The organism is Pseudomonas morbosilactucae, from assembly GCF_023241665.1.
Classification (GTDB): Bacteria; Pseudomonadota; Gammaproteobacteria; order Pseudomonadales; family Pseudomonadaceae; genus Aquipseudomonas; species Aquipseudomonas morbosilactucae.
In genome coordinates this window covers 1-50712 of the sequence record NZ_JALQCX010000055.1, presented here as the reverse complement: position 1 = coordinate 50712, position 50712 = coordinate 1, and the positions used below count along the sequence as shown (strand labels likewise).

The following is a 50712-nucleotide window of genomic DNA, read 5'->3' as shown; positions in this document are numbered from 1 at the left end:
AAAAATGATCAGTGGGCGTCGGCCTTGGCAGCCTCTACCGGTGCGTCGTGAGTCACGTGGCGCACCAGTCGGCCGATGCTCAATCCCTGCAAGAGGATCGACGACAGCACCACGATGTAGGTGATGCTCAGCACCAGGTCGCGTTCCGGGCCCAGCGGCAACGCCAGGGCCAGGGCCACCGACACGCCGCCGCGCAGACCACCCCAGGTCAGCACCCGGATGGTGCCGCGGGGCACCGTGCGCCAGCGGCGCAGCAACAGGATGGCCGGGGCCACCGTGAGCAGGCGCGAGAGCACGATGGCGACTGCCAGTAGGCTGGCGGCCAGCAAGTGCAGCCAGTTGAACGGCAACAGCAACAGTTCCATGCCGATCAGGGCGAACAGCAGGGCGTTGAGCATGTCGTCCAGCAGTTCCCAGAAACCGTCCAGGTAGCGCCGGGTCATGTCGTTCATCGCCAGGTTGCGACCCAGGTTACCGATGATCAAGCCTGCCACCACCATCGCAATCGGCGCCGAAACGTGCAGTTCGGAGGCCATTGCCGAGCCGCCGATCACCAAGGCCAGTGTCAGCATCACCTCGATCTGGTGCTGCTCGATGCTCTTGATCATCAGGTACACCAGGTAGCCGATCAGCCCGCCAAAGGCCACGCCGCCCACGGCTTCGTGAACGAACAGCATGGCGGTGGCGCCGAGGGTCGGCGTCTCACCCAGTTGGGCGATACCCAGCAGTACGGTGAACACCACCACCGCGGTGCCATCGTTGAACAGCGACTCGCCGACGATGGTGGTTTTCAGTGGCTTGGAGGCGTTGGCGGTCCGTAGCACACCGAGCACGGCGATCGGGTCGGTGGGGGAGATCAGCGCGCCGAACAGCAGACAATAGAGGAAGCTCACCTGCCAGCCGAAGAGGCCGAAAATCCAGTAGGCCAGGCTGCCGATGACAAAGGTGGCGATCAGTACGCCCACTGTGGCCAACAGGCCGATGGGCCAGCGGTAACTGCGCAGGTCGGCGAGGTTGACGTGCAGCGCGCCGGCAAACAGCAGGAACGACAGCATCCAGTTCATCAGCAAGTCGCCGAAGTCGATCTGGCCAATCAGTTGTTGCACGTGTTCTTCAAGGCCGGGGTAGCCGATGAAGCTCAGGCCTTGCAGCAGAAGGGAGAACAGCAGGGCGGTGACCATCACACCGATGGTGGGTGGCAGGCCGATAAAACGGAAGTTCACATAGGTGAGCAGTGTGGTCAGGCAGATAAAAGCAGCAACAAGTTCAAGCATCCGAAGTCCTTTGGATATACAGCGGGGGAAAAAACAGCGACAAGCCTCAGGCTTCAGGCGCCAAGTTTCAAGTTTGAGATGATCGGCTTGCGCTTGGCGGCGGGGTCGTTATCAGTATTAAGTAGCGGCTGACCTATTCCGAATCGAACATCTTCGCCGCAATAAGGAGCACGGAGTGCTGGCAACCGTTCTGGTATTGATGGCTGCGTTGTTGCATGCGGCGTGGAACACCCTGATCAAATTCAGTGGGCAGCGGCTGTTGGTGGTGGCCTGCATGGACGCGGTGGCCCTGTTGTTGGTAGTGCCGCTGATGGGTTTCGTCGATTGGCCTCCAGCGCAGATCTGGCCGTGGATCCTGGCCTCGGCGGCATTTGAGTTGCTCTATCGCTATTTGTTGATCCAGGCGTACCGGGTGGGTGACCTGGGGTTGGTCTATCCGCTGATGCGCGGTTTGTCGCCCTTGGTGGTGCTGGCGCTGACCCTGATCTTTGCCGGCGAAGTGCTGAGTACGCAGCAAGTGATCGGCATTCTGTTGATCCCCTTCGGCATGCTGTGCCTGTTGTGGCAGGGCGGCGGTGGTGCCCGGTTGCCCTGGTCGATGCTGCCGGTGGTGGCGCTGATCGGCCTGTGCATCGGCAGCTACACCTTTATCGATGGCCAGGCCCTGCGGCGTTGGCCGCACCCTTTGCATTACCTGGCCTGGGTCACGTTGCTCAGTGCCTGGCCCTTTCCCTTGCTGGCCCTGGTGTGCAAGCGCCCGGCGTTTGCGTTGTTCTGGCGTGAGCAGTGGCGCCTGGGATTGAGTGTCGGATGTTGCGTGTTGTTCAGCTACGCTTTGGTGCTTTGGGCCATGCAACTGGGATCGATTGCCGAAGTGGCGGCGCTGCGGGAAATCAGCGTGATCCTGGTGGTGTTGTTTGGCATGCGCTACCTGAAAGAACCTTTCGGCCGCCCGCGGCTCTTAGCCTGTGGGCTGGTGCTGATCGGCATACTGGTGATGAAATTCTGATCGGCCCCACACACAACTCTAAAAAGGATTCCGTTATGACCGTCGCCTTCTGGTGTGTATTGATCGCCATCTTCCTGCCGTACCTGTGCACCGGTGTGGCCAAGTTCAGCGGTGGCAAGTTCGGGGCCCGGCAGAACCATGACCCGCGGGCTTTTCTGGAAACCCTGGATGGTTTTGCCAAGCGCGCCCATTCGGCTCAGCTCAACAGTTTTGAAGTGACCCCGGCGTTTGCCGCAGCGGTGCTCATTGCCCATGTGGCAGGCAACGCCGAATTGGTGACCATCAATGTCCTGGCGGTGCTGTTTATCACCAGTCGCCTGCTTTACATCATTTGCTACCTGGCGGACTGGGCGATCTTGCGCTCGTTGGTGTGGGCGGTCGGTATGGCACTGATTGCCAGCTTCTTCTTCGTCTCGATTTGACGCCTGCCCTGGTTAGGGCCGGCTTCCAAGCGAAGGCGGTCTTGCGAGCGCTATCGCCGGCGAGCCGGCTCCTGCGGGGTCAGGGTTTATCGGTGACTTCCGGAACCTTGGGCAGCGCGGCACCCTTGGGCCAGAGCATCCAGATCTGGCCTTGCTGCTTCATGTCACCAGCCAACTGCCCGGCAGCGTCGCCGGTGCCCCAGAACAGGTCTGCCCGCACTTCGCCGGTGATCGCGCCGCCGGTGTCCTGGGCGGCAACCGGGCGTACCAGGCTGCTGCCGTCGGGCCGGGTAGTGGACAGCCACAGCAGGCTGCCCAGGGGGATGACCTTGCGATCCACCGCTGCGCTGTAACCAGCGGTCAGCGGTACATTGAGCGAGCCGCGAGGGCCTTCGTTGCTGTCGGGGTTGCGGTTGAAAAAGACGTAGCTCGGGTTGCTGCCCAGCAGCTCGGGAATCCGCTCCGGATGGGCCTTGGCCCAGGCGGCGATGGTGCCCATGGTCACTTCTTCCTTGGTCAGCTCTCCCTGCTCCACCAGCCAGCGGCCGATGGGCCGGTACGGATGGCCGTTCTGGTCGGCATAGCCAATGCGCAGTTGTCGGCCGTCGGCCAGTTGGATCCGCCCCGAGCCCTGGATCTGCAGGAATTGCAGATCCATGGGGTCGGTCAGCCAGGCAATGACCGGGGCCTTGACCCCGTTGTTCTCGATGGTTGCGGCGTCGTCATAGGGTTTCAGTACGCGGCCTTCCAGGCGCCCGCGCAGGCGCTTGCCCTTGAGCTCCGGATAGAGGCTGTCGAGGGCGACGATGATCATGTCCTCCGGCACGCCATAGACCGGCACATTGGCCACCTTGGTCTGTTTCAGGCTGCCCGGGTAGACCGGCTCGTAGTAGCCGGTGATCAAGCCGTTGCTGTTGCCGTCGGCCGAGCGCAGGCCATAGACCTGCAACTGATCCTTCAGGAACCCGCGCACCGCGTCCGCAGTTTGCGGCACGTTGGCCGCCGCGGCGCAGGTGGCGCCCCAGATCGGGTCGGCTTTCAGCCGGGTGCAGGCGCTGCGCCAGGAACCGAAACCCGCCAGCAGGTCATTGTCGGCAACGCTGGGCAGGCTGTCCCAGGACGCGCTGGTGTAAGTGGCAATGGCGTGGGGCTTGGGCGGTTCGGGTGTTGGCTGGGGTTTGCTGTTGTCCCCGCCATTGCAGCCGGCCAGCAGGGCAACGAAGGGCAAAGTCCAGCCGAGGCGGCGCCAGCTCATGAAACTCAGGTGCATCGAGTTGTTCCTTTGGAGGTGGCCCGGGTGCTTGGCACGCGCAGACTACCCATATTATTGATAGGGCTATTGGTCTTTGCCGGGTAGGCGGGGATACTGGCCGCCGTTTTCCGTGACCTGAAGCCGCCATGACTTTTAAACGATGTGCTGTGGTATTGCTGGCCTGCCTGACGCTGACCGCTTGTGGCGGCGTGGACCCGAACTCGCCCCTGGGGCAACGCAAGGCGATCTTCAAACAAATGCTCAAGACCGGTGAAGACCTGGGCGGCATGTTGCGTGGGCGTATCGCCTTCGATGGCCCGCGTTTCGCCGAGGGTGCGGTCAAGCTCGACAGCTTGTCCCATGAGCCCTGGAAGCACTTTCCCGAGGTCAAGGAAGAAGATCACACCAGTGCCACGGACGATGTCTGGCGCAAGCAGGCGCGTTTCCAGGAATTGGCCCGTAACCTTGAGGCCGCCACCGGCGCGTTGGTTGTCGCCAGCCGAGTACAGCCCCTGAAGGCCGCTGACCTGGGGCCTTCGGTGCAGAAGGTCGAAGACGCGTGCAGTGCCTGCCATAAAGAGTTTCGCGACCACTGATTCACTGTCTGTGGAGCCCATCCCTGGCCGGTGAACGGCCATCGACAGGGCTCCATTGCCAAGGGTTTACTTGTCCAGCTCGTCCAACGCTTGCTGCAGCTCCTTGCGTGACTCGGCGAGCTTGTCCTTGCGCTTGTTGATCTTCTCGGAATCGCCTTTTTTCATGGCCTTTTCCAGATCGGCCTGACGCCGGCTGACCTCGTGCTTGGCGTCGAGCACCTTGTTCTCCCGCTCTTTTTTCAGCGAAGCGTCGGTGCAATGGCTGGTGACTTCGCTCAGGGCTTTTTCCAGGCCCGCCTGTTGTTCGCTGTTGCCATGGGCCTTGGCCTGTTCGATCTGGGTGCTGATGGCCTGGCGCTTGGCGGCGCAGCCGGTCAGCCCGGGAGCTTCCTCGGCGGCCATCAAGGGGGCGGCCATCAGGCTGAAAAGGCTGAGAAGAGCGAGCGGTGCAAGACGTTTCATAAAGGCTCCGAAGGAAAAAGGTCGCTGTCAGCTGTGCCTGCGAATGGGCTTTTTGAACCGATTCGCCGCCTGTGGTTCAACACAGCGTAGATAGAAAGATCACTCAAAACCGTCGATGCCGGCGGCACGTAATTCTGCACTCAAGGCCAGCACCTGCGGGTCACGAAAAAAAGCACTCAATTGGGCGGCTCGTCCGTGGCCGATCCCGGCTTCGGCTTGCCACTGTTCGGTGTTTCTGCTCGCCAGCCTCTGCCAGGGGCCCGCCAGATTGGCGTTGCCGCTGGGCGGCAGGCCGAGGGCCTGTAACCAGCGTTCGAACGGTTGCCGTCTGGCGTTGTGCAGGCTGTTGAGCAGGCGCGCACTGCTGCGTTCACCGAAGCCGGCAATGTTAGCAAGCTCCGTGGCTTCAAGGGTCAGCCAATCGAGCAAGCCTTTGATTCGTCCTGTTTCAACCAGGGTCTGCCAGGTCTGGCGACTGATATTGGGCATGTTCAGGGCCTTGGGGCCACTGAGCCAGGTCAGCCGAGCGAGAAATTGGCTTTGGCAACCGGGCACCGGCTCCCAGCAACTCAATAGATGAAACGCCGAGGGGTCGGGGGCGTTGACGGGCGGTCTAACCTGGGCCTTGAGCACCAGGCGTTCCAGGCGCGGAATGGTCAGGCCGGCCAGGCTGATTGCAACCTGGTCGCCGGGGCGGATATCCAGCGCCTGCCAGCGCTTCAGCGAACCGAGGCTGACCCGGCGCACTTGGCGATCATCGAGGGTGACCGGTTCCAGTTCCAGCATGGGGGTGATGCGCCCGGTGCGCCCGATCTTGAAGTGCACGTCGCGCACAAGGGCCAGGGCCTGGGTGAAGGGGTATTTCCAGGCGACGATCCAGTGCGGCGCCTTGGCTTGCCAGTGTTGGGCTTCCGGGCGCCGACTCTGGCGCAGGATGATGCCGTCGGTGGCGAAGGGCAGGGGCGAGCGATACCAATGGTCGCGCCAGTGCTGGGCATCGGCGAAGCGGGCGACTGGCCGGCTGTAGTCGCGGCCTTCGGCAAACCCCAGGGCCTGTAGCCCGGCCAGGCGTTCGGGCAGGGTGTTCGGGCCTTGAGGCCAGTCCCAGACAAACAGACCGATCCGCACGGCGTCCGCGGCTGACAGGTGCTTGCGCGCCATCAGTCCGGCCACCTGGCTGCGGGCATTCAGGCTGCCGGCCTTGGCCTGGACGTGATCCTGCAAGCGCCAATACAACTCGCCCTGGAGCAGCAGGTCGACGGGTTGTGGCAGTTGTTTGGGGATGGCGTCGATGTGTCGGGCCGCGGCGGTCCAGTCATGGCCGTGCAGGCCGTCGCCACGGCTCAGTACTTGGTGAAAGCGGCCTTGGCGATAGACCAGGGTCACCGCCACGCCGTCGATCTTCGGTTGTGCCCAGACCTCCTGGCGGCTGCTTAGCCAGTGTTGCACGGCGTGGGCGTCGTGGAGTTTTTCCACGCCGGTGTGGGCGATCGGGTGAGCGATGCTGCCGGCAGCGCTGCGCAGTGGCTGGTCCTCTGGTGTCGGTGACTGGGCAGCGCAGGCGCGCAACGCCGCCAGCCTTGCGCGTGCCTGGTCGTAGAGTTCATCGGCGACGTCCGAGCGGCCCAGGCGATGGTAGCTGTCGTCCCAGCGCTCAAGTTGTTGTTGCAGGGGCGCGATTTCAGCGGCGGCCTGGGTGGCGGACCCGACCGGGCAATGTGCCTGGGCGGATAGGCTGATAAGGCTCAGGGCCAGGAGCACAAAGGCTGGGATTCTTGGCAGCATGGGGAGCGTCCTTGCTCGGGTGGGTCATGCTTTAAAGGGTAGGCAGGGGGCCGGGGGTGGAGGCCGTCGTTTGTTTGCAGGGTGTTGCCCAGGCTGGTCGCGGCCCTTTTTGTGTTGGCGTTGGGGCGTGGATTCGGGGTGCAGGGGGCTGGAGAGTGAAACCTTCGGCCACAAAAAAGCCCCGCCGGACCAGCCGGGCGGGGCTTTGGGTGTTGCTGGGTGTTGCTTAGAAGCCGGCAGCGGCGCGCAGGGCGTCGGCGCGATCGGTTTTTTCCCAAGTGAAGGTGGTGAAGGTGTCGTCACCCACGGTCTTGGTTTGTGGCGCGCGGCCGAAGTGACCGTAGGCGGCGGTTTCCTGATACATCGGGTGCAGCAGGTCGAGCATGGTGGTGATCGCGTAAGGACGCAGGTCGAAGTGCTCGCGAACCAGCTTGACGATCTTGTCGTCGCTGATTTTGCCGGTGCCGAAGGTGTTCAGGGAGATCGACGTAGGCTGGGCCACGCCGATGGCGTAGGACACCTGGATCTCGCAACGCTCGGCCAGGCCGGCGGCAACAATGTTCTTGGCCACGTAGCGACCGGCGTAGGCGGCGGAACGGTCAACCTTGGATGGATCCTTGCCGGAGAACGCACCACCGCCGTGACGGGCCATGCCGCCGTAGCTGTCGACGATGATCTTGCGGCCGGTCAGGCCGCAGTCGCCCACTGGGCCACCGATGATGAACTGGCCGGTCGGGTTGATGTGGAACTGGGTGTCTTTGTGCAGCAGTTCAGCCGGCAGCACGTGCTTGACGATCAGTTCCATCACGCCTTCGCGCAGGTCGTTGTAGGACACTTCCGGGTTGTGCTGGGTCGACAGCACCACCGCGTCGATGCCGACCACGATGCCGTTTTCATAGCGGCAGGTGACCTGGGATTTGGCGTCCGGACGCAGCCAAGGCAGCAGGCCCGATTTGCGGGCTTCGGCCTGGCGATGCACCAGTTGGTGCGAGAACGCGATCGGTGCTGGCATCAGTTCTGCGGTTTCGTTGCTGGCGTAGCCGAACATCAGGCCCTGGTCGCCGGCGCCCTGATCTTCAGGTTTGGCACGGTCGACACCTTGGTTGATGTCAGGGGACTGCTTGCCAATGATGTTCATCACGCCGCAGGTCGCGCCGTCGAAGCCGACGTCGGAGCTGGTGTAGCCGATGTCGCAGATCACGTCGCGAACGATCTGTTCCAGGTCGACCCAGGCGCTGGTGGTGACTTCGCCGGCAACGATGGCAACGCCGGTCTTGACCAGGGTTTCAACCGCTACGCGAGCGTGTTTGTCCTGGGCAATGATGGCGTCCAGCACGGCATCGGAAATCTGGTCAGCGATTTTATCCGGATGCCCTTCAGACACGGACTCGGAGGTGAAAAGGGAGTATTCGCTCATCTCGACGGTTTCCTAAATTTACCGATGGTGAGTGTCGCCAGTCGGTCGCTGAAAGTGGCGGACCTGGATCTGGAAACCATTACGTAAGCCCACATAGAGGCTTTCCCCGGGAGTCAGTCCCGCAGCGGCGGCCCAGCGGGCCAAATCATCCTGTTCAAACCCCAGCCAGAGATCACCACAGGCCTCTTTGGCCCAGCTCTGGTTATGGCTGCACAGGTCTGTCACTAACAGGCTTCCGCCTGGTTGCAGCAAATCTGCCATGTGCCTGAGGGCGTCGGCGGGTGCGGCGAAATGGTGCAGGACCATATTCAGTACCACGCAGTCGGCCCGGTGTGGCGTGCCGTTCAATGCATCGGCCAGTTGCAGGCGGACATTAGTCAGCGCCTCGCGCTCGCACAACTGACTGGCCAGCTCCAGCATCGCCGGGCTGTTGTCCAGCGCCGTGACCTGGCTGAAGCGGCGGGCCAGGTCCGGTAGGAAGGCGCCATCGCCGGGGCCGACTTCAATGGCCGTGGCCTCGTCACTGAAACTCAGCTTATCCAGCAGCGCGAGCACACTGTCGCGGTACTGGGGCAGTCCTGCGATCAGGTCCTGCTGGGCACGAAATTTCTCCGCCACCCGTGAAAAAAAGTCCTGGCTGGCTGCGGCCCGTTGCCGGTGCACCAAGCCGATACGCCCCTGTACGTCACTGGGCAAGGCCAACTGATCGACCTCTTCGAGCAGCGCCGCATGCAGGCGGCCACCCAAGTGCTCGGTGTGGGGCAGGGCGCGGCGGTAAAAAATCGCGTTGCCTTCCCGGCGGGTCGCCACCAGGCCGGCCTGGGCCAGGACCTTGAGGTGATGACTCATGCCCGACTGGCCAATGGCAAAAATCTGCGCCAGTTCCAGTACGCCGAATGAATCATTGGTCAGCGCCCGCAGCACATTGAGTCGCAACGGGTCGCCGCCGGCCTTGCACAAGGTCGCCAGTTCGTCGCAGTCGTCGTGGCCGATGGACGGCAGGCTCAGGTTCATAGGGGCAGCAGTCTAGTGACGCGTCCAAAACCCCGCAAGACCAATATCAAAAAGTTTTGATATTGGGAGATAAATGGCACTTGCCCGGGGGCCTGGTCTCTAACAGACGAACCGCGGAAAGGTTTCACCAGGCGATTGCCCCCTTATCCATAGGAAAAACACGTCTGAGTGACTATCTGTCATTGCCCCCGGCCTATCGCTGAGGGAAAATGCACGCCTTTTTTCCGTTTCGTTTTATTCAATCCCCCAGGAGATCAGCGATGCCCAGCCGTCGTGAGCGTGCCAACGCCATTCGTGCCCTCAGCATGGATGCCGTGCAAAAAGCCAACAGCGGCCATCCCGGTGCCCCTATGGGTATGGCGGATATCGCCGAAGTACTTTGGCGTGACTACCTGAAGCACAACCCGACCAATCCATCCTTCGCCGACCGTGACCGCTTCGTGCTGTCCAACGGTCACGGCTCGATGTTGATTTACTCGTTGCTGCACCTGACCGGCTACGACCTGTCGATCGATGACCTGAAAAACTTCCGCCAACTGCACAGCCGCACCCCGGGTCACCCGGAGTTCGGCTACACCCCAGGTGTTGAAACCACCACTGGCCCACTGGGTCAGGGCCTGGCCAATGCCGTGGGCTTCGCCCTGGCGGAAAAAGTCCTGGCGGCCCAGTTCAACCGCCCTGGCCACGACATCGTCGACCACCACACCTACGTGTTCCTGGGTGATGGCTGCATGATGGAAGGCATTTCCCACGAAGTGGCGTCCCTGGCCGGCACTCTGGGCCTGGGCAAACTGATCGCGTTCTACGATGACAACGGCATCTCCATCGACGGCGAAGTCGAAGGCTGGTTCACCGATGACACGCCGAAGCGTTTCGAAGCCTACAACTGGCAAGTGATCCGCAACGTCGACGGTCACGACCCGGAAGAGATCAAGACCGCAATCGACACCGCGCGCAAAAGCCCGCTGCCGACCCTGATCTGCTGCAAGACCACCATCGGCTTCGGTTCGCCGAACAAGCAAGGCAAGGAAGACTGCCACGGCGCGCCACTGGGTGCCGAGGAAATCGCCCTGACCCGCGCTGCGCTGAAGTGGGAGCACGGTCCTTTTGAAATCCCGGCCGACATTTATGCCGAGTGGGACGCCAAGGAAGCCGGTCGCGCCGCAGAAGCCGAATGGGACCAGCGTTTTGCGGCCTATTCCGCAGCCTTCCCAAGCGAAGCCAACGAACTGGTACGTCGCCTGAGCGGTGATCTGCCAGCGGACTTCGCCGAAAAGGCCAACGCCTACATCGCTGAAGTCGCGGCCAAGGGCGAAACCATCGCCAGCCGTAAAGCCAGCCAGAACACCCTGAACGCCTTCGGTCCATTGCTGCCTGAGTTCCTCGGCGGTTCGGCTGACCTGGCCGGTTCCAACCTGACCCTGTGGAAAGGTTGCAAAGGCGTCAGCGCTGAAGACGCCAGCGGCAACTACATGTACTACGGCGTGCGCGAGTTCGGCATGACCGCCATCATGAACGGTGTGGCCCTGCACGGTGGCCTGGTGCCTTACGGCGCGACCTTCCTGATGTTCATGGAATACGCCCGCAATGCGGTGCGCATGTCGGCCCTGATGAAACAACGGGTGATCCACGTCTACACCCACGACTCCATCGGCCTGGGCGAAGACGGCCCGACTCACCAGCCGATCGAGCAGATCGCCAGTCTGCGCTGCACCCCGAACCTCGACACCTGGCGCCCAGCCGATGCCGTTGAGTCGGCCGTGAGCTGGAAATACGCCCTGGAACGCAAGGACGGCCCATCGGCGCTGATCTTCTCCCGCCAGAACCTTCAGCACCAAACCCGTGATGCCGGGCAAATCGCCGACATCAGCCGTGGTGGTTACGTGCTCAAGGACTGCGCAGGCGAGCCTGAGCTGATCCTGATTGCCACCGGTTCGGAAGTGGGCCTGGCGGTGCAAGCCTTCGACAAGCTGACCGAGCAAGGCCGCAAGGTGCGCGTGGTTTCCATGCCTTGCACCAGCGTGTTCGACGCCCAGGACGCCGGCTACAAGCAATCGGTCCTGCCGTTGCAAGTCAGCGCCCGTATCGCCATCGAAGCCGCTCATGCCGACTACTGGTACAAATACGTGGGCCTGGAAGGCCGCGTGATTGGCATGACCACCTACGGCGAGTCGGCCCCGGCGCCGGCGTTGTTCGAAGAATTCGGTTTCACCCTGGACAACATCCTGGGTCAGGCTGAAGAGCTGCTGGAAGACTAAAAAGCACGCGGTGGCCAACACCACCGCGATCCCCTGTAGGAGCTGGCTTGCCAGCGATTCGCGGTACGCCTGACGCACCGCTGATCGCTGGCAAGCCAGCTCCTACAAATTGGGGGTGCATATAACAAGTTCGTCTGCCTGTGCCTGATCGAGAACCCCATGCCTCAACCGCGTCCCTACAAAGTTGCACTCAACGGCTACGGCCGGATTGGTCGTTGCGTCTTGCGTGCTCTGTTCGAGCGGGGGGCTGCGGCCGGGTTCGAGATTGTCGCCATCAACGATCTGGCTGACCTGGCCAGCATCGAGTACCTGACACGCTTCGACTCCACTCACGGGCGGTTTCCCGGTGAGGTGAAGGTCGATGGCGATTGTCTGCATATCAATGGCAACTGCGTGAAGGTCCTGCGCAGTGCCACCCCCGAAGGCATCGATTGGGCGTCCCTGGGCGTCGATCTGGTGCTGGAATGCTCCGGTGCCTACAACACCCGCGAAGACGGCCAGCGTTTCCTCGACGCCGGCGCGCCGCGCGTGCTGTTCTCCCAGCCGATGGCCAGCGAGGCGGATGTCGACGCCACCATCGTCTACGGGGTGAACCAGGATTGCCTGACCGGCGCCGAGCTGCTGGTGTCCAACGCGTCCTGCACCACCAACTGCGGCGTGCCGTTGTTGCGCCTGCTGGACCAGGCCATTGGCCTGGAATACGTGTCGATCACGACGATTCACTCGGCCATGAACGATCAGCCGGTGATTGACGCCTATCACCACGAAGACCTGCGCCGCACCCGTTCGGCATTCCAGTCGGTGATTCCGGTGTCCACCGGTCTGGCGCGCGGTATCGAACGGCTGTTGCCGGAACTTGCCGGGCGAATTCAGGCCAAAGCTGTGCGCGTGCCGACGGTCAACGTGTCGTGCCTCGACATCACGATGCAGACCGTGAGCGATACCGACGCCGGCGAGGTCAACCGGATCCTGCGCGAGGCCGCTACCAGCGGCCCGCTCAAGGGCTTGTTGGCGTACACCGAGTTGCCCCACGCCAGCTGTGATTTCAACCATGACCCACATTCGGCGATCGTCGATGCCAGTCAGACCCGTGTTTCCGGCCCTCGGCTGGTGAACATCCTGGCTTGGTTCGACAACGAATGGGGGTTTGCCAACCGAATGCTGGATGTTGCAGAGCACTATCTGCATGCCGCTGCTCCACTCCCAGTCTCTAAAATTCAGTAACCCAGGAATTGCGACCCATGACCGTGTTGAAGATGACCGACCTCGATCTGCAAGGTAAGCGCGTACTGATCCGCGAAGACCTCAACGTCCCAGTCAAGGACGGTGTTGTCACCAGCGATGCGCGAATCCTGGCTTCGCTGCCGACCATCAAGCTGGCCCTGGAAAAAGGTGCGGCCGTGATGGTCTGCTCGCACCTTGGCCGTCCGACCGAAGGCGAGTTCTCGGCCGAGAACAGCCTGGCGCCTGTCGCCGCTTACCTGAGCAAGGCCCTGGGCCGCGACGTGCCGCTGGTGTCCGATTACCTGGGCGGCGTTGACGTCAAGGCGGCGACATCGTGCTGTTCGAAAACGTGCGCTTCAACAAGGGCGAGAAAAAGAACGCCGACGAACTGGCCCAGCAATACGCAGCGCTGTGCGACGTGTTCGTGATGGACGCCTTCGGCACCGCCCACCGTGCCGAGGGTTCGACCCACGGCGTGGCCAAGTTCGCCAAGGTCGCGGCGGCCGGCCCATTGCTGGCTGCTGAACTGGACGCACTGGGCAAGGCCCTCGGCGCTCCGGCCCAGCCAATGGCGGCAATCGTCGCCGGTTCCAAGGTGTCCACCAAGCTCGACGTACTCAACAGCCTGAGCCAGATCTGCGACCAACTGATCGTCGGCGGCGGTATTGCCAACACCTTCCTGGCCGCTGCCGGCCACCCGGTGGGCAAGTCGCTGTACGAGCCGGACCTGCTGGACACCGCCCGCGCCATCGCTGCCAAGGTCAGCGTGCCGCTGCCGGTGGACGTGGTCGTGGCCAAGGAATTCGCTGAAAGCGCCGAAGCCACCGTCAAGCTGATCGCTGACGTCGCGGCTGACGACATGATCCTGGACATCGGCCCGCAGACCGCCGCGCACTTCGCTGAACTGCTGAAGACCTCCAAGACCATCCTCTGGAACGGCCCGGTCGGCGTGTTTGAATTCGACCAGTTCGGCAACGGCACCAAGGTCCTGGCCCAGGCTATTGCTGACAGCGCGGCGTTCTCCATCGCTGGCGGCGGCGACACCCTGGCAGCCATCGACAAATATGGCGTTGCCCAGCAGATCTCCTACATTTCCACCGGTGGTGGCGCGTTCCTGGAATTCGTCGAAGGCAAGGTGCTGCCGGCGGTTGAAGTTCTGGAAGCGCGGGCCAAGGCCTGACGGACCCGTTGGCCAGGCAAAGGAGTGTTCATATGGTCAAGACGACATTGCCGTTGCTGATCGTTGCGGCGCTATTGGCGGGATGCAGCAGTGCCCCGCAAGTTGGCCCGGACGCCGAGGCAAAGCCGCCGGAGGAGGGCTGCTACCAGGCTGATTGGCAGGCCGAGACCGCTCCGGTGATCAACAAGCGTCTGGGCCCCGATGGCCTGGACAAATACGAGACACCGTCAAAGGCTCGGGAACAGGGTTGCCCTTGACGGGTCAGATTCGATAACGCGCAGTGTCGACGGCCGCGTGCCGTCGACCGAGGAACACCGATGAAAGGCTTGATCGCCCTGGCGATGCTGGGTTTGCTTGCAGGTTGCGCCAACCTGAACCTGTTCCAGTCGTCACCGACCGACCCTTGGACCACCTGGGTGTGCGATAGCCAGGCACAAGTGGTGTGGCGCTACACCGATAGCCGTCGCGAAGAAGTCGAGGTGCGTCTGGGTGGTGCCGATCAGGTGCGTCGCTTGAAGCTGGAGCCGGGTGCATCGGGTTCGTTGTACAGCGATGACATGCTGGCGTTTCACATAAAGGGTGATGAAGGCCTGGTTTACTGGGTCGCCACCAACGATTTGATCGGCCGCGGCTGCAAAGCCCCGTAGGAACTGGTTGGCCAGTGAAAGCGGCTTCAGGGACCTGTAGAGGCCTAGTGGTCCTTTCGCCGGTAAGTCGGCTCCTACAAGGCTGTATGGAATGAGCTTTACCGAATCAAACGGAGCGGGCTGACCCCCGATCCGCAATCACTTGAATAGCAGCCGCCGCTCCGGCAGGCTTGCACGATTAACGACCCTCGACCGGGAGAGACACACACAATGGCACTCATCAGCATGCGCCAGATGTTGGACCACGCAGCCGAATTCGGCTACGGCGTTCCAGCTTTCAACGTCAACAACCTTGAGCAGATGCGCGCCATCATGGAAGCGGCTGACAAGACTGACTCCCCGGTGATCGTCCAGGCTTCCGCCGGTGCTCGCAAATACGCCGGTGCCCCGTTCCTGCGTCACCTGATCCTGGCCGCCATCGAAGAATTCCCGCATATCCCGGTGTGCATGCACCAGGACCACGGCACCAGCCCTGACGTTTGCCAGCGCTCGATCCAGCTGGGCTTCTCCTCGGTCATGATGGACGGCTCCCTGGGCGAAGACGGCAAGACCCCAACCGATTACGAATACAACGTGCGCGTCACCCAACAGACCGTAGCCATGGCCCACGCCTGCGGCGTGTCGGTTGAAGGCGAGCTGGGCTGCCTGGGTTCCCTGGAAACCGGCATGGCCGGTGAAGAAGACGGCATTGGCGCTGAAGGCGTGCTCGACCACAGCCAGATGCTGACCGACCCGGAAGAGGCTGCGGACTTCGTCAAGAAGACCCAGGTCGACGCCCTGGCTATCGCCATCGGTACCAGCCACGGTGCTTACAAGTTCACCAAGCCGCCTACCGGCGACGTGCTGGCCATCGACCGCATCAAGGAAATCCACAAGCGCATCCCTAACACTCACCTGGTGATGCACGGCTCTTCGTCGGTTCCACAAGAGTGGCTGGCGATCATCAACCAGTACGGCGGCGACATCAAAGAAACCTACGGCGTGCCGGTTGAAGAAATCGTTGAAGGCATCAAGTACGGCGTGCGTAAGGTCAACATCGACACCGACCTGCGCCTGGCGTCCACCGGTGCCATGCGCCGCCTGATGGCCACCAACCCGAGCGAGTTCGACCCGCGCAAGTTCTTCGGTGCCACCGTGACGGCCATGCGTGACGTGTGCATCGCCCGTTACGAAGCCTTCGGTACCGCAGGCAACGCTTCGAAGATCAAACCGATCTCCCTGGAAGCGATGTTCCAGCGTTACCTCAAGGGTGAGCTGAACGCCAAGGTCAACTAAGCCCTAGCGTTGAATGAAAAAGCCCGCAGCGATGCGGGCTTTTTTGTGCCTGTGGATTGTGTGTCGGGGGAGGGCGATTCGCCGGCAAGCCGGCTCCTGCAACAGACGTCAGGTTTTGTTGTGGTCGATGTCCAGCTTGCTGAAGGTCACTTGACCGCCTTCGCTGGTCTTGCCCTCGTTGTCCTGGACATACACGCCGGCCTTGAAATACAGCGGCTTGTTACGCCAGGTGGCGCTGATCTTGGTATCCCACTGATTGCCAGCGGCGCTGACGCTCAAGGCGCCGCCGGGGCTCAGGTGGATCAGGTAGGAGAAATCCCGATCCAGTTTCACGTTCTCGGCGATGGTGATCACCCGACCCTCGGCATCGTCCGGGCGCAGGCGCACCTTTACTACGATGTTGCCGGCGGCTTTGCTGGTTTTGTACTGGTACTCCACCTTCACCAGCGGCTTGGTGCTGTTGTAGGCATGAATCTGGCCGATGACGATCTTGCCCGATGACGGCACCTTGTTGACCGCGAGGGTGGCGTACAGCAGGTTGTCGGCTTCGGGGTAGGTCCAGTTGCGCAGGGTGCCGTTGGAGTAGGTTTCCCGCAATTCGGTGCGCGGATAGATGGCGTTCTCTGTTTTTGAACCGGTGACCGGTGACCAAAAGAACAGAGTGCCGGTGTTGGAATGGAAATATTGATTCTTGAAGCCGCTGACCAGTTTTGGGGTGTCGATGGTGGCCGGCGGGGAGCCGACGGGAACGCTGAGGTTCCAGGTTGCCAGGTCGATCATAGTTACAGCTTCCACAATTACGGGTCGGCGAAGGCTCTAGTCTGAGCATTTGAAGGCGCCTTTATAACGTAGATGCAAGCCTTGGCGAGCGCCGTACGGCGGACGCTTGACGTCAAGCAAATGTCAAAAAGCCACCTTCGCTGTATTTGTTGGGCTTGCGGACTGACCGTTAGTCGGGAGCCATGGACTTTGGCTAAATGATGGCTTCATGACAGCTTCTGCTTTTCTGGATCCGGGTCTAGAGTGAAGACTCAGTTTTCGTGCGGTTATCCCCACCAGAGCCCTCATACAGACAAGAGAAGCAGCATGGAATGCGTGCAACCGACGCCCAATGACGGCAGCTCAGTTCTTTTGATCGTCGACGATTACCCGGAAAACCTCATCAGCATGCGTGCCCTGCTGCAGCGCCAGGACTGGCAAGTCATGACGGCTGTGTCGGGTATCGAAGCCCTGGAGTTATTGCTGCGGCATGAAGTCGACCTGGTCTTGCTGGATGTGCAGATGCCCGGCATGGACGGCTTTGAAGTCGCGCGTCTGATGCGTGGCAGCCAGCGTACACGCCTGACCCCGATCATTTTCCTCACCGCCAACGAACAGTCCCAGGACGCCGTGATCAAGGGCTACGCCAGCGGTGCCGTGGATTACCTGTTCAAACCTTTCGACCCGCAGATCCTCAAGCCCAAGGTCCAGGCCCTGCTGGAGCATCAGCGCAATCGCCGGGCCCTGCAGCGCCTGAGCCATGACCTGGAAGCGGCCCGGGCGTTCAACGCTTCGGTCTTGAACAACGCCGCCGAGGGCATCCTGGTGGTGGACGAAGAAGGGTTGATCCGCTTCGCCAATCCGGCGGTCTCGCGCTTGCTCAATGCCCAGGCCAAGGAGCTGCAAGGCGCGCCCTTCCTGGATTTCCTGCAAAAGCCCCACCTGCCGAACTGGGCCGATTCCGAGTTGTACGCCAGCTACCGCAAGGGCGAGACCTATCGCCTGCACGACGCCCTGTTGCGTACCGCGCCGGGGCAGCAGGTCGCGGTGGCGTTGTCTTGTGCCGCGCTGCCCAAGGAGCAGCAGGCGATGGTGGTTACCCTGCTGGACATGTCCGAGGTGCGGCACCTGCACCAGCAGTTGGAGTATCAAGCGGTCACCGATCCTCTGACCGGCTTGCTCAACCGCCGGGGCTTCTACCAGACGGTGGAAAGCATCCTGTTGCGCAGCGAGCGTTCGGAAAAGTCCCTGGTGCTGCTCTACCTCGACCTCGACGGTTTCAAGCGGATCAATGATTGCCTGGGGCACGATGCCGGTGATCGGGTGCTGCGCTGGGTCTCGGAGCAGTTGAAGGATTGCCTGCATTCATTCGATGTCCTGGCACGTATGGGCGGGGATGAGTTCACCGCCTTGCTGGAGCTGGAGTTCCCCGAGCAGGCGGCGAAGGTGGCCGAACGCCTGATCGAACGGGTCTCGATCTGCCAGCAGCTGGATGGCCTGGAAGTGACCATGGGCATGAGCATCGGCATCGCCATCTACCCGGATTGCGGCTCCAACCTTGAGGGCCTGATGCGCGCGGCGGATATCGCCATGTACGAAGCCAAGCGCGCCGGTCGCCAGCAGTACCGCTATTACGACCAGGAAATGAACGGCCGCGCGCGCTCGCGGTTGATGCTTGAAGAGAGTGTGCGCAGCGCGGTGAAGCGCAAAGAATTCAACCTGGTCTACCAACCCCAGGTGGCCGTCGCCGACGGTCGTCTGCGGGGCTTCGAGGCGTTGCTGCGCTGGCGTCACCCGAGTGTGGGCGATGTGCCGCCGGGGCTGTTCCTGCCGTTGCTGGAAGAGGCGCGACTGATCAGCCGCCTGGGTAGCTGGATCTATCAGCAGGGCGCTGCCCAGCGCCAGGCCTGGGAGTCGGTGTTCAGCAGCGATCTGGTGCTTGGGGTCAGCCTCAGTGCCACCCAGTTCGCCATGCCGAACCTGGTCGCGGAATTGAGGCAGGTCCTGGAGCAGCACGGGTTGCAGCCCCAGCAGTTGGAAGTCGAGGTCACCGAAGAAGCCTTGACCCAGAACCTCGACGACACCCGCAAGCAACTGCGCTTGCTGCGTGAGCTGGGGGTGCGGGTGGCCCTGGACGACTTCGGTTCGGGCAACTGTTCCCTGGCGCATCTGCGGGATTTGGAGCTCGACACCCTCAAGCTCGACCGGCACTTGATCGCCCGTCTGCTGGATTCGCCACGGGACGCGGCGGTGGCCCGCAGCGTCATCGAACTGAGTAAAGAGTTCGGCCTGCTGGTGATTGCCGAGGGGGTGGAAACCATTGAGCAGTACCAATGGCTGCAGGCCCACGGTTGTGAGTATGTACAGGGCTTCCTGGTGGCCCGCCCCCTGATCGCCAGCGATGCCAGTGGCTTTGCCCAGCCCTTTGACTGGAGCGCGCTGCAGGCTTGAATTCGCTACACTGGCGCACTTTCGTGATTGCGTTACCGCCCCCATGACCGCGCTGAAATACCTCCAGGCCTACCCGGCCGCCTTGCAAGAGCAAGTTCAACAGCTGATTGCCCAGGGGCGCTTGGGCGATTACCTGAACCAGCGTTACCCCGAACGGCATTCGGTGCAGAGCGACAAGGCGCTGTACGGCTACGCCTTGGAGCTGAAGCAGGAATACCTGCGCAACGCGCCGCCCATCGATAAGGTGCTGTTCGACAACCGCCTGGACCTGACCCACCGCGCCTTGGGTCTGCACACCACGGTGTCGCGGGTTCAGGGGGGCAAGCTCAAGTCCAAGAAAGAGATCCGCATCGCGTCGTTGTTCAAGGAGGCGGCGCCGGAATTCTTGCGCATGATCGTGGTGCACGAATTGGCCCACTTCAAGGAAAGCGACCACAACAAAGCGTTCTACAAGCTCTGCGAGCACATGCTGCCGGGCTACCACCAGCTGGAATTCGACCTGCGGGTTTATCTGACCTGGCGTGACCTGCAAAGCAAGGAGTAGGCGATGGATGTCAGCAAGACCAAGAGCAGTTTTTACCGCCGCTTGTACGTGGCCTATTTGATCGACAGCGGCCTGGCCAGCAACGTGCCGGCCTTGACCGAAGTCACCGGCATGCCCCGGCGCACGGCCCAGGACACCATCGCTGCCCTGGCCGATCTGGACATCCTCTGCGAGTTCGAGCAGCAGGACGGCGGGCGCAATCATGCTGGGCGCTACCGTATCCACAGTTGGGGGGCGATCGACAAAGGCTGGATCGAGCCCAATCTGCGGCAGATCAAGAGTGTGCTCGGCTACCCCTGATTCGCCGCTGGCCGGAGCCGGGCCTCAGGCCCGGCGCATGCCGATATGGGGAATGCCATCTTCGAGGTAGGGTTCGCTGGCCACGGTGAAACCGTAGCGCCCGTAATAGCCTTGCAAATGTGCCTGCGCCGAAAGGTAGATCGGCGTCTGCGGCCAATGCTTTTCCGCCTGCTTCAGGGCCTGCTCCATCAGTTCATGCCCAAGGCCTTGGCCCCGCGCCTCGGCCGCGATCACCACGCGGCCGATGACCACGTCGCCCCCTTGGGAGGTCGGGTCCAGCAGGCGCAGATAAGCCAGTAGCCGGTCGTCCTGCCACGCCATCAGGTGACAGGTGTCGCCTTCCAGATCCTGGCCGTCGACTTCCTGGTAGGGGCATTTCTGTTCGACCACAAAGACCTCCGTACGCAGCTGCAGCACTGCGTAGAGCTGTTCTTTGCCCAAGTCGGTGTGATGTTTGCAGACCCATTCGATTGTCATGTGTATGTCCCTTGAAAAAGCTGCACGAATACTAAGCGCCTGACCTGCGGATGTCTTGCCGGAGCCGAGCAATCCGTGAGTTAGGTCAAAATGCCATTACTTTCCCTCGCTGGGCTTTGGATTCTTTGTGTAATCTGCATCCAGGCCCAGTGAGGTGGTGTTGGTGAGCTAAGGTTAACGCCTGGCTGTTGCTGGATTGGGCCATGGGCCCGTGTCGTGTGGGCTGGAACGCGCCGGGCTCTGCGCCCGCTAAGGATCTTTAAGCATGCTGCGACGGTATCGAGCTTTGGCTTTGATCGGATTGCTGTTGCTGGGCCCGCAAGCTCATGGAGAAAAACTGCGTCTGGTGGCGGATGCCTGGCCACCGTTCACCGATGCGACCCTGGTCAATGGCGGGTTGGCCACGGACATCGTCAGCACGGCCCTGGCCCGGGCCGGCTATGCCAGCGAGTTCGAACAGGTACCGTGGGCGCGAGCCCTGTTGGGGGTGGGTGAGGGGCGCTACGACGTGCTGGTGAATGCCTGGTACAACGAAGCGCGCACCCAGTTGGGGCAGTTTTCCGCGGAGTACCTGCTTAACCGCGTGCGCTTTATCAAGCGCAAGGACACGGCACTCGAATACAACAACCTGCAGCAATTGCACGAATACCCGATTGCGGTGGTGCGCGGTTATGCCTATTCCCCCGAATTCGATGGCGACCCGCAGTTGCAGAAAGTCCCGGTGCACAGCTTTGCCATGGCGGTGCGCATGCTGGCGGCCGACCGGGTCAAGTTGACCGTGGAAGATGAATACGTGGCCCGCTATTACCTGGCCCGGGAGTCATTGCGCGTGCGTAATGCAGTGGAGTTCCTGCCCAAGCCCTTGAGCGAAAACAGCCTGCATATCCTGGTGAGCCTGAAGAACCCCAAGCATGCGCAGATCGTCGCCGGCTTCGACCGCGAGATCGCCGCCATGAAAGCCGACGGCAGCTACGACCGCCTGCTGCGCCAGCACGGGATGTAAGGGGGGAGTGGCAGGCTTTGAGCGGCAAGCGGCAAGCCAGAGCCGTTCGCGCAGTTCTTGCCGCACCTGCCGCGGCTCTCAAGCTGCCTTAATCAAATGCGCCGCCAGGGTCCGCAACGGGCCCAGCTGTCGGCAGATCAGCGCTAGCTGGGTCTGCACCAGGCGCTGACCTTCGTCGATTTCATCCGGCATCTGCTCCAGCTCGTTAGCCAAGGCTTCCTCGGCATCGCTCTGGATGGCGATCGGGGTCTTGTTGGCCAGGCCCTGGGCGATTTCGTCGATGCTCGCCGCCAGGCTGACCCCGGCGCCATTGATCAGGTGCTCCCGGACTTCCCCCGGCAACTGGGTTTCCCGGTGCGCGCCCAATCCCGACAGGTAGCTGAGCAAGGTGTGGGACAGCACCAGGAAGCGGAAACCCACGTCGGCTTCCTTCCGGAAATGCCCCGGCTCCATGAGCATGTTGGCCAGGGTGGTGGACAGCGCCGCGTCGGCGTTGTGTGCGTTGCGTCGGGCCAGGCGGTAAGCCAGGTCGTCGCTCTTGCCCGCGGCGTACTGCTGCATGATTTGCCGCAGGTAGATGCTGTTGCAGCTCAGGGTATTGGCCAGCACCTTGTTCAGGCGTCGTCCCTGCCAGTCCGGGAGGAACAGGAACACCGCCAGGCCGGCGATCAGGCTGCCGAGCAAGGTATCGAACAGCCGTGGCAGGAACAGCCCGTAACCGTCGCCTACCTGGTTGAAGCAGAACAGCACCATCAAGGTGATCGCCGCGGTGGCCAGGGTGTAGCGCGTGGTGCGGTTGGTAAAGAACACCACGCCGGCGGCAATCGCGAACAGCGACTGCACCAGCGGGCTGGGGAACAGGTCGAACAGGGCCCAGGCGATGGTCAGGCCGATGGCGGTGCCGATGATCCGCTGGCCCAGCTTGCGCCGGGTGGCACCGTAGTTGGGCTGGCAGACGAACAGCGTGGTGAGAATGATCCAGTAGCCCTGGGACGGGTGGATCAAGTGCACCATGCCATAGCCGATGGTCAGCGCCAGCGGCAGGCGCAAGGCGTGGCGGAACAGCAGCGAGGTCGGCGTCAGTTGGGTGCGCAGGCGGGTCCAGACATCCTTGAAGTTGCGCGGCGAACGGTCCAGCAGGCTGCTGTCGGTGGCGTCGGCCAGGGCATCGGGGTTGCTGGCGTCGCTGAGCAGGCGGTCGAGGGTGCCGAGGTTGGCTGCCAGCGCACGCAGGGAGCGCAGCAGTCCGCGCCAGGCCGGGTTGCTCTGGATCCGCAAGTGTTCCAGGGACGCGTGCAGGTCACCCAGGGCTTCGGCAAAGCTGGCGTCATAGACGAACGGCTGGCGCAGTTGGATGGATTCCGCCAGGGCGCGACAGGCCTTGCCCTGCTGGCGCAACAAGCGCTGGCAGCGGAACAGCACGTCGCTGTGGAAGAACGCGTCGGTCAGGGCGTTATAGGGGTAGTGGGATGAACTGGCACGCTCGTGGATGTCCTGGGCAAGGAAGTACAGCTTCAGGTAGCGGCTGACTTTCGACCCCGGCCGGCCATTGCCCACCCGGTGCAGGATGATTTCCTTGGCGGCGTTGAGGGCCGCCACCACCTTGCCGTTTTGCTGGGCCAGCTCCAGGCGCCGGGCTTCCACATCCAGCTGCCGGATCGGTTCGAACAGGGATGACTTGAGCTTGAGGTAGAAACCCAGCTCACGGAACAGCCGGGCCAGGCTCTGCTGCACCGGCTGATTGGAAAACAGTGCCTGCCACAGTACGGAGAGCAGGCCATACCACGCGGCGCCGGCCACCAGCAGCACCGGCTCGTGCCAGAAGTCGATCACCGCGCCGCCGCGCTGGTCCACACCGATCATGGTGTAGACCGAGAGGATCAGGGTTGCCGAGGCGATGGCGCCGTAGCGTTCACCCAGGGCACCGAGCATGGTCAGGCCGAAACTGGCCAGGGCCAGGGCGATGACGAAAATCCACGGGTAGGGGAACAGCAGTTCCACGGACAGGGCGGCGACGCTGAAGCACACCAGGGTCACGGCCAGGGCATTGAGGCGGCCCTGCCAACTGTCGTCGGTCTCGGCCAGGGCGCTGGCGATGATTCCCAGGAACAGCGGGATCAGCAGGGCCATTTCATCCTGGTACCAACACAGGGCCATGCTGCCCGTCAGGGCGATGAAGACCCGCACGCTGTAGCTGAATTTATCCAGCGCCCAGAGGCGGCGCAGAGACTGATGAAAGGAGGTCGATGCCATGGAAGGGAAGAGGCCTGCGGCTAAGCGATTGATCTAAATTGAGGGAGTTATGACGGCGATGCAATGGCGCCGTCACCTTCTCCAGCAAAATTTGTTCCTTGATCGAACCCTTTTACACGTATTGCGCGGCGGCGTAGCCCGAGGCCCAGGCCCATTGGAAATTGAAGCCGCCCAGATGCCCGGTCACGTCCAGCACTTCGCCGACAAAATACAGCCCCGGGCTTTTCAGGGATTCCATGGTCTTGGACGAAACTTCCCGCGTGTCCACCCCGCCCAGGGTCACTTCGGCGGTGCGGTAGCCCTCGGTGCCCGCAGGGATCAAGGTCCAGCGCCCCAGCTTGTCGGCGATCTCGGCGATTTCGGCGTGGGTGTACTGCTTCATTGGCTTGGAGGCGAACCAGTTGTCCGCCAGCAAGTTGGCCATCTTCTTGGTGAAGATTTCCCCAAGCAGGGTTTTCAGTTCGCTGTTGGGCCGTTCGGCCTGCTGCTGTTGCAGCCAGCCGTGGGCGTCATGGTCGGGCAGCAGGTTGATCTCGATGCTGTCGCCCGGCTGCCAGTAGGAAGAAATCTGCAGGATCGCCGGGCCGCTGAGGCCACGGTGGGTGAACAGGATGTTCTCGCGGAAACTCTGCTCGTTACAGCTCACCAGGCAGTCCACCGAGGTGCCCGACAGCTCGCCACACAATTCCTTGAGCTGGTCGGTGATGGTGAACGGCACCAGGCCGGCACGGGTCGGCAGCAACTCATGGCCGAACTGCTTGGCCACCTGATAACCGAAGCCGGTGGCGCCCAGGGTCGGGATCGACAGGCCGCCGGTGGCGATCACCAGGGACTGGCACTGCACCTGGCCGAGGGTGGTTTGCAGCAGGTAGCCAGACTCCAGCTTCTCGATCTGCTGGATCGAGGTATCCAGTTGCAGCTCGACGCCGACCTGGTCGCACTCGTCGAGCAGCATGCCGAGGATGTCGCTGGACTTGTTATCGCAGAACAGTTGGCCGAGCTTCTTCTCGTGGTAAGGCACGCCGTGCTTGGCCACCAGGCCGATGAAGTCCCACTGGGTGTAGCGGGCCAGCGCCGACTTGCAGAAGTGCGAGTTGTGCGAGAGGAAGTTGGCCGGCTCGGTGTACATGTTGGTGAAGTTGCAGCGGCCGCCGCCGGACATGAGGATCTTCTTGCCGGCCTTGTTGGCGTGGTCCAGCAATAGCACCTGGCGTCCTCGGCCGGCCGCAGTCAGCGCGCACATCAAGCCTGCGGCGCCAGCGCCAATGATCACGACTTCGGTAGAACGCAAAACGGTGTCCTCTTGGTGGGGCGCGACAAAACAAACTGTGGGAGCGAGCCGGCTCGCTCCCACAGGGGATCTCCTTTGGATGGAAGATCAGTTACAAAACACGCACGCGCAGCGAACGGCCCTTGATCTTGCCGTTGTTCAAACGCTGCAGCGCCTGCATGACCACGGTGCGTTCAACCGCCACATACGACTGGAAGTCGAAGATCGCAATTTTGCCGACCTGGGCGCCCGGGATGCCGGCGTCGCCAGTCAGTGCACCGAGAATATCGCCCGGACGCACTTTGTCCTTGCGCCCGCCAGCGATGCACAGCGTGCTCATCGGTGGCTGCAGCGGGGCGCCGCCCTGGGACTTGAGGTTGTCGACCTGATCCCAGTTCAGCGGGGCTTTCTGCAGCTGTTCGATGGCTTGCGCGCGATGGGCTTCGGACGGTGCGACGAGGCTGACCGCGATACCTTTTTCGCCAGCGCGACCGGTACGGCCAACGCGGTGAATGTGGATTTCCGAATCGCGGGCCAGCTCGACGTTGATCACCATGTCCAGCGCATCGATGTCCAGGCCACGGGCGGCCACGTCGGTGGCGACCAGTACCGAAGTGCTGCGGTTGGCGAACATCGCCAGCACTTGGTCGCGGTCACGCTGTTCCAGATCGCCGTGCAGGCCGACGGCGGAAATGCCTTTGGAGGTCAGGTGATCGACAGTTTCCTGTACTTGCTGCTTGGTGAAGCAGAAAGCGACGCAGGAAGCCGGGCGGAAGTGGTGCAGGACCTTGGTCACTGCGCTCATGCGTTCTTCCGGGGAAATCTCGTAGAAACGCTGTTCGATCTGCGTGTCGTCGTGGAACGCTTCGGCTTTTACCGTCTGCGGATCACGCATGAATTTCGACGCTAGTTGCTTGATGCCCACTGGGTATGTGGCGGAGAACAGCAGGGTCTGCCGGCGCGATGGGGTCTGCTCGATGATGTCTTCGATAGCGTCGTAGAAACCCATGTCGAGCATGCGGTCGGCTTCGTCGAGGATCAGCGTGTTCAGGCCATCAAGCACCAGCGAACCCTTGCGCAGGTGTTGCTGGATACGCCCCGGGGTGCCGACGATGATGTGCGCGCCGTGCTCCAGGGAAGCGATCTGCGGGCCGAAGGACACGCCGCCGCACAGGGTCAGGACCTTGATGTTGTCTTCAGACCGGGCCAGACGACGGATTTCCTTGGCCACCTGATCGGCCAGCTCGCGGGTTGGGCAGATCACCAGAGCCTGGCAGCCGAAGTAGCGCGGGTTGATCGGGTTCAGCAGGCCGATGCCGAAGGCGGCGGTTTTGCCACTGCCGGTCTTGGCCTGGGCGATCAGGTCCATGCCCTTGAGAATCACCGGCAAGCTTTGCGCCTGGATCGGCGTCATCTGGGCATAACCGAGTGATTCGAGGTTAGCCAGCATGGCGGCTGACAGGGGCAAAGTATTAAAAGCGGTGGCAATGGTGGTCACGGGACTGGGCCTGCAAAACAAAATGTCGCGCAGTGTATCAGTCCCGCTCCCTCAACCTGCAAATTCTGGACGAGCAGCCACCCGACACCACGCCTATGTCGCACGTAGGAGCTGGCTTGCCAGCGATGGCGGTTTCAACAGCGCTGCAAGCCTCAAGCTTTCAAGCCGGCTCCTACAGTGTGGCTAGTGTTCGATGTGTTCTTCGACTTTGCGGGCTCGGCGACCGTCGGTGGGGGAGAGCTGGAGGAAGATACCCGCCGCCAGCATGGCCATGATCCCCACGGTGAGGAAGGTCAGTTGAAAGGCCCCCAGCACGGTCTCCACGCCGTCGTTGCCGACCTCGGCGGTAAAGCCGCCGAGCAGCGCACCGGCACACGCCACCCCCAGGCTCAGGGACAGTTGCGCGACCACCGAGAGCAGGCTGTTGCCGCTGCTGGCGGAGGCGTCGTCGAGGTCGATCAGGGTCACGGTGTTCATGGCCGTGAACTGCAGCGAGTTGATCGCCCCCAGTAGTCCGAGCATGGCCAGCAGCAACGGGTAGGGTGTCTGTTCACTCACCAGGCCCATGCAGGCCAGCATCAAACCCAGGGCCAGGGTGTTGCCGGTCAGCACCACGCGATAACCCAGGCGCTCGATCAGTGGCCGCGCCACCGACTTGGCCAGCATTGCCGCCGCCGCCAGGGGCAGCATGCTCATGCCTGCCTGGGACGGCGAATATCCTAGCGCCACTTGCAGCAGCAGCGGCACCAGGAACGGCAGGGCACCGCTGCCCAAGCGAGCGAACAGGTTGCCGAGAATGCCCACGGCAAAGGTCCGTACCTTGAACAGCGACGGGGCGAACAATGGGTTGTCGATGTGCACCGCCCGCAGCCAGTACGCCGCCAGGCACGCCAGGCCGCCGAACAGCAGCAACATCACCCGCAGATGGGGCAGGTGCAGTTCACCCAGGCCCTCCATGGCGATGGTGATGAGCACCATCGCCGCGCCGAACAGCAAGAAGCCCGGGCCGTCGAAACGCGTGCGTTCACTGCCGCGCAGGTCCGGAATGAAGCGCCACACCGCGTAGCAACCAATAGCGCCCACCGGCAGGTTGATCAGGAAGATCCAGTGCCAGCTCAGGTACTCCACCATCCAGCCGCCCAGGGTCGGGCCCAGCAGCGGCCCGAGCAAGCCGGGGATGGTAATGAAGCCCATGATCCGTACCAGCTCGGAGCGCGGGTAGGCACGCAGCACCACCAATCGCCCCACCGGCAGCATCAGCGCACCGCCCAGGCCCTGGATCACCCGGGCGCCGATCAACAGGCTCAGGGAGTTGGACAGGGCGCAGAGCAGCGAACCGATGCTGAACAGCAAGATCGCGCCAAAGAAGATGCGCTTGGTGCCGAAGCGATCAGCGATCCAGCCCGAGGCTGGAATCAGCAGGGCCACGGTGAGCATGTAGGCAATGATCACGCCCTGCATGCGCAGCGGGTTTTCCGCCAGGTCCCGGGCCATGGCTGGCAGCGCGGTGTTGAGGATGGTGCCGTCCAGGGACTGCATGAAAAAGGCGATTGCCACCACCCACGGCAGCCAGCGGGTGGTGGTGGCGTCAAGAACCGGGCGGTTGGGCATGGGACCTCTTCAGGGCAGTAACCGGTTAGGCAGCGTCAAGCTGCAAGCTCGCTGCTTGCAGCTGATTTCATAAGGTCAAGGTCAGGCGGCTGACTAGGGCGCCGGGCAGTTCCATAGAGCCGGTCTGCCGCTGGCTGTAGGTGCTGGCGGACAGAATCAGCTCGCGCTCGCGGGTCAGGGCCTCAAGCTGGGTGCCGAGCAAACTGTAGACGCTGTCATCGAAGCGCATGGTGCTCACCGGTGCCTGGATCTGCCCGTCTTCCACCCAGAAGGTGGCGAAGCGGGTCATGCCGGTCAGGCGCGCCGCTGGCTGGTCCGAATAGTTCAGGTACCACAGGTTGCTGATGTACAGGCCGGTGCCCAGTTGCCGCAAAACCTCTTCCTGCGGTAACTGCCCGGGCGCCATGTTCAGTGCGCTGGGAGACTCGCCGGCATCGGCGCCGTTGGTGGTCAGGCCGTACTCGGCGGCGCTGCGGGAGTTGATCAGTTGATCCCCGGCGGCGCCTTGGGCGATCAGCGCCAGGTCACTGCGCGGATAACCTTCGTCGGAGAACGCCGGGCTCAACGAGCCGCTGACCTGCTCACCGAGGGAGACCAGGGGGCTGAGGCGAGCGTCGCCGGCATAGAGCTTCTGCAGCGGGCTGTGTTTGCTGGCAATGGCCTGGGCCGAGAAGCCGCCCCAACTGAGCATGCCCATGATTTCTTCCAGGGCCGCCGGCGCCAGGTAGGCCCGGTACTGCCCCGGGGCCAGGGTGCGCAGCGGCCGGCCAAGGAATTCCAGTTGCTGGCGCGCCTGCTCGAAGCGTCGGGCGAAGTCCTCGCTGTTCCAGGCATGCCCGGCGTAGCTGGCTTTCACCGCTTCGCCGTTCGCGTGGAACAAGCTGAAGTCGAAGTTGAAGCTGTTGGCCTGGTGCCAGCCGAAAGCCCCCGAAGAACTGGCGAAACCGCGGCTGATGGGGCCGGCGGCGTAGAAACCCACCAGGTCCAGCCCAGCGGCGGCACGGCCGATTTCGGCCACCACCTGTTCGCTGCCCGGCAGCGGGTGCTCCTGCACATTGCGGGTCTGCCAAGCGTTGTGATTGAGCAACAGGTACGGGTCCTTGGGCAGCAGGGGCAAGGTGTCCCGCAGTTGTTGCAGGCCTTCGGCGAGGCGCTGTTGATCGACCTCAAGATCGCCGGCCAAGGTGATGTCCAGGTCGGCGTGGCGGCCGTTGTCGATCAGCTTGAAGCCCAGGCTGGCCTGTTGCACCTGGCCGGCCTGACGCACTTGGGCGTGGTTGAAGCGGATGAATTCCGAGGCTTCGGCGGCGTAGCTCAGGGTGAACTGTTCCGGCTCGCGCAGGGCATCCTGCAGCCAGGCGACCAAGGCTTTGAAGTGCGTAGCCTGATTTTTGGACGGGCTCATCAGGCGTCTCCTCCGAATACATCAATCTTGCTGAACACGCAGGCTGGCGAGGCATGGCCGACGCGGATCACCTGGTTCGGTTCGCCTTTGCCGCAGTTCGGCGTGCCCAGGACCTTGAAGGTGCCGGCATCGCCCACGGCGCTGAGGTTGCCCCAGAAACGCGCGGAGATGCCCCGGTAGTTGGGGTTCTTCACCACGCCCTTGAGTTCACCGTTTTCGATCAGTTGGCCCCATTCGCAGCCGAACTGGAATTTGTTGCGTGCGTCGTCGATGGACCAGGAACGGTTGGTGGACATCAGGATGCCGTGCTCGATGTTGCCGATCAGTTGCTCCAGGGGCTGGTCCCCTGGCTCGATATTGAGGTTGGCCATGCGGTCGATGGGTGGGCGGTTCCAGCTGCAGGCGCGGCTGTTGGCCACGCCGTCGAGGCCGGCCCGGTATTGCGAGAGGGCGCCGCCGAGGGGGCGGACCAGCAGGCCTTCGCGGATCAGGAATTGTTTGCTGGCGGCGCTGCCGTCGTCGTCATGGCCGTAGCTGGCGAGCTGTTCGGGGATGTCCGGGTCGAACGTCACGTTGAGCAGGCTGGAGCCGTATTGCAGGTGGCCGAAGTCGCTGGTCTTGACGAAGCTGGTGCCAGCGTAATTGCGCTCGTCGCCGAGGATCCTGTCCAGTTCCAGGGGGTGGCCGATGGACTCGTGGATCTGCAGCATCATCTGGTCAGGCATCAGCAGCAGGTCCCGTGGGCCCTGGGGCGTGTTGGGCGCCAGCAGTAATTGCAGGGCCTGGTCGGCCACGTGGGGCGCGGCGCCTTGCAGGCCGCAACGGCTGATCACGTCGGCGCCGCCCTGCTGGCCGAAGTTCTCGCGGCCAAGGCTGCGGGTCTGGCTGTCATTGCCGTCGTAGGCGGTCACATCCAGGCCGGGGTAGACAAAGCGCTGGGCCTGGCGCAGCTCAGCGCCGGCGCTGTTGAGGTAAATCTGCTCGACGTGGGTGATGCCAATGCTCACTTGCCAGTTCACCAGGCGGTCGTCCCGGGGCACCGAGGCCGATTCTTCCCCCAGCAGTTGGTAGCACTCGCTGAGAGACGGGAAGGGCTGCTCTAGGTTCGGCGAAAAATAATCAGCCCGATCACTGGAAACCGCTTGCTGGCGCAGGTCCAACAGGGCGTGGTCGGCGATTAGCCGGGCTTGCTGTTCGGCGCGCTCCAGGGCGGCCTGGAGCCCGGTCTGGGACAGGTCGTTGGTGGCCGCATAGGCTTCGACACCCTTCACACGCACGGTGAGCATGGCGCCTTCGTCGCGTCTCAGGCTGGGCGGTTCCGCGACGTTCTTGCGCACCGAGAGGTACTGGCCCGACTCGCGCACGTAACGCAGGGAAAAGAATTCGGCGCCCGTGCGCAAGGCAGCGAAGCGCTGCTTGAGCTGGGGGTGAAAGTCGAACATGCGGGGACCTCCTTGTGACACGCGGGGGCTGCCTGGCTTTGATCGCCGGCATGCCGGCTCCTACAGGAGCTTTGGGGAAGGCGACTAGATTAGGCCGCTGAAGGGCGCAGGATCAAGCGGGGGAATGAGGCGGGGGCAACGAGGTGAAACGGCGCCGACCCTTGCGGTCGACGCCGATGTTGCTTACTGCGCGGTCGGGCTCACTTCACGCAGCGGCTTGCCACGTACCGGTGCTTCACCGGCCACGTAGTAGTCGGCAGTGCTGCGTGGCAGCGGCTGGCGACCACGGATCTTGTCGGCGATTTTCTCGGCGATCATGATCGTCGGTGCGTTGAGGTTGCCGGTGGTGATGATCGGCATGATCGAGGCATCCACGACGCGCAGACCTTGCATGCCATGCACGCGACCTTCGCCATCGACCACGGCCATCTCGTCGGTGCCCATCTTGCACGAGCAGGACGGGTGGAACGCGGTTTCGGCGTGCTCGCGGATGAAAGTATCCAGTTGCTCGTCGGTCTGCACTTCGATGCCCGGGCTGATTTCGCGGCCACGGTATGGGTCCAGCGCTGGCTGTTGCATGATTTCCCGGGTCAGGCGGATGCCGTCGCGGAATTCCTGCCAGTCCTGCTCGGTGGCCATGTAGTTGAAGAGGATGCTTGGGTGCTGGCGCGGGTCCTTGGACTTGAGCTGCACGCGGCCACGGCTCGGCGAACGCATGGAGCCCATGTGCGCCTGGAAGCCGTGCTCTTTTACCCCGTTGCTGCCGTTGTAGTTAATCGCCACCGGCAGGAAGTGGTACTGGATGTTCGGCCATTCGAACTCTTCGCGGGTACGGATGAAACCACCGGCTTCGAACTGGTTGCTGGCGCCGATACCGGTGCCGTTGAACAGCCACTCGGCACCGATGGCCGGCTGGTTCCACCACAGCAGCGATGGGTACAGCGAGACTGGCTGGGTGCAGGCGTATTGCAGGTACAGCTCCAGGTGGTCCTGCAGGTTTTCACCCACGCCCGGCAGGTCGTGGACCACCGGGATGTCCAGGCTTTCCAGGAGCTTGGCCGGGCCGACGCCGGAGCGTTGCAGCAGTTGTGGCGAGGCGATTGCACCGCTGCACACCAGCACTTCCTTGCGCGCGCGGGCTTCCACGCGTTCTTCGGCGGCGCCGACCAGGTAACGCACGCCTACGGCACGCTTGCCTTCAAACAGGACTTTGTCGGTCAGGGCGTGGGTGACGATGGTCAGGGTCGAACGCTGCTTGGCCACGTCGAGGTAACCGCGGGCGGTGCTGGCGCGACGACCTTTAGGGGTGACGGTGCGGTCCATCGGACCGAAGCCTTCCTGCTGGTAGCCGTTCAAGTCTTCGGTGCGCGGGTAACCGGCCTGCACGCCGGCTTCGACCATGGCGTGGAACAGCGGGTTGTTGCCGGCTTTGGGCGTGGTCACGCTGACCGGGCCTTCGCCACCGTGGTAGTCGTTGGGACCGATGTCACGGGTTTCCGCTTTTCTGAAGTACGGCAGGCAGTTGAGGTAGTCCCAGTCTTCAAGACCTGGCAGCTTGGCCCAGTTGTCGTAGTCCATGGCGTTGCCGCGGATGTAGCACATGCCGTTGATCAGCGACGAGCCGCCCAGGCCCTTGCCGCGACCGCATTCCATGCGACGACCGTTCATGTGCGGCTCTGGATCGGTTTCGTAGGCCCAGTTGTAGCGACGGCCTTGCAGCGGGAACGCCAGGGCCGCCGGCATCTGGGTGCGGAAGTCGAAACGGTAGTCCGGGCCGCCGGCTTCCAGCAGCAGGACAGTGACGCCGGCGTCTTCAGTCAGACGGGTCGCCAGGGTGTTACCGGCAGAGCCGGCACCCACAATGATGTAGTCGTATTCCATGAAGCATCCTCCGGATGCAGCGACAAGCTTCACGCTTCAAGCTGCAAGAGAAAAACAGTGAGCGATTAGGCTCTCTGAGAGTCGGGTGGTCGCTGCAAGCAAATGCCTTGGCCTTTGCTTGCAGCTTGTCGCTAGTTGCTTGCGGCTGCTCAGAACACCGAGACGTAATCGCCCAGCTCGACCTGTACCGACTTGATGCGGGTGAAATTGTTCAGCGAGCTGATTCCGTTTTCACGGCCCACGCCCGACTGCTTGTAGCCGCCGACTGGCATCTTGGCGTCGGATTCGCCCCAGGCGTTGATCCAGCAGATACCGGCTTCGAGTTGATGAATCACGCGGTGGGCACGGTTCAGGTCTTTGGTGACCAGGCCGGCAGCGAGGCCGAAGTCGGTGTCGTTGGCACGACGGATGACTTCTTCTTCGGTTTCGTAAGTCAGGATCGCCATCACCGGGCCGAATATTTCTTCGCGGACGATGGTCATCTCGTCGGTGCAGTCGGTGAATACGGTCGGTGCAACAAAGGCGCCTTTGGCGAATTCGCCTTCGGTCAGGCGTTCGCCGCCGCACAGTACGCGGGCGCCTTCTTCCTTGCCCTTGGCGATGTAGCCCAGCACGCTTTCCATGTGGGCGAAGCTCACCAGCGGACCGAAGTTGGTGTTTTCGTCTTCCGGGTTGCCGATGCGGATGCGCGCTACACGTTCAACGATCTTGGCTTCGAACGCGGCTTTCAGGTGGCTCGGTACGAACACACGAGTGCCGTTGGTGCAGACCTGACCCGAGCTGTAGAAGTTGGCCATCATGGCGGTGTCGGCGGCGCGATCCAGGTCGGCGTCGTCGAAAATGATCAGCGGGGACTTGCCGCCCAGTTCCATGGTCACGTCTTTCAGCGAGGAGCTGGAAGCGCTGGCCATGACTTTCTTGCCGGTGTCGGTGCCGCCGGTGAAGGAGATTTTTTCGATGCGCGGGTGCTCGGTCAGCCAGGTACCGACTTCACGGCCGCTACCAGTGAGAACGTTGAACACGCCATCCGGAACGCCGGCTTCGGTGTAGATCTCGGCCAGTTTCAGGGTGGTCAGCGAGGTGACTTCGCTGGGCTTGAAGATCATCGCGTTACCGGCAGCCAGGGCTGGCGCGGATTTCCACAGGGCGATCTGGATCGGGTAGTTCCAGGCGCCGATACCAGCTACGACGCCCAGAGGCTCGCGACGGGTGTAGACGAAAGAGGTGGTGCGCAGGGGGATCTGCTCGCCTTCGATGGCGGGCACCAGGCCTGCGTAATATTCCAGCACGTCGGCGCCGGTGACGATGTCGACATACTTGGTTTCGGAGAACGCCTTGCCGGTGTCCAGGGTTTCCAGAGCGGCCAGTTCGTCGTTGCGCTCACGCAGGATTTCGACGGCGCGACGCAGGATGCGCGAACGCTCCATGGCGGTCATGGCGGCCCAGATTTTCTGGCCTTTTTCGGCGCTGACCACGGCGCGTTCAACGTCGGCTTGGGTGGCACGTTGCACTTTGGCGAGAACTTCACCGTTAGCCGGGTTGATGGCGTCGAAGGTGGCATCGCTGCCAGCGTCGCTGTAGCCGCCGTCAATGTAGAGTTTTTGCAGTTCGAAACGGGCCATAAAGTCCTCGCAAGTGCATAAGTGGTTGGCGTTGACCGCTGGGGTGAGCCTTAAGGTTCTGGCAACACCGATCAGCAGCAGTTCAGGGGTTGAGCGTTTATGTGGGCTCTAACTCACCTGCTTGGCCAATTGGAAATCCATGTATTCGTAAGCGATTCGCTGCGCCTGCTCCGTGTCGAAAGCGTCTCCCGACAGCGCGCCACGCAACCACAATCCGTCGATCAGGGCGGCCAGGCCCCGGGCTGCGTTGCGTGCATCATCCAGAGGCAGAACGCGGCGGAACTGGCAGCACAGGTTGGAATACAGGCGGTGATCGTTGATCCGCTGCAACCGGTGCAAAGACGGGTGGTGCATGCTGGTGGCCCAGAAGGCCAGCCAGGTTTTCATTGCCGGGCCATTGACCTGGCTGGCGTCGAAGTTGCCTTCGATAATCACCTGCAGATGAGCCCGTGGGCTGTCATCTGTCAGCGCCAGTCGGCGCGCGGTGACGTTCTCTATCAGGACATTCATCAGGTACCGCATCGTGGCGGCGATCAGGCCGTTCTTGTCCTGAAAGTAATGACTGATGATGCCGTTCGAGACACCGGCCAAACGGGCGATCAGCGCAATGCTGGCGTCCCCCATTCCGACCTGATCAACCGCCTGTAGTGTGGCTTCGATCAATTGCTGGCGGCGTATGGGTTGCATACCGACCTTGGGCATCTTGCACCTCTCCTTAGGCCCGCCGGCAGACGTAATACGGCTGTCGGCAACTGGGCCAGTCTATTTTGTTTTGATTGAACGTTCAATCAACAAAGAATAAGCTCTGCGACAAATCGTCGCTGCCTGAGGGGTTCACCTGCTCGCAGACGACGGAAAAGCGGCCTCTGAAAAAACCAGAACCGACAAGTGGCATGGCGTTGACCGGCAAGAGAACGGACGTGTTGATGGGGCAGGACGCTCCGGGGGCCAGGCGTTGAACGGTAGGTTCATGCCCAACCTTCGATGCTGGTGCGCAACGCGGTTTCTGCGGTTTCGGGTTTTTTCGGGGTGTCTTTATATCACCCGACGATCGGCTGCCAACTAACCGATTAGTCGGGGACCGTGTTGCCTTGTGTCCTTCTCTCGCACTGCCTGGAGCATCTGTGCAATGAGTTCTGCCTCTCTTATAAAGACCCCGCCGGAAAAGGTGCGGGTCAACGGTTGGGTGTTCTACACCTCTACCGCGCTGATCCTGCTGTTGACCGCCATTCTGATCTACGCCCCGAAAGATGCCGGCAGACTGCTGGGCATCGCCCAGGCCTGGCTGTCCCGCAGCTTCGGCTGGTACTACATGGTGGTGATCGCCGCTTACCTGGTGTTTGTGGTGGGCCTGGCATTTTCCTCTTACGGCAAGCTCAAGCTGGGGACCAAGCAAGACACCCCGGATTTCAGCTATGGCGCCTGGGCCGGCATGCTGTTCTCCTCGGGGATCGGTATTTCGCTCTTGTACTTCGGGGCCTCCGAGCCCTTGGACCACTACTTCAATCCGCCTGAAGGCGTGGCCGGCAGCAACCTGGCGGCGCGCCAGGCGGTGCAGCTGACGTTCCTTCACTGGGGCCTGCACGGCTGGGCGATATATGCCTTGGTGGGGCTGGCGGTGGCGTACTTTGCCTACCGGCACAACCAGCCACTGGCCTTGCGTTCGGCGTTGTACCCGCTGGTGGGGGAGCGCTGGGTCAAAGGCGCCGCCGGCCACGCGGTGGACGGTTTCGGCATGTTCGTGACCCTGCTGGGCCTGGTGACCAACCTGGGCATCGGCGCGTTGCAGGTGTCGTCCGGCCTGGAAAACTTGTTCGGCATCGCCCATAGCAACACCAACCTGCTGATCGTGATCATCGTCATGAGTACTGTGGCGACCATCGCGGCGGTGTCCGGTGTGGAAAACGGCATCCGCCGCCTGTCCAACCTGAACATCGTGCTGTTCAGCGGCCTGTTGATCTTTGTCTTGCTGTGCGGCCCGACCCTGCACCTGCTCAATGGCTTCGTGCAGAACATCGGCGACTACCTCAACGGTGTGGTGCTCAAGACCTTCGACTTGTATGTGTATGCAGGCGACAGCGAAAAGTCTGATCGCTGGCTGGGCCTGTGGACCCTGTTCTACTGGGCTTGGTGGATTTCCTGGGCTCCTTTCGTCGGCATGTTCATTGCGCGTATTTCCCGTGGTCGCACGGTGCGTGAGCTGGTGGCAGGCGTGTTGCTGATTCCCCTGGGCTTCACCCTGGCGTGGCTGTCGATCTTCGGTAACTCGGCCCTGGACCTGGTGATGAACCACGGGGCGGTGGAGCTGGGCAAGACGGCGCTGGAACAGCCGTCCATGGCGATCTACCAGTTGTTGGAGCATTACCCAGCGTCGAAAGTGGTCATCGGCGTGTCGATTTTTGTCGGCTTCGTGCTGTTCCTGACCCCCGCAGACTCGGGCGCGGTGATGATGGCCAACCTTTCGTGCAAAGGCGGCAACGTCGATGAAGACGCCCCCCATTGGCTGCGGATTTTCTGGTCGGTGATCATCACCCTGGTGACCATCGGCTTGCTGCTTGCCGGTAATTTCGAAGCTATGCAAACCATGGTGGTGCTGGCCGGCTTGCCGTTCTCGGTGGTGCTGGTGTGCTTTATGTTCGGCTTGCACAAGGCCATGCGCCAGGACACTCAGATCGAGCTGGAGCAGGCGGAACTGGCGGCCCGTGGTCGTCGTGGTTTCAGCGAGCGGCTGACCCAGCTGGACCTGCAACCAACCCAGTCGGTGGTGCAGCGTTTTATGGATAAAAAGGTCACCCCGGCCCTCGAAGAGGCGGCGGTGCTGTTGCGGGCCCAAGGCCTGGATGTGCAGACCCTGCTGGGCAAGTCCAAGCGTTGCATGGGCGTGCGAGTCGAGATGGAAGAGGGCAACCCCTTTGTCTACGAAGTGAGCCTGGATGGTTACCTGGCGGCGCCGAGCGAGTCCACCGACGCCGAGGAAGAGCGCACGCGCTACTACCGCGCCGAGGTTTACCTGCACAACGGTAGCCAGGAGTACGACTTGATGGGTTTCACCCCTGAGCAAATCACCCGTGATGTGCTCGATCAGTTTGAAAGCCATCGGCAGCTCCTTAGCCGTGTCTATAGCTGAGTCAAGATAGGCGCTGGCTTGCCAGCGATGACTGCACCGCGGTCTTGCTGAAACATCGCTTCGCCGGCAAGCCGGCTCCTACAAAGGTGGTGGCAACCCCAAGGCTCTTGTAGGAGCTGGCTTGCCAGCGATGGCTGCACCGCGGTCTTGCTGAAACACCGCTTCGCCGGCAAGCCGGCTCCTACAAAGGTCGTGGCAACCCCAAGGCTTTTGTAGGCGCGGGCTTGCCGACGATCACAGCCGCTAAAATAAAACGCCGCGATTGCTCGCGGCGTTTTTGTGTCTGCCCCTCAGCCTAGGTTCTTGCCGAGTAAGGCGTGGTAGAGCTCGCTGTCACCGAGGATCCCCACCACTTGCTGGTTGTCGTGCAGGACCAGTTTGTTGCCGGTCTGGTAGCGGATCTGCAAGGCGTCGCGCATGCCGATGTTGGAGTCCACCAGGGTCGGGCGGCGATCCAGGCCTTCCACCGACTGGCCCGGAGCCCAGTTCTGCAAGTCCATTTGCGCGCCGTTCTTGCGTGCGCCCTTGATGGTATTGCCGTCGGCTAGGTCCAGCCAGGAATCACCACCCGGGTCCAGGCACACCGAACCGTTGACCCGCTTGCAGTTGTCCAGGGTGCGCATCAGGCTGCGCCCGCAGAGCACGTTCAGTGGGTTGGTGTGGGCGACGAAGGTGCGCACATAGTCGTCCGCCGGGTTGAGGACAATCTCTTCCGGCTTGCTGTACTGGATGATCCGCCCATCTTTCATGATGGCGATACGGCTGCCCAGTTTCAGCGCCTCATCCAGGTCGTGGCTGACGAACACGATGGTCTTGCTCAGCTTGCGTTGCAGCTCCAGCAGCTCGTCCTGCAGGCCCTGGCGGATCAGCGGGTCGAGGGCCGAGAAGGGTTCGTCCATCAGCAGGATATCGGCATCCATGGCCAGGGCGCGGGCCAGGCCCACCCGCTGCTGCATGCCGCCGGACAACTCGTCGGGTTTCTTGTTGCGCCACTGGGTCAGGCCCACCAGCTCCAGCTTTTCGTCCACCAGCTTGCGCCGTTCCTTTTCCGGTCGGCCCTGCATTTCCAGGCCGAAACTGATGTTCTCGCGCACCGTCAGCCAGGGCATCAGGGCGAACTTCTGGAACACCATGGCGATGCGCTGGGTGCGCATCATTTTCAGCTCGGCCGGGGTGCAGGAGGCGATGTCGATCTGCCGCCCTTCATGCTCGACGAACAATTGGCCGCGGCTCACGGTGTTGAGGCCGTTGATACAGCGCAAGAGACTCGACTTGCCGGAACCGGAGAGGCCCATCAGCACGCAGATTTCGCCCTTGTCGATGTCCAGGCTGGCCTTTTCCACGCCCACGATCTGCCCGGTTTTCTTCAGGATTTCGTTGCGGGTCATGCCTTGATCCAGGAGCTTGAGCGCCTCCCGTGGATCCTTGGAGAAGATAACGTCTACGTTATCGAAGCGGATTATGCTCATGCGTCACCCCCTACTTTGGCGTCAGGTTGTTTGCAGATGCGATCGAGCATGATTGCCAGCAGTACGATCGCCAGGCCGGCTTCGAAGCCCAGGGCGATGTCGGCGGTGTTCAAGGCGTTGACCACGGGTTTGCCCAGGCCATCGGCGCCGACCAGGGCGGCGATCACCACCATCGACAACGACAGCATGATGCACTGGGTGATGCCGGCAGCGATGCTCGGCATGGCGTGGGGCAACTCAATGCGCGACAACAACTGACGGCGCGAGCAGCCAAAGGCCTTGCCGGCGTCCATCAACTCTTGTGGTACATCGCGGATGCCCAGGTAGGTCAGGCGGATCGGCGCGGCGATGGCGAACACCACGGTGGAAATCAGTCCGGGTACCACGCCCAGGCCGAACAGGGTCAGGGTCGGGATCAGGTAGACGAAGGTGGGCACGGTCTGCATCAGGTCGAGCACCGGGCGCATCATGGTGTAGAACAGCGGCTTGTGCGCGGCGACGATGCCCAGCGGCACGCCGATCAACACGCAGACCAGGGTGGCGAACAGCACCTGGGCCAGGGTTTCCATGGTCTCTTGCCAGTAACCCAGGTTGAGAATCAGCAGGAACGACAGGACGACAAATGCCGTCAGGCCCCATTTGCGTTGAATCAGGTGCGCGAGCAAGGCAATCAGGCCGATCAACGCCAGCGGATTGAACCAGGTCAGCGCAAAGGTCACACCGTGGATCATCGTTTCCAGGGTCGTGGCAATCGCATCGAATGTATTGGCGCCGTGTTGCGTCAGCCATTCTACGAAGGCAGCGATGTACTGGCCTAGGGGGATTTTCTGATCAATAAGCATGGTATCGAACGTCCGCATGCAAGGAAAAAACAGCCCGGGCGGGTAAACCCGCCCGGCGTAAGCGATTACAACCCGAGTTTGGTTTTCACGGCTTCCAGGCCAGGTTTACCGTCAATGGTGGTGACGCCGGCAAGCCAGGTGTCGAGGACTTGCGGGTTATTTTTCAGCCAGGCCTTGGCGGCCGCATCAGGCTTCATCTTGTCGTCCAGCACATTGCCCATCAGGGTGCTTTCCATGTTCAGGGTGAACGACAGGTTCTTCAGCAACTGGCCCACGTTGCTGCACTCCTGGGCGTAGCCTTTGCGGGTGTTGGTGTAGATGGTCGCCTGGCCGAAGTTGGGGCCGAAGTAGTCGTCACCCCCGGTCAGGTACTTCATCTTGAAGCGGGTGTTCATCGGGTGCGGTTCCCAGCCCAGGAACACCACTGCGGTGGCGCGCCGCTGGGCGCGATCGACCTGGGACAGCATGCCCGCTTCGCTGGACTCGACCACTTTGAAGCCGGCGTCTTTGAGGCCGAAGGCGTTCTTGTCGATCATGCTCTGGATCAGGCGGTTACCGTCATTGCCCGGCTCGATGCCGTAGATCTTGCCGTCCAGTTCCTTCTTGAATTTGACGATGTCGGCGAAGTCCTTGAGGCCTTTGTTGTACAGGTCCTCGGGGACCGCCAGGGTGTACTTGGCGTTTTCCAGGTTGGCGCGCAGGGTCTCGACGGTGCCGGCTTCGCGGTAGGCCTTGATGTCGTTTTCCATGGTCGGCATCCAGTTGCCGAGGAACACGTCCATGTTCTTGCCATCGGCCAGGGACTTGTAGGTCACCGGCACGGAAATCATCGTGGTCTTGGTTTTGTAGCCCAGGGCGTCCAGCACCACGCTGGTGGTGGCGGTGGTGACGGTGATGTCGGTCCAGCCGACATCGGAGAAGTTTACGGTGCTGCATTGGGCCGGCTCTGCGGCGTTCGCCAGAAGCGGCAGACTCAGCATGGCGGCCAACAACAACGACGGGGAACCTTTCATAGGGGGAGACTCCTTGGTGTTCTTTTTTGGCGGCGTTGGGACCGCACTTATCAGTGTGGCGGTTGGGGCGTCTGCGACAGCTCTGCCACAGTGCCTTGCAATCGAGTCGAGACGATCATGTACCAGTGAAAATCTGACGCCTACAGGGCGCGTCGTATCCAGTACAGGGAGGGTCGCATCCAGTGTCGATGAGGTCGCTTACAGTGTTTTTTTCGTGGTTTTACGGGCATCTGAGCCGCAAAAACCGCGCAAAAACCACCCTTGTCGCCGAGCGACGTTAGTGGGCATGAGTGGGTCGGTGTGAGACGTCGAACCTCAGCGTAAAAGCCGGATGATGAAGTTCTCTCGACGGATTGCAGCTTGAGCGTAGCAGCTCCGTCACCGGGCGTTTTCGGCGCCTGGACTGTGCTCATCGAGGAGTTTCGCAGGCATGGCAATCAGCGTTTTCGACCTGTTCAAAATTGGCATCGGCCCCTCCAGTTCCCACACCGTTGGCCCGATGCGGGCCGCCGCGTTGTTCGTTCAGGGGTTGCGGGAACAGGGCCTGCTGGAACGTGTACGGCGGGTCGAAGTGCAACTGTTCGGCTCGCTGTCGGCCACCGGCATCGGCCACGGCAGCGACAACGCGGTCATCATGGGGCTGATGGGCGAGTGGCCAGATGCAATCGACCCGTCGCAGATCGGCCCGCGCATCCAGCAACTGCGGGAAACCAACACCCTGATGCTCGATGGTCGCTTGCCGCTGTCCTTTATCTGGTCCCGGGACATGCGCCTGATCGACGAGAATCTGCCGTTCCACCCCAACGCCATGACCCTGGTGGCCGAAGGTGAGGGCGGTGAGTTGTATCGCGATACCTACTATTCGGTGGGCGGCGGTTTTGTCGTCGACCAGGCCCAGGCCAGCAGCGGCGTGGTGGACTTGGATCGCACCGAGTTGCCTTACGATTTTTCCAGTGCAGTGGAGCTGCTCAGTCTGTGCCGCACGCACAACCTGCGGGTGGCCGAATTGATGCTGGCCAACGAGAAGGTCTGGCGTTCGGAAGAGGAGATTCGCAGCGGCCTGATGACCTTGTGGCGGGCCATGCAGGATTGCGTCGAGCAAGGCCTGAAGCACGAAGGCATTCTGCCGGGCGGGCTGAATGTGCGCCGCCGTGCCGCCAAGTTGCACCGCAGCCTGCAGGAGCTGAACAAGCCCAATGTCATCGGTTCGACCTTGAGTGCCATGGAGTGGGTCAACCTGTTTGCCCTGGCGGTCAATGAAGAGAACGCCGCGGGCGGGCGCATGGTGACCGCTCCCACCAATGGCGCGGCGGGAATCATTCCGGCGGTGCTGCACTACTTTATGAAGTTCAGCGAATACGTGACCGAGGCCAATGTCGTGGATTATTTCCTCGGTGCCGCGGCCGTGGGGATCCTGTGCAAGAAGAACGCGTCGATCTCCGGTGCCGAGGTGGGTTGCCAGGGTGAAGTCGGCTCGGCCTGCGCCATGGCGGCGGCCGGCTTGGCGGAGATCCTCGGGGCGAGCCCGGAACAACTGTGCAACGCCGCGGAAATCGGCCTGGAACATAACCTGGGCCTGACCTGTGATCCGGTGGGTGGCCTGGTGCAAGTGCCGTGCATCGAGCGCAACGCGATCGCTGCGGTGAAAGCCATCAACGCGGCGCAGATGGCCTTGCGTGGCGATGGCCAGCATTTCATCTCCCTGGACCGGGTGATTCGTACCATGCGCGACACCGGCGCCGACATGCACGACAAATACAAGGAAACCTCCCGCGGCGGCCTGGCCGTCAGCGCCGTGGAATGCTGACTCCGTGGGAGCCGGCTTACCGGCGATAGGCCCTCAAGCCATGCATTGCCCTTAAGGACGCTATCGCTGGCAAGCCAGCGCCTACAGTGGACGGTTGCTCGTGGGGTGCTGCGCGTAAATTGCCCACGGGTGTTGCGATGCGCCACCTTTTGGCGCGTCGCGTTTGGATAAGTCCCGGGTGGCGCGCTCTGCCATTCTATGGACGCGACCACCCGTCGCCTGTGCTTGTGGTGACACTCCTCGCGGACGCCACGACACGCCGTTCCCACAAGTGCTACCTATTTGCTCACAGCGCGCCGGGCAGGGCGCTGATTGGCCTCGACGACGCTTATAACCCCCACTCCGCACGCGGCTTATATAGACGCTCCCCGATGTCGTTTTCAGGAGTTATTGAATACCCATTCAACTTTAGGCATGGCAATTGCTCTGTCATGACAAAGCCCGGCTCCCAAGAGCAATGGCAATAACAAGAGCCTCCGCCTGAGGCCACCACCCGCTTTGTGTGAGGAGATATCGCGATGACGTCGTTCAACTCCGGGGCCCAACCCCAGAACCGTACGCCTCAATCCATCGGCTTTTTGCTGCTGGACAATTTCACGCTGATTTCCCTGGCTTCCGCAGTCGAACCCCTGCGCATGGCCAACCAACTGTCCGGCCGCGAGCTGTATCGCTGGACCACCCTCAGCGTCGATGGCGGTCAGGTCTGGGCCAGCGACGGATTGCAAATCACCCCCGACGCCGCGATGCACAAAGCCCCGAGCCTGGACACCGTGATCGTCTGTGGCGGCATCGGCATCCAGCGCACCGTGACCCGTGAACACGTGTCGTGGCTGCAAAGCCAGGCCCGCCAGTCGCGCCGCCTGGGTGCAGTCTGTACCGGCAGTTGGGCCCTGGCCTGCGCCGGCCTGTTGGACGGCTTCGATTGCAGCGTGCACTGGGAATGCCTGGCCTCGATGCAGGAGGCCTTCCCCCGTGTGGCCATGAGCACCCGCCTGTTCACCCTCGACCGCAACCGCTTCACCAGTTCCGGTGGCACCGCGCCGCTGGACATGATGCTGCATTTGATCAGCCGCGATCACGGCCGTGAACTGTCGGCGGCGATCTCGGAGATGTTTGTCTACGAACGCATCCGCAACGAGCAGGACCACCAGCGCGTGCCGCTCAAACACATGCTCGGTACCAACCAGCCGAAGTTGCAGGAAATCGTTGCGCTGATGGAAGCCAACCTGGAGGAGCCGATCGACCTCGACGAGCTGGCGGTTTATGTGGCGGTGTCGCGACGCCAACTGGAGCGGCTGTTCCAGAAGTACCTGCACTGTTCGCCTTCACGCTATTACCTGAAGCTGCGGCTGATCCGCGCCCGTCAACTGCTCAAGCAGACGCCGATGTCGATCATCGAAGTGGCCTCGGTCTGTGGTTTTGTTTCTACGCCGCACTTCTCCAAGTGCTACCGCGAGTACTTCGGCATTCCGCCGCGTGACGAACGCGTCGGTTCCAACACCACTCAACAAGTAGCGATGATGCCGCTGCCGCAAGCTCTGGTGCTGGCGCCGCTGTCCGGCCCGCTGTCGGCCTTGAGCCAGGCACGCAACGAGTCGACCTTCGCCAGCGTACGGCTCTGACCCCGCGCGTTGGCTGAATGAAAAAGGGCTCGGTTTCCGTGAAACCGAGCCCTTTTTTATGGCCTTGATGGCGTGGCCGTATCAGGCGCGTTTGTGTTGCTGATACTCGGCCAGCGCCGGTAGCAACTGGCGATCGATGGCTTGGCGCACTGCCGGCAGAATGGTCGCGTTACCGGTCAGCATCTGTTCCACCATGCCCTTGAGGGCCTTGGCCCGGGCATCGCTCAAACCCCGTACCGCACACTCGCAGGCTTCGTCGGCGCTGGCACCGGCCGGCATCTCGAAACCCAGGGCCCGGAGTTGGCCCAGCAGGTCGTCCTGGTCAATCAAATCCGCGTGCATCATGACTCTTATCCTTTTTCAGGGAGCGTGGTCGTGAGCCGATTCTGGTAGCCGTTCCCGGTGGCGGCAAGGGCAAATCGTCGCGATGGCCCGTTTACCTATGAACAGGTCGTTTTCGGCTAACTTGTGGCGTCGCAGACTGTGCACACTGGGCTCAGCTGATACCGGGACGGTTTGGTCACCCTCACGCACAGCTCCTCAACAGCACTCCCTGCCTCGATCTTGTCACGGCTTGATCGGGGCTTTTTTTTGCCGGCAGTTTGCGCCTATTCAGCGTTCCGGCGGCAAGGCCATGACTCGGCCGATATAGGCCGGTCGCGGTAGCTTGGCGTGTTCGGCGCTGATGGCCTGCAGGCGATTGAGCAGCGCCTCGCCGAAGGGCGTCGAGCGCGGGCCGGCGAGGTCGACATGGAGCAGCATCTGCTCGTTGCCGGCCAGTTCCCGGGGATCACCGACCTTATGCAGGCTGTGGTACAGGTGCAGGCGTTTGCGGTCGTGGCCGATGATCTGGGTGTGCACTTCGACGTGGGTGTCGAGCTTCACTTCGTGCAGGTAATTGAGGTGCAGCTCCAGGGTGAACAGTGAGTGACCGCTGGCTTCGCGGTGTTCGCTGTCCAGGCCCAGTTGGTCCATCAGGGCGTCGGTGGCGTAGCTGAAAATCAGCAGGTAAAAGGCATCACGCAGGTGGCCGTTGTAGTCGACCCAATCGCTGATGACGTGGGTGCGGTAAGGGGTAAGCGCAGGCATAAAGATCTCCTGGTCTGTAGGCGCCGGCTTGCCGGCGATGGCGTCTACCTGAGCGCTGCAAGGCTTCAGGGCGTCGTCGCTGGCAAGCCAGCTCCTACACGGGGTTAGTCGTGGAAGTTCATGCCGTGCTTAGCTTTGGTGGCTTTCACCGCGTCCAGCACCGCCAGCAGGCAATCATCACGATAGCGCTCCAGGGCCGAGATGCTGTGGTGGCCCAGTTGCTCGGCGGTGCCTTCGACCACGTCATCGATCAGTTTGTCGGTCAGCTGCGGCGCAGGCAGGTAGGTCCAGGGCAGTTGCAGCGCCGGGCCGAACTGGGCCATGAAGTGACGCATGCCGGCGTCGCCCCCGGCCAGGGTATAGGTGAGGAAGGTGCCCATGAACGACCAGCGCAGGCCTGCGCCAAAACGGATCGCGTCGTCGATTTCGCCGGTGGTGGCCACGCCGTCATTGACCAAGTGCAGGGCCTCGCGCCACAGCGCTTCCAAGAGACGGTCGGCGATAAACCCGGGAACCTCCTTGCGCACGTGCAATGGGCGCATACCCAAGGATTCATAAACCTTGATCGCCGCTTGCACAGCTTCCGGCGCAGTGCGTTTGCCACCGACCACCTCCACCAGCGGCAGCAGGTAAACCGGGTTGAACGGGTGACCCACCACACAGCGTTCCGGGTGAGTCGAGCCTTCGTAGAATTCGCTGGGTAGCAGGCCCGAGGTGCTCGAGCCGATCAGGGCGTTGGGCTTGGCCGCTGCGCTGATCTGGCTGTGCAGTTGCAGTTTCAACTCCAGGCGTTCCGGGGCGCTTTCCTGGATGAAGTCGGCGTCTTTCACGCATTCCTCGATGGTGGCGACAAAGCGCAGCCGGTCTTGCGCGGCACCCGGCGCCAGGCCTTGTTGTTCCAGGGCACCCCAGGCATTGGCGACCCGCTTGCGCAGGGCGGCTTCAGCCCCCGGCGCCGGGTCCCAGGCCACCACGTCCAGGCCGTGGGCCAGGGCACGGGCCACCCAACCGCTGCCGATCACGCCGCTGCCTAGGGCGGCGAAGGTTTTGATGTCAGTGATAAAGCTCATCGCGTACTCCAGATAAACAATCCGTAGGGGCTGGCTTGCCAGAGAAGCTGTTGGCGACCTTGCGGGCCCCTTCGACGGCAAGCGGGCTCCTACAGAGGGACGGTGGATTCGGGTCAGCCGCGTTGGGTCAGGCCCATTTTTTTGCGGCCTTCGGCGGGTGTCAGGACCCGGGCGCCGAGACGGCTGAGGATTTCCGTGGCCCGTTCCACCAATTGGCCGTTGGTGGCGAGCACGCCTTTGTCCAGCCACAGGTTGTCTTCCAGGCCGACCCGGACGTTGCCTCCCAGCAGCACCGCCTGGGCGGCCATGGGCATTTGCATGCGGCCGATGCCGAACCCGGCCCAGACCGCGTCCGCCGGCAGGTTGTCGACCATGGCTTTCATGGTGGTGGTGTCCGCCGGCGCGCCCCATGGAATGCCCAGGCACAGTTGGAACAGCGGGTTATCCAGCAGGCCTTCCTTGATCATCTGCTTGGCGAACCACAGGTGCCCGGTGTCGAAAATCTCCAGCTCAGCCTTCACCCCCAGCGCCTGGATGCGCTTGGCGCCCGCCCGCAGTTGCGCCGGGGTGGAGACGTAAATGGTGTCGCCGTCGCCGAAGTTGAGGGTGCCGCAGTCCAGGGTGCAGATTTCCGGCAGCAGCGCCTCGACGTGGGCCAGGCGGGTCAGCGGGCCCACCAGGTCGGTGTTGGGGCCGAACTCCATGGGGTGTTCCCCGGCGCCGATCTCCAGGTCGCCGCCCATGCCGGCGGTGAGGTTGACGATGATGTCGATGTCGGCTTCGCGAATGCGCTCCATCACTTCGCGGTACAGCGCCACGTCGCGGCTGAATTGGCCGGTCTGCGGGTCTCGGACGTGGCAATGCACCACCGTGGCACCGGCCTTGGCCGCTTCCACAGCGGCCGCGGCGATTTGCTTGGGGGTGACCGGCACATGGGGGCTCTTGGCGGTCGTGTCGCCAGCACCGGTGAGTGCGCAGGTGATGATGACGTCGTGGTTCATGGTGCAGGTTCCTTACAGGCGTGATTTTTGGGCATGGCTGCGCCGTTCGCAGCCTGGGACGGCTGCGAGGCGCGGTTGCATTGGGCTTACTTGGCGGTCAGTTGCAGGTGTTCGGCGGCCGGCTTGCCATCGAAGGTGGTCACGCCTTCCAGCCAGCGCTGCTGGTCTTGCGGATGGTCCTTGAGCCATTGCCGAGCCGATTCCAGGGCGTCCTTGTGGTCGAGCAGCGGTTGCATCATCCGGCTCTCGTCCTCGGCGCTGAAGGTCAGGTTGCTCAACAGCCGACTGACGTTCGGGCACTGTTGGGCGTAGTTTGGCGCGGTCACGGTCCAGACCGTGGCCATGCCTTCGTTGGGCCCCAGGGCACCCTCGCTGCCGGTGAGGTAGGTCATTTTCTGATTGATGTTCATCGGGTGCGGTGCCCAGCCGAAGAACACGATGGCTTCGTCGCGTTTCACCGCGCGGCTCACCGCCGACAGCATGCCGGCCTCGCTGGATTCCACCAGTTGGAACTTGCCCAGGCCGAACTGGTTCTTGGCGATCATGTCCTTGATCTGGGTGTTGGCCCCCGAGCCGGGTTCGATGCCATAGATTTTGCCGCCCAGCTCTTTTTCAAAGCGGGCGATGTCGGCAAATGTCTTCAGCCCCTTGTCGGCCAGGTAGGTGGGCACTGCCAGTGTGGCGCGCGCGTCCTTGAGGCTCGGTTCGGCCAGGACCTTGACTTGATTGGCCTCGACGAACGGCGTGATGGTCTGGGTCATCAGCGGGTTCCAGTAGCCGAGGAACATGTCCAGGCGCTGGTCGCGGATGCCGGCGAAGATGATTTGCTGGGAGGCGCTGGTTTGTTTGGTCTTGTAGCCGAGGCCGTCGAGCAACACTTGGGTCATGGCGCTGGTGGCGATCACGTCGGTCCAGTTGACCACGCCCAGGCGCACGTTCTGGCAACTGGCGGCATCGGCCGCGATGGCGCCGGAACTCAAGAAAACACTACCGCTGAGAGCAAGAGCACAGCTGCTGATCAATCGTTTCATGGTGGGTTCCTCGGCAGGTCGTTATTGTCGGTCCCGGCGTCTTTGTGCGCTGGTGCCGCCACGTTACGCAGCTGGCGTCGGCTGAAAGCGCACAGTGGCGACCCACTCTTGCACAGCAGCGACCTCCGCCCTTGTCGGGGGCTGGCGATTGGCGTATCACGGGCTCCACGCTACCCGCCCCTCGGAGTGCGTTTCATGTCCCAGGACTTCTACTTTTTGCTGATGCCGGGCTTTTCCGCCATCGGCTTTATTTCGGCCATCGAACCCCTGCGGGTGGCCAACCGCTTTCGCGGGGAGTTGTATCGCTGGCATGTGCTGAGCTGCGACGGCGGGGCGGTATTGGCCAGCAATGGCATGTCGGTGAACGCCGATGCGGCGTTGGAGCCGCTGAAAAAAGGCGCAACCTTGTGGGTGGTGGCCGGGTTCGAACCGCTCAAGTGCGTCACTGCGCCTTTAGTGCACTGGTTGCGCGCCTGGATCTGGAAGGTGTCACCCTGGGCGGTATCGACACCGGCAGCGTGGTCCTGGCCGATGCCGGCCTGTTGGAGGGCCATCGCCTGACCCTGCACTGGGAAGCGATCGAGGCGTTCAAGGAGTCCTACCCGCAGTTGCACGTCACCCAGGAACTGTTCGAGATCGACCGACGGCGCATTACCTCGGCCGGAGGCACCGCATCCATCGACATGATGCTCGACCTGATCGGCCAGGCTCATGGCGCGCCCTTGGCGATCCAGGTCAGCGAGCAATTTGTGCTGGGGCGTATTCGCCCGCGCAAGGACCACCAGCGCATGGAGGTCGCCACCCGCTACGGCATCCGTAACCAGAAACTGGTGCAGGTGATTGGCGAAATGGAGCAACACAGCGAACCGCCGCTGAGCACCCTGGCCCTGGCCGAGTTGGTCAAGGTCACCCGGCGCCAACTGGAGCGCCTGTTTCGCCTGCACCTCAATGACACGCCGAGCAACTTCTACCTGGGGCTGCGCCTGGAAAAGGCCCGACAACTGCTGCGTCAGACCGACATGAGCGTGCTGGAAGTCAGCATCGCCTGCGGCTTTGAATCGCCGTCCTATTTCACCCGCAGCTACCGCGCCAGGTTTGCCAGCTGCCCACGGGAGGATCGGCGCCGAGAGGCTGCGCACACGGCCCCTCTGCAGGCGCCCATAGAGTAGGCGCCGTTATTTTTTCAGCAGGGCCGAACAGGCGGTTTTGTAGGCTTCGTGCTGGTACTTGTTCAAGGTGCTTGGCAGCTCGAAGTTGTGCTTTTTATTCTGCGCATTGATGGTTTGTGGCGAGAGCAGGGTGACCTCGCAGTCCAGCAGTTGGAACACCCCCTCGATTTTAAAGGTGGTCGGGCCGCCGGCGAATTCACCTTTCTTGCTGCGTTTCTTGATGGCGAGGCGGCTGATACCGTTCTCACTGACAAAGGCCGCGACCTGGGCTGCGAACGCCTTGACGTTGGCCGCTTCGTCATCGTCTTCAAGGGCGATTTTCTTGGTGGCGATGGCCACATGCTGCAGCGCGTCGCCCTGCAAGGAGGCAATGGCGAAGATGGCTTCACTGCCTTTGATTTCGATGCCGCAGATGCTCATGAGCGTTCCTTTGATCCAGTAATGGGGTGCAGCTTACAGCTCCAACCGGTCGGCGCGAATGCCAAATGCCTGGGCGATTTTCTCGCGGGTGGCGCGGCGCGGCTTGGCCACGCTTTCCTGCTGGGCGTAGGCCGGTTGGGAACCCCCCCAGGCGTGTGGCGACTTCTTCGCTTACTGACGCTGTGTGGACTGGCAACCCTGCAACGTTGTCCACATGTTGCCCATCAGATAGTGGGTCGGTCCTCACCTATCCTGCAGGCGCTGGCGATCTTGAAGGGCCCCTCGCCAGCAAGCCGGCTCCTGCAACGGCGCTGGCGACGGGGTTATTCCTGGGCGATGGACTCGATGAATTCCGAGCGCTCGTCGCTCATGCGCGACAAACAGTCGTTGTTGGCGATGGTGTAGGCCTTGCTGCCGGGCTTGGCCGGGAAGGTTTCGATCGCGCAATCGGCGTCGCGCTGCTTGAGCCACAGTTGCTGGGCATTCTTGACCTTGGCGCTGACGTCGCTGAGTTGCGCCTTGTCGTGGCCGTACAGGGTGCCCAGGCGCTCCAGCAGGCCCTGCACGTTATCGTTGAGCAGTTGTTCGGCGGTGGTGCGGTTGTAGGTGGCACATTCCAGGGTCTGCACGTCGTTCTCGACGCCGTCGCATGGCGAGCTGTCAGCCTCTTCGGCGTTGTGCGCCGGTCGCATCAGTGCCAAAGCCAGGAAAATCGGTTTCA

At 62.3% G+C, this 50712-nt stretch carries 44 protein-coding genes and 3 pseudogenes; 19 read left to right on the top strand and 28 right to left on the bottom strand.

Annotated elements, in window-relative coordinates; all coding sequences use genetic code 11:
• Window positions 1-8 precede the first annotated feature (8 nt).
• The gene (locus M1B35_RS26100; protein WP_123327589.1) at window positions 9-1274 is read right to left on the bottom strand and encodes a cation:proton antiporter; all 1266 of its coding nucleotides are present in this window, start codon (window positions 1272-1274) and stop codon (window positions 9-11) included.
• Window positions 1275-1449: 175 nt separating this feature from the next.
• Here M1B35_RS26100 and M1B35_RS26095 point away from each other — a divergent pair, with 175 nt between their 5' ends.
• The gene (locus tag M1B35_RS26095) at window positions 1450-2283 is read left to right on the top strand and encodes an EamA family transporter (RefSeq protein WP_123327588.1); all 834 of its coding nucleotides are present in this window, start codon (window positions 1450-1452) and stop codon (window positions 2281-2283) included.
• Window positions 2284-2318: 35 nt separating this feature from the next.
• Entirely contained in the window at window positions 2319-2705 is a 387-nt protein-coding gene (locus tag M1B35_RS26090) for an MAPEG family protein (protein ID WP_123327587.1), read from the top strand.
• Window positions 2706-2784: 79 nt separating this feature from the next.
• On the opposite strand, the gene mltA is transcribed toward M1B35_RS26090, so the two are convergent.
• Window positions 2785-3975 carry a murein transglycosylase A gene (gene mltA / locus M1B35_RS26085; protein ID WP_123327586.1) on the bottom strand — a complete coding sequence of 397 codons (1191 nt, stop codon included), beginning with the start codon at window positions 3973-3975 and terminating at the stop codon, window positions 2785-2787.
• Window positions 3976-4103: 128 nt separating this feature from the next.
• Between mltA and M1B35_RS26080 the strand changes: the two genes are divergently transcribed.
• The gene (locus tag M1B35_RS26080; protein WP_123327585.1) at window positions 4104-4553 is read left to right on the top strand and encodes a c-type cytochrome; all 450 of its coding nucleotides are present in this window, start codon (window positions 4104-4106) and stop codon (window positions 4551-4553) included.
• 66 nt (window positions 4554-4619) lie between these two features.
• Here M1B35_RS26080 and M1B35_RS26075 read toward each other — a convergent pair whose 3' ends face one another.
• From M1B35_RS26075 to M1B35_RS26060, 4 genes are all read right to left on the bottom strand, one after another.
• Window positions 4620-5015, bottom strand: coding sequence for a DUF1090 domain-containing protein (locus tag M1B35_RS26075; protein WP_123327584.1), 396 nt, complete (start codon window positions 5013-5015; stop codon window positions 4620-4622).
• Between the two features lie 99 nt (window positions 5016-5114).
• Window positions 5115-6800 carry an NAD-dependent DNA ligase LigB gene (gene ligB, locus M1B35_RS26070; RefSeq protein ID WP_268263482.1) on the bottom strand — a complete coding sequence of 562 codons (1686 nt, stop codon included), beginning with the start codon at window positions 6798-6800 and terminating at the stop codon, window positions 5115-5117.
• Window positions 6801-7026: 226 nt separating this feature from the next.
• Window positions 7027-8217 (bottom strand): methionine adenosyltransferase, encoded by a 1191-nt coding sequence (gene metK / locus M1B35_RS26065; protein WP_123327582.1) that lies wholly within the window; start codon window positions 8215-8217, stop codon window positions 7027-7029.
• Window positions 8218-8235: 18 nt separating this feature from the next.
• Window positions 8236-9231: an ArsR/SmtB family transcription factor gene (locus tag M1B35_RS26060; protein WP_123327581.1), complete on the bottom strand. Its 996-nt coding sequence runs from the start codon at window positions 9229-9231 to the stop codon at window positions 8236-8238.
• A 260-nt stretch (window positions 9232-9491) separates the two neighbouring features.
• Between M1B35_RS26060 and tkt the strand changes: the two genes are divergently transcribed.
• The 6 genes and pseudogenes from tkt to fba all read left to right on the top strand — a co-directional run bounded on the left by tkt (window position 9492) and on the right by fba (window position 15815).
• The gene (gene tkt / locus M1B35_RS26055) at window positions 9492-11489 is read left to right on the top strand and encodes a transketolase (RefSeq protein ID WP_268263481.1); all 1998 of its coding nucleotides are present in this window, start codon (window positions 9492-9494) and stop codon (window positions 11487-11489) included.
• A gap of 159 nt (window positions 11490-11648) precedes the next feature.
• Window positions 11649-12713 carry an erythrose-4-phosphate dehydrogenase gene (gene epd, locus M1B35_RS26050; protein ID WP_123327579.1) on the top strand — a complete coding sequence of 355 codons (1065 nt, stop codon included), beginning with the start codon at window positions 11649-11651 and terminating at the stop codon, window positions 12711-12713.
• A 17-nt stretch (window positions 12714-12730) separates the two neighbouring features.
• Window positions 12731-13893 (top strand): annotated as a pseudogene (locus tag M1B35_RS26045) (phosphoglycerate kinase).
• 32 nt (window positions 13894-13925) lie between these two features.
• Window positions 13926-14150, top strand: coding sequence for a hypothetical protein (locus tag M1B35_RS26040; RefSeq protein ID WP_268263480.1), 225 nt, complete (start codon window positions 13926-13928; stop codon window positions 14148-14150).
• A 60-nt stretch (window positions 14151-14210) separates the two neighbouring features.
• Window positions 14211-14540 (top strand): MliC family protein, encoded by a 330-nt coding sequence (locus tag M1B35_RS26035; RefSeq protein WP_268263479.1) that lies wholly within the window; start codon window positions 14211-14213, stop codon window positions 14538-14540.
• A gap of 210 nt (window positions 14541-14750) precedes the next feature.
• Window positions 14751-15815, top strand: a complete 1065-nt coding sequence (gene fba, locus M1B35_RS26030; protein WP_003229012.1) for a class II fructose-bisphosphate aldolase — start codon at window positions 14751-14753, stop codon at window positions 15813-15815.
• Between the two features lie 108 nt (window positions 15816-15923).
• Here fba and M1B35_RS26025 read toward each other — a convergent pair whose 3' ends face one another.
• Complete coding sequence (locus M1B35_RS26025; protein WP_123327575.1) at window positions 15924-16595, bottom strand: polysaccharide lyase family 7 protein; 672 nt, start codon at window positions 16593-16595, stop codon at window positions 15924-15926.
• Between the two features lie 306 nt (window positions 16596-16901).
• Here M1B35_RS26025 and M1B35_RS26020 point away from each other — a divergent pair, with 306 nt between their 5' ends.
• Genes M1B35_RS26020 through M1B35_RS26010 form a run of 3 tightly spaced genes read left to right on the top strand, consistent with a single transcriptional unit; the run spans window position 16902 to window position 19869 of the window.
• A complete protein-coding gene (locus M1B35_RS26020) occupies window positions 16902-19025 on the top strand; it encodes a putative bifunctional diguanylate cyclase/phosphodiesterase (RefSeq protein WP_268263478.1) in 2124 nt (707 codons plus the stop codon).
• A 43-nt stretch (window positions 19026-19068) separates the two neighbouring features.
• On the top strand, window positions 19069-19569 hold the full coding sequence (locus tag M1B35_RS26015) for a M48 metallopeptidase family protein (protein ID WP_268263477.1): 501 nt from the start codon (window positions 19069-19071) through the stop codon (window positions 19567-19569).
• A gap of 3 nt (window positions 19570-19572) precedes the next feature.
• On the top strand, window positions 19573-19869 hold the full coding sequence (locus M1B35_RS26010; protein ID WP_123327572.1) for a winged helix-turn-helix domain-containing protein: 297 nt from the start codon (window positions 19573-19575) through the stop codon (window positions 19867-19869).
• Window positions 19870-19893: 24 nt separating this feature from the next.
• Here M1B35_RS26010 and M1B35_RS26005 read toward each other — a convergent pair whose 3' ends face one another.
• Entirely contained in the window at window positions 19894-20346 is a 453-nt protein-coding gene (locus M1B35_RS26005; protein WP_123327571.1) for a GNAT family N-acetyltransferase, read from the bottom strand.
• A gap of 265 nt (window positions 20347-20611) precedes the next feature.
• Here M1B35_RS26005 and M1B35_RS26000 point away from each other — a divergent pair, with 265 nt between their 5' ends.
• A complete protein-coding gene (locus M1B35_RS26000; RefSeq protein ID WP_268263476.1) occupies window positions 20612-21349 on the top strand; it encodes a substrate-binding periplasmic protein in 738 nt (245 codons plus the stop codon).
• Window positions 21350-21427: 78 nt separating this feature from the next.
• On the opposite strand, the gene yccS is transcribed toward M1B35_RS26000, so the two are convergent.
• From yccS to betI, 9 genes are all read right to left on the bottom strand, one after another.
• The gene (gene yccS / locus M1B35_RS25995) at window positions 21428-23602 is read right to left on the bottom strand and encodes a YccS family putative transporter (protein ID WP_123327569.1); all 2175 of its coding nucleotides are present in this window, start codon (window positions 23600-23602) and stop codon (window positions 21428-21430) included.
• A 112-nt stretch (window positions 23603-23714) separates the two neighbouring features.
• Window positions 23715-24893, bottom strand: a complete 1179-nt coding sequence (locus tag M1B35_RS25990) for a BaiN/RdsA family NAD(P)/FAD-dependent oxidoreductase (RefSeq protein ID WP_268263475.1) — start codon at window positions 24891-24893, stop codon at window positions 23715-23717.
• 91 nt (window positions 24894-24984) lie between these two features.
• Window positions 24985-26322, bottom strand: a complete 1338-nt coding sequence (dbpA, locus tag M1B35_RS25985) for an ATP-dependent RNA helicase DbpA (protein WP_259740332.1) — start codon at window positions 26320-26322, stop codon at window positions 24985-24987.
• Window positions 26323-26553: 231 nt separating this feature from the next.
• A complete protein-coding gene (gene mdtD, locus M1B35_RS25980; RefSeq protein WP_123327566.1) occupies window positions 26554-27981 on the bottom strand; it encodes a multidrug transporter subunit MdtD in 1428 nt (475 codons plus the stop codon).
• Between the two features lie 67 nt (window positions 27982-28048).
• Window positions 28049-29386 (bottom strand): TldD/PmbA family protein, encoded by a 1338-nt coding sequence (locus M1B35_RS25975; RefSeq protein WP_268263474.1) that lies wholly within the window; start codon window positions 29384-29386, stop codon window positions 28049-28051.
• Window positions 29386-30828: a TldD/PmbA family protein gene (locus M1B35_RS25970; RefSeq protein ID WP_268263473.1), complete on the bottom strand. Its 1443-nt coding sequence runs from the start codon at window positions 30826-30828 to the stop codon at window positions 29386-29388. The genes M1B35_RS25975 and M1B35_RS25970 overlap by 1 nt, the downstream gene beginning before the upstream one ends.
• 183 nt (window positions 30829-31011) lie before the next feature.
• Window positions 31012-32709, bottom strand: coding sequence for a choline dehydrogenase (betA, locus tag M1B35_RS25965; protein WP_268263472.1), 1698 nt, complete (start codon window positions 32707-32709; stop codon window positions 31012-31014).
• A 149-nt stretch (window positions 32710-32858) separates the two neighbouring features.
• The gene (betB, locus tag M1B35_RS25960) at window positions 32859-34331 is read right to left on the bottom strand and encodes a betaine-aldehyde dehydrogenase (protein ID WP_123327562.1); all 1473 of its coding nucleotides are present in this window, start codon (window positions 34329-34331) and stop codon (window positions 32859-32861) included.
• A 108-nt stretch (window positions 34332-34439) separates the two neighbouring features.
• Window positions 34440-35033 carry a transcriptional regulator BetI gene (gene betI / locus M1B35_RS25955; RefSeq protein ID WP_123327561.1) on the bottom strand — a complete coding sequence of 198 codons (594 nt, stop codon included), beginning with the start codon at window positions 35031-35033 and terminating at the stop codon, window positions 34440-34442.
• A gap of 484 nt (window positions 35034-35517) precedes the next feature.
• Here betI and M1B35_RS25950 point away from each other — a divergent pair.
• Together M1B35_RS25950 and M1B35_RS32415 are read left to right on the top strand one after the other, a co-directional pair.
• A pseudogene (locus M1B35_RS25950) lies at window positions 35518-37063 on the top strand (BCCT family transporter).
• Between the two features lie 44 nt (window positions 37064-37107).
• Entirely contained in the window at window positions 37108-37458 is a 351-nt protein-coding gene (locus M1B35_RS32415) for a hypothetical protein (RefSeq protein ID WP_425273451.1), read from the top strand.
• Between the two features lie 290 nt (window positions 37459-37748).
• Here M1B35_RS32415 and choV read toward each other — a convergent pair whose 3' ends face one another.
• The 3 genes from choV to M1B35_RS25935 all read right to left on the bottom strand — a co-directional run bounded on the left by choV (window position 37749) and on the right by M1B35_RS25935 (window position 40782).
• Window positions 37749-38927, bottom strand: coding sequence for a choline ABC transporter ATP-binding protein (choV, locus tag M1B35_RS25945; protein WP_123327559.1), 1179 nt, complete (start codon window positions 38925-38927; stop codon window positions 37749-37751).
• Window positions 38924-39769 carry a choline ABC transporter permease subunit gene (choW, locus tag M1B35_RS25940; RefSeq protein WP_268263471.1) on the bottom strand — a complete coding sequence of 282 codons (846 nt, stop codon included), beginning with the start codon at window positions 39767-39769 and terminating at the stop codon, window positions 38924-38926. Before choW ends, choV begins: the two co-directional genes overlap by 4 nt.
• Before the next feature lie 65 nt (window positions 39770-39834).
• Window positions 39835-40782: a choline ABC transporter substrate-binding protein gene (locus M1B35_RS25935; RefSeq protein WP_268263470.1), complete on the bottom strand. Its 948-nt coding sequence runs from the start codon at window positions 40780-40782 to the stop codon at window positions 39835-39837.
• Between the two features lie 430 nt (window positions 40783-41212).
• Here M1B35_RS25935 and M1B35_RS25930 point away from each other — a divergent pair, with 430 nt between their 5' ends.
• Entirely contained in the window at window positions 41213-42589 is a 1377-nt protein-coding gene (locus tag M1B35_RS25930) for an L-serine ammonia-lyase (RefSeq protein WP_123327556.1), read from the top strand.
• A gap of 518 nt (window positions 42590-43107) precedes the next feature.
• Complete coding sequence (gene gbdR / locus M1B35_RS25925; RefSeq protein ID WP_123327555.1) at window positions 43108-44211, top strand: choline metabolism transcriptional regulator GbdR; 1104 nt, start codon at window positions 43108-43110, stop codon at window positions 44209-44211.
• Window positions 44212-44292: 81 nt separating this feature from the next.
• Here the strand turns inward: gbdR and M1B35_RS25920 are convergent, their stop codons facing one another.
• The 5 genes from M1B35_RS25920 to choX all read right to left on the bottom strand — a co-directional run bounded on the left by M1B35_RS25920 (window position 44293) and on the right by choX (window position 48402).
• Window positions 44293-44556, bottom strand: coding sequence for a hypothetical protein (locus M1B35_RS25920; protein ID WP_123327554.1), 264 nt, complete (start codon window positions 44554-44556; stop codon window positions 44293-44295).
• Window positions 44557-44823: 267 nt separating this feature from the next.
• A complete protein-coding gene (locus tag M1B35_RS25915) occupies window positions 44824-45300 on the bottom strand; it encodes a thioesterase family protein (protein ID WP_268263469.1) in 477 nt (158 codons plus the stop codon).
• Between the two features lie 104 nt (window positions 45301-45404).
• Window positions 45405-46370, bottom strand: coding sequence for an L-carnitine dehydrogenase (locus M1B35_RS25910; protein ID WP_123327552.1), 966 nt, complete (start codon window positions 46368-46370; stop codon window positions 45405-45407).
• Between the two features lie 113 nt (window positions 46371-46483).
• Entirely contained in the window at window positions 46484-47371 is an 888-nt protein-coding gene (cdhC, locus tag M1B35_RS25905) for a 3-dehydrocarnitine:acetyl-CoA trimethylamine transferase CdhC (RefSeq protein WP_123327551.1), read from the bottom strand.
• Window positions 47372-47457: 86 nt separating this feature from the next.
• The gene (gene choX / locus M1B35_RS25900; RefSeq protein WP_123327550.1) at window positions 47458-48402 is read right to left on the bottom strand and encodes a choline ABC transporter substrate-binding protein; all 945 of its coding nucleotides are present in this window, start codon (window positions 48400-48402) and stop codon (window positions 47458-47460) included.
• A 195-nt stretch (window positions 48403-48597) separates the two neighbouring features.
• Between choX and M1B35_RS25895 the strand changes: the two genes are divergently transcribed.
• Both M1B35_RS25895 and M1B35_RS25890 read left to right on the top strand, forming a co-directional pair.
• The gene (locus tag M1B35_RS25895) at window positions 48598-48963 is read left to right on the top strand and encodes a type 1 glutamine amidotransferase family protein (RefSeq protein ID WP_268263468.1); all 366 of its coding nucleotides are present in this window, start codon (window positions 48598-48600) and stop codon (window positions 48961-48963) included.
• Entirely contained in the window at window positions 48864-49571 is a 708-nt protein-coding gene (locus M1B35_RS25890; protein WP_268263483.1) for a GlxA family transcriptional regulator, read from the top strand. Before M1B35_RS25895 ends, M1B35_RS25890 begins: the two co-directional genes overlap by 100 nt.
• A gap of 6 nt (window positions 49572-49577) precedes the next feature.
• Here the strand turns inward: M1B35_RS25890 and M1B35_RS25885 are convergent, their stop codons facing one another.
• From M1B35_RS25885 to M1B35_RS25875, 3 genes and pseudogenes are all read right to left on the bottom strand, one after another.
• Complete coding sequence (locus M1B35_RS25885) at window positions 49578-49991, bottom strand: DUF3010 family protein (RefSeq protein WP_123327548.1); 414 nt, start codon at window positions 49989-49991, stop codon at window positions 49578-49580.
• A 33-nt stretch (window positions 49992-50024) separates the two neighbouring features.
• A pseudogene (locus tag M1B35_RS25880) lies at window positions 50025-50160 on the bottom strand (helix-turn-helix domain-containing protein); the annotation flags it as partial.
• Window positions 50161-50314: 154 nt separating this feature from the next.
• On the bottom strand, window positions 50315-50712 hold a 398-nt coding region (locus M1B35_RS25875; RefSeq protein ID WP_268263467.1), incomplete at its 5' end, for a lysozyme inhibitor LprI family protein.

Excerpts from the sequence above, each read along its gene's own strand:
- M1B35_RS26040 (WP_268263480.1), top strand. The coding sequence starts at position 13,926 with ATGGTCAAGACGACATTGCCGTTGCTGATCGTTGCGGCGCTATTGGCG.
- M1B35_RS26100 (WP_123327589.1), bottom strand. The coding sequence starts at position 1,274 with ATGCTTGAACTTGTTGCTGCTTTTATCTGCCTGACCACACTGCTCACC.
- M1B35_RS26020 (WP_268263478.1), top strand. The coding sequence starts at position 16,902 with ATGGAATGCGTGCAACCGACGCCCAATGACGGCAGCTCAGTTCTTTTG.
- dbpA (WP_259740332.1), bottom strand. The coding sequence starts at position 26,322 with ATGCTGGCTAACCTCGAATCACTCGGTTATGCCCAGATGACGCCGATC.
- M1B35_RS26080 (WP_123327585.1), top strand. The coding sequence starts at position 4,104 with ATGACTTTTAAACGATGTGCTGTGGTATTGCTGGCCTGCCTGACGCTG.
- M1B35_RS26005 (WP_123327571.1), bottom strand. The coding sequence starts at position 20,346 with ATGACAATCGAATGGGTCTGCAAACATCACACCGACTTGGGCAAAGAA.
- betI (WP_123327561.1), bottom strand. The coding sequence starts at position 35,033 with ATGCCCAAGGTCGGTATGCAACCCATACGCCGCCAGCAATTGATCGAA.
- M1B35_RS25885 (WP_123327548.1), bottom strand. The coding sequence starts at position 49,991 with ATGAGCATCTGCGGCATCGAAATCAAAGGCAGTGAAGCCATCTTCGCC.
- M1B35_RS26060 (WP_123327581.1), bottom strand. The coding sequence starts at position 9,231 with ATGAACCTGAGCCTGCCGTCCATCGGCCACGACGACTGCGACGAACTG.
- fba (WP_003229012.1), top strand. The coding sequence starts at position 14,751 with ATGGCACTCATCAGCATGCGCCAGATGTTGGACCACGCAGCCGAATTC.
- M1B35_RS25915 (WP_268263469.1), bottom strand. The coding sequence starts at position 45,300 with ATGCCTGCGCTTACCCCTTACCGCACCCACGTCATCAGCGATTGGGTC.
- M1B35_RS32415 (WP_425273451.1), top strand. The coding sequence starts at position 37,108 with ATGGATAAAAAGGTCACCCCGGCCCTCGAAGAGGCGGCGGTGCTGTTG.
- choW (WP_268263471.1), bottom strand. The coding sequence starts at position 39,769 with ATGCTTATTGATCAGAAAATCCCCCTAGGCCAGTACATCGCTGCCTTC.
- betA (WP_268263472.1), bottom strand. The coding sequence starts at position 32,709 with ATGGAATACGACTACATCATTGTGGGTGCCGGCTCTGCCGGTAACACC.
- M1B35_RS25895 (WP_268263468.1), top strand. The coding sequence starts at position 48,598 with ATGTCCCAGGACTTCTACTTTTTGCTGATGCCGGGCTTTTCCGCCATC.
- ligB (WP_268263482.1), bottom strand. The coding sequence starts at position 6,800 with ATGCTGCCAAGAATCCCAGCCTTTGTGCTCCTGGCCCTGAGCCTTATC.
- M1B35_RS26000 (WP_268263476.1), top strand. The coding sequence starts at position 20,612 with ATGCTGCGACGGTATCGAGCTTTGGCTTTGATCGGATTGCTGTTGCTG.
- M1B35_RS26025 (WP_123327575.1), bottom strand. The coding sequence starts at position 16,595 with ATGATCGACCTGGCAACCTGGAACCTCAGCGTTCCCGTCGGCTCCCCG.
- choX (WP_123327550.1), bottom strand. The coding sequence starts at position 48,402 with ATGAAACGATTGATCAGCAGCTGTGCTCTTGCTCTCAGCGGTAGTGTT.
- mltA (WP_123327586.1), bottom strand. The coding sequence starts at position 3,975 with ATGCACCTGAGTTTCATGAGCTGGCGCCGCCTCGGCTGGACTTTGCCC.
- M1B35_RS26015 (WP_268263477.1), top strand. The coding sequence starts at position 19,069 with ATGACCGCGCTGAAATACCTCCAGGCCTACCCGGCCGCCTTGCAAGAG.
- M1B35_RS26010 (WP_123327572.1), top strand. The coding sequence starts at position 19,573 with ATGGATGTCAGCAAGACCAAGAGCAGTTTTTACCGCCGCTTGTACGTG.
- epd (WP_123327579.1), top strand. The coding sequence starts at position 11,649 with ATGCCTCAACCGCGTCCCTACAAAGTTGCACTCAACGGCTACGGCCGG.
- tkt (WP_268263481.1), top strand. The coding sequence starts at position 9,492 with ATGCCCAGCCGTCGTGAGCGTGCCAACGCCATTCGTGCCCTCAGCATG.
- M1B35_RS25935 (WP_268263470.1), bottom strand. The coding sequence starts at position 40,782 with ATGAAAGGTTCCCCGTCGTTGTTGTTGGCCGCCATGCTGAGTCTGCCG.
- M1B35_RS26090 (WP_123327587.1), top strand. The coding sequence starts at position 2,319 with ATGACCGTCGCCTTCTGGTGTGTATTGATCGCCATCTTCCTGCCGTAC.
- M1B35_RS25975 (WP_268263474.1), bottom strand. The coding sequence starts at position 29,386 with ATGAGCCCGTCCAAAAATCAGGCTACGCACTTCAAAGCCTTGGTCGCC.
- M1B35_RS25970 (WP_268263473.1), bottom strand. The coding sequence starts at position 30,828 with ATGTTCGACTTTCACCCCCAGCTCAAGCAGCGCTTCGCTGCCTTGCGC.
- M1B35_RS25930 (WP_123327556.1), top strand. The coding sequence starts at position 41,213 with ATGGCAATCAGCGTTTTCGACCTGTTCAAAATTGGCATCGGCCCCTCC.
- betB (WP_123327562.1), bottom strand. The coding sequence starts at position 34,331 with ATGGCCCGTTTCGAACTGCAAAAACTCTACATTGACGGCGGCTACAGC.
- metK (WP_123327582.1), bottom strand. The coding sequence starts at position 8,217 with ATGAGCGAATACTCCCTTTTCACCTCCGAGTCCGTGTCTGAAGGGCAT.
- M1B35_RS26075 (WP_123327584.1), bottom strand. The coding sequence starts at position 5,015 with ATGAAACGTCTTGCACCGCTCGCTCTTCTCAGCCTTTTCAGCCTGATG.
- choV (WP_123327559.1), bottom strand. The coding sequence starts at position 38,927 with ATGAGCATAATCCGCTTCGATAACGTAGACGTTATCTTCTCCAAGGAT.
- gbdR (WP_123327555.1), top strand. The coding sequence starts at position 43,108 with ATGACGTCGTTCAACTCCGGGGCCCAACCCCAGAACCGTACGCCTCAA.
- M1B35_RS25920 (WP_123327554.1), bottom strand. The coding sequence starts at position 44,556 with ATGATGCACGCGGATTTGATTGACCAGGACGACCTGCTGGGCCAACTC.
- yccS (WP_123327569.1), bottom strand. The coding sequence starts at position 23,602 with ATGGCATCGACCTCCTTTCATCAGTCTCTGCGCCGCCTCTGGGCGCTG.
- M1B35_RS25910 (WP_123327552.1), bottom strand. The coding sequence starts at position 46,370 with ATGAGCTTTATCACTGACATCAAAACCTTCGCCGCCCTAGGCAGCGGC.
- M1B35_RS26035 (WP_268263479.1), top strand. The coding sequence starts at position 14,211 with ATGAAAGGCTTGATCGCCCTGGCGATGCTGGGTTTGCTTGCAGGTTGC.
- cdhC (WP_123327551.1), bottom strand. The coding sequence starts at position 47,371 with ATGAACCACGACGTCATCATCACCTGCGCACTCACCGGTGCTGGCGAC.
- mdtD (WP_123327566.1), bottom strand. The coding sequence starts at position 27,981 with ATGCCCAACCGCCCGGTTCTTGACGCCACCACCACCCGCTGGCTGCCG.